This window comes from Catellatospora coxensis (assembly GCF_016862635.1).
In the GTDB taxonomy this organism is placed as follows: domain Bacteria; phylum Actinomycetota; class Actinomycetes; order Mycobacteriales; family Micromonosporaceae; genus Catellatospora; species Catellatospora coxensis.
Genome location: NZ_BONI01000021.1, coordinates 1 through 56,596 on the forward strand (window position 1 = coordinate 1; position 56,596 = coordinate 56,596).

48 protein-coding genes (1 of these 48 cut by a window edge) are annotated in these 56,596 nt (G+C 71.6%); 23 read left to right on the forward strand and 25 right to left on the reverse strand.

Annotated elements, in window-relative coordinates; genetic code table 11:
- Positions 1 to 114: 114 nt before the first annotated feature.
- The 5 genes from dhaK to Cco03nite_RS14405 form a co-directional block, all read right to left on the reverse strand.
- Positions 115 to 1,110 carry a dihydroxyacetone kinase subunit DhaK gene (dhaK, locus tag Cco03nite_RS14385; protein WP_203692575.1) on the reverse strand — a complete coding sequence of 332 codons (996 nt, stop codon included), beginning with the start codon at positions 1,108 to 1,110 and terminating at the stop codon, positions 115 to 117.
- Between the two features lie 16 nt (positions 1,111 to 1,126).
- Complete coding sequence (gene dhaL, locus Cco03nite_RS14390; RefSeq protein WP_203692576.1) at positions 1,127 to 1,768, reverse strand: dihydroxyacetone kinase subunit DhaL; 642 nt, start codon at positions 1,766 to 1,768, stop codon at positions 1,127 to 1,129.
- A complete protein-coding gene (locus Cco03nite_RS14395; protein ID WP_203692577.1) occupies positions 1,765 to 2,550 on the reverse strand; it encodes an HAD-IA family hydrolase in 786 nt (261 codons plus the stop codon). Before Cco03nite_RS14395 ends, dhaL begins: the two co-directional genes overlap by 4 nt.
- On the reverse strand, positions 2,544 to 3,404 hold the full coding sequence (locus Cco03nite_RS14400; protein ID WP_203692578.1) for a class II fructose-bisphosphate aldolase: 861 nt from the start codon (positions 3,402 to 3,404) through the stop codon (positions 2,544 to 2,546). The genes Cco03nite_RS14395 and Cco03nite_RS14400 overlap by 7 nt, the downstream gene beginning before the upstream one ends.
- Before the next feature lie 292 nt (positions 3,405 to 3,696).
- Entirely contained in the window at positions 3,697 to 4,485 is a 789-nt protein-coding gene (locus tag Cco03nite_RS14405) for a S1 family peptidase (RefSeq protein ID WP_239167369.1), read from the reverse strand.
- Between the two features lie 290 nt (positions 4,486 to 4,775).
- Here Cco03nite_RS14405 and Cco03nite_RS14410 point away from each other — a divergent pair, with 290 nt between their 5' ends.
- The 3 genes from Cco03nite_RS14410 (at position 4,776) to Cco03nite_RS14420 (ending at position 7,622) form a co-directional block, all read left to right on the forward strand.
- On the forward strand, positions 4,776 to 6,011 hold the full coding sequence (locus tag Cco03nite_RS14410) for a WD40 repeat domain-containing protein (RefSeq protein WP_203692579.1): 1,236 nt from the start codon (positions 4,776 to 4,778) through the stop codon (positions 6,009 to 6,011).
- A gap of 187 nt (positions 6,012 to 6,198) precedes the next feature.
- Entirely contained in the window at positions 6,199 to 6,771 is a 573-nt protein-coding gene (locus tag Cco03nite_RS14415; RefSeq protein ID WP_373314238.1) for a redoxin domain-containing protein, read from the forward strand.
- On the forward strand, positions 6,771 to 7,622 hold the full coding sequence (locus Cco03nite_RS14420; protein ID WP_203692581.1) for a cytochrome c biogenesis CcdA family protein: 852 nt from the start codon (positions 6,771 to 6,773) through the stop codon (positions 7,620 to 7,622). The genes Cco03nite_RS14415 and Cco03nite_RS14420 overlap by 1 nt, the downstream gene beginning before the upstream one ends.
- 37 nt (positions 7,623 to 7,659) lie before the next feature.
- On the opposite strand, the gene Cco03nite_RS14425 is transcribed toward Cco03nite_RS14420, so the two are convergent.
- Positions 7,660 to 8,172: a hypothetical protein gene (locus tag Cco03nite_RS14425; RefSeq protein WP_203692582.1), complete on the reverse strand. Its 513-nt coding sequence runs from the start codon at positions 8,170 to 8,172 to the stop codon at positions 7,660 to 7,662.
- 297 nt (positions 8,173 to 8,469) lie between these two features.
- Here Cco03nite_RS14425 and Cco03nite_RS14430 point away from each other — a divergent pair, with 297 nt between their 5' ends.
- Complete coding sequence (locus Cco03nite_RS14430) at positions 8,470 to 10,422, forward strand: glycosyl hydrolase 53 family protein (RefSeq protein ID WP_203692583.1); 1,953 nt, start codon at positions 8,470 to 8,472, stop codon at positions 10,420 to 10,422.
- A gap of 142 nt (positions 10,423 to 10,564) precedes the next feature.
- Here the strand turns inward: Cco03nite_RS14430 and Cco03nite_RS14435 are convergent, their stop codons facing one another.
- Positions 10,565 to 11,083 carry a cupin domain-containing protein gene (locus Cco03nite_RS14435; RefSeq protein WP_239167370.1) on the reverse strand — a complete coding sequence of 173 codons (519 nt, stop codon included), beginning with the start codon at positions 11,081 to 11,083 and terminating at the stop codon, positions 10,565 to 10,567.
- Between the two features lie 172 nt (positions 11,084 to 11,255).
- On the opposite strand from Cco03nite_RS14435, the gene Cco03nite_RS14440 reads away from it, so the two are divergent.
- Entirely contained in the window at positions 11,256 to 12,074 is an 819-nt protein-coding gene (locus Cco03nite_RS14440; protein ID WP_203692585.1) for a helix-turn-helix transcriptional regulator, read from the forward strand.
- 8 nt (positions 12,075 to 12,082) lie between these two features.
- Here the strand turns inward: Cco03nite_RS14440 and Cco03nite_RS14445 are convergent, their stop codons facing one another.
- Positions 12,083 to 12,619, reverse strand: a complete 537-nt coding sequence (locus Cco03nite_RS14445) for a P-loop nucleotide/nucleoside kinase family protein (protein ID WP_239167371.1) — start codon at positions 12,617 to 12,619, stop codon at positions 12,083 to 12,085.
- 224 nt (positions 12,620 to 12,843) lie between these two features.
- Between Cco03nite_RS14445 and Cco03nite_RS14450 the strand changes: the two genes are divergently transcribed.
- The gene (locus Cco03nite_RS14450) at positions 12,844 to 14,148 is read left to right on the forward strand and encodes a hypothetical protein (protein WP_203692586.1); all 1,305 of its coding nucleotides are present in this window, start codon (positions 12,844 to 12,846) and stop codon (positions 14,146 to 14,148) included.
- 13 nt (positions 14,149 to 14,161) lie between these two features.
- On the opposite strand, the gene Cco03nite_RS14455 is transcribed toward Cco03nite_RS14450, so the two are convergent.
- The gene (locus Cco03nite_RS14455; protein ID WP_203692587.1) at positions 14,162 to 14,383 is read right to left on the reverse strand and encodes a hypothetical protein; all 222 of its coding nucleotides are present in this window, start codon (positions 14,381 to 14,383) and stop codon (positions 14,162 to 14,164) included.
- A 408-nt stretch (positions 14,384 to 14,791) separates the two neighbouring features.
- Here Cco03nite_RS14455 and Cco03nite_RS14460 point away from each other — a divergent pair, with 408 nt between their 5' ends.
- Positions 14,792 to 18,673 carry a ThuA domain-containing protein gene (locus Cco03nite_RS14460; RefSeq protein WP_203692588.1) on the forward strand — a complete coding sequence of 1,294 codons (3,882 nt, stop codon included), beginning with the start codon at positions 14,792 to 14,794 and terminating at the stop codon, positions 18,671 to 18,673.
- 64 nt (positions 18,674 to 18,737) lie between these two features.
- Here Cco03nite_RS14460 and Cco03nite_RS14465 read toward each other — a convergent pair whose 3' ends face one another.
- The 3 genes from Cco03nite_RS14465 to Cco03nite_RS14475 all read right to left on the reverse strand — a co-directional run bounded on the left by Cco03nite_RS14465 (position 18,738) and on the right by Cco03nite_RS14475 (position 21,966).
- Complete coding sequence (locus Cco03nite_RS14465; protein WP_203692589.1) at positions 18,738 to 19,400, reverse strand: hypothetical protein; 663 nt, start codon at positions 19,398 to 19,400, stop codon at positions 18,738 to 18,740.
- A gap of 122 nt (positions 19,401 to 19,522) precedes the next feature.
- On the reverse strand, positions 19,523 to 21,199 hold the full coding sequence (locus Cco03nite_RS14470) for a copper resistance CopC/CopD family protein (RefSeq protein WP_203692590.1): 1,677 nt from the start codon (positions 21,197 to 21,199) through the stop codon (positions 19,523 to 19,525).
- The gene (locus Cco03nite_RS14475; protein ID WP_203692591.1) at positions 21,196 to 21,966 is read right to left on the reverse strand and encodes a YcnI family copper-binding membrane protein; all 771 of its coding nucleotides are present in this window, start codon (positions 21,964 to 21,966) and stop codon (positions 21,196 to 21,198) included. The genes Cco03nite_RS14470 and Cco03nite_RS14475 overlap by 4 nt, the downstream gene beginning before the upstream one ends.
- Before the next feature lie 223 nt (positions 21,967 to 22,189).
- On the opposite strand from Cco03nite_RS14475, the gene Cco03nite_RS14480 reads away from it, so the two are divergent.
- Complete coding sequence (locus tag Cco03nite_RS14480) at positions 22,190 to 22,414, forward strand: tautomerase family protein (protein ID WP_155368031.1); 225 nt, start codon at positions 22,190 to 22,192, stop codon at positions 22,412 to 22,414.
- Between the two features lie 139 nt (positions 22,415 to 22,553).
- Here Cco03nite_RS14480 and Cco03nite_RS14485 read toward each other — a convergent pair whose 3' ends face one another.
- On the reverse strand, positions 22,554 to 23,345 hold the full coding sequence (locus Cco03nite_RS14485; protein WP_203692592.1) for an IclR family transcriptional regulator: 792 nt from the start codon (positions 23,343 to 23,345) through the stop codon (positions 22,554 to 22,556).
- 202 nt (positions 23,346 to 23,547) lie between these two features.
- On the opposite strand from Cco03nite_RS14485, the gene kduI reads away from it, so the two are divergent.
- The 8 genes from kduI to Cco03nite_RS14525 all read left to right on the forward strand — a co-directional run bounded on the left by kduI (position 23,548) and on the right by Cco03nite_RS14525 (position 35,977).
- On the forward strand, positions 23,548 to 24,327 hold the full coding sequence (kduI, locus tag Cco03nite_RS14490) for a 5-dehydro-4-deoxy-D-glucuronate isomerase (protein ID WP_203692593.1): 780 nt from the start codon (positions 23,548 to 23,550) through the stop codon (positions 24,325 to 24,327).
- Entirely contained in the window at positions 24,324 to 25,103 is a 780-nt protein-coding gene (gene kduD, locus Cco03nite_RS14495; protein ID WP_203692594.1) for a 2-dehydro-3-deoxy-D-gluconate 5-dehydrogenase KduD, read from the forward strand. The genes kduI and kduD overlap by 4 nt, the downstream gene beginning before the upstream one ends.
- 129 nt (positions 25,104 to 25,232) lie before the next feature.
- On the forward strand, positions 25,233 to 26,318 hold the full coding sequence (locus Cco03nite_RS14500) for a sugar ABC transporter substrate-binding protein (RefSeq protein WP_203692595.1): 1,086 nt from the start codon (positions 25,233 to 25,235) through the stop codon (positions 26,316 to 26,318).
- Entirely contained in the window at positions 26,315 to 27,313 is a 999-nt protein-coding gene (locus Cco03nite_RS14505; protein ID WP_203692596.1) for an ABC transporter permease, read from the forward strand. Before Cco03nite_RS14500 ends, Cco03nite_RS14505 begins: the two co-directional genes overlap by 4 nt.
- The gene (locus Cco03nite_RS14510; protein ID WP_203692597.1) at positions 27,310 to 28,863 is read left to right on the forward strand and encodes a sugar ABC transporter ATP-binding protein; all 1,554 of its coding nucleotides are present in this window, start codon (positions 27,310 to 27,312) and stop codon (positions 28,861 to 28,863) included. Before Cco03nite_RS14505 ends, Cco03nite_RS14510 begins: the two co-directional genes overlap by 4 nt.
- A complete protein-coding gene (locus tag Cco03nite_RS14515; RefSeq protein WP_203692598.1) occupies positions 28,860 to 29,855 on the forward strand; it encodes an ABC transporter permease in 996 nt (331 codons plus the stop codon). Before Cco03nite_RS14510 ends, Cco03nite_RS14515 begins: the two co-directional genes overlap by 4 nt.
- A gap of 53 nt (positions 29,856 to 29,908) precedes the next feature.
- A complete protein-coding gene (locus tag Cco03nite_RS14520) occupies positions 29,909 to 31,405 on the forward strand; it encodes an aldehyde dehydrogenase family protein (RefSeq protein WP_203692599.1) in 1,497 nt (498 codons plus the stop codon).
- 273 nt (positions 31,406 to 31,678) lie between these two features.
- Complete coding sequence (locus tag Cco03nite_RS14525) at positions 31,679 to 35,977, forward strand: LamG-like jellyroll fold domain-containing protein (RefSeq protein ID WP_203692600.1); 4,299 nt, start codon at positions 31,679 to 31,681, stop codon at positions 35,975 to 35,977.
- Between the two features lie 153 nt (positions 35,978 to 36,130).
- On the opposite strand, the gene Cco03nite_RS14530 is transcribed toward Cco03nite_RS14525, so the two are convergent.
- The 5 genes from Cco03nite_RS14530 to Cco03nite_RS14550 form a co-directional block, all read right to left on the reverse strand.
- Positions 36,131 to 37,087, reverse strand: coding sequence for a sulfotransferase family protein (locus Cco03nite_RS14530; protein ID WP_203692601.1), 957 nt, complete (start codon positions 37,085 to 37,087; stop codon positions 36,131 to 36,133).
- A 279-nt stretch (positions 37,088 to 37,366) separates the two neighbouring features.
- Positions 37,367 to 39,616: a heavy metal translocating P-type ATPase gene (locus tag Cco03nite_RS14535; protein WP_203692602.1), complete on the reverse strand. Its 2,250-nt coding sequence runs from the start codon at positions 39,614 to 39,616 to the stop codon at positions 37,367 to 37,369.
- On the reverse strand, positions 39,616 to 40,575 hold the full coding sequence (locus tag Cco03nite_RS14540; RefSeq protein WP_203692603.1) for a DUF8832 domain-containing protein: 960 nt from the start codon (positions 40,573 to 40,575) through the stop codon (positions 39,616 to 39,618). Before Cco03nite_RS14540 ends, Cco03nite_RS14535 begins: the two co-directional genes overlap by 1 nt.
- Complete coding sequence (locus Cco03nite_RS14545) at positions 40,572 to 40,784, reverse strand: cation transporter (RefSeq protein WP_203692604.1); 213 nt, start codon at positions 40,782 to 40,784, stop codon at positions 40,572 to 40,574. The genes Cco03nite_RS14540 and Cco03nite_RS14545 overlap by 4 nt, the downstream gene beginning before the upstream one ends.
- Before the next feature lie 111 nt (positions 40,785 to 40,895).
- Positions 40,896 to 41,210 (reverse strand): metal-sensitive transcriptional regulator, encoded by a 315-nt coding sequence (locus Cco03nite_RS14550; RefSeq protein ID WP_203692605.1) that lies wholly within the window; start codon positions 41,208 to 41,210, stop codon positions 40,896 to 40,898.
- 174 nt (positions 41,211 to 41,384) lie between these two features.
- Here Cco03nite_RS14550 and Cco03nite_RS14555 point away from each other — a divergent pair, with 174 nt between their 5' ends.
- Positions 41,385 to 43,796, forward strand: coding sequence for a heavy metal translocating P-type ATPase (locus Cco03nite_RS14555; RefSeq protein WP_203692606.1), 2,412 nt, complete (start codon positions 41,385 to 41,387; stop codon positions 43,794 to 43,796).
- Between the two features lie 15 nt (positions 43,797 to 43,811).
- Here the strand turns inward: Cco03nite_RS14555 and Cco03nite_RS14560 are convergent, their stop codons facing one another.
- Entirely contained in the window at positions 43,812 to 44,390 is a 579-nt protein-coding gene (locus tag Cco03nite_RS14560) for a TetR/AcrR family transcriptional regulator (protein ID WP_203692607.1), read from the reverse strand.
- Between the two features lie 117 nt (positions 44,391 to 44,507).
- Here Cco03nite_RS14560 and Cco03nite_RS14565 point away from each other — a divergent pair, with 117 nt between their 5' ends.
- Entirely contained in the window at positions 44,508 to 44,651 is a 144-nt protein-coding gene (locus Cco03nite_RS14565) for a hypothetical protein (protein WP_203692608.1), read from the forward strand.
- 5 nt (positions 44,652 to 44,656) lie between these two features.
- Positions 44,657 to 45,184, forward strand: a complete 528-nt coding sequence (locus tag Cco03nite_RS14570) for a DUF2269 domain-containing protein (protein WP_203692609.1) — start codon at positions 44,657 to 44,659, stop codon at positions 45,182 to 45,184.
- Between the two features lie 81 nt (positions 45,185 to 45,265).
- Here Cco03nite_RS14570 and Cco03nite_RS14575 read toward each other — a convergent pair whose 3' ends face one another.
- Positions 45,266 to 46,219, reverse strand: coding sequence for a sigma-70 family RNA polymerase sigma factor (locus Cco03nite_RS14575; RefSeq protein ID WP_203692610.1), 954 nt, complete (start codon positions 46,217 to 46,219; stop codon positions 45,266 to 45,268).
- Between the two features lie 18 nt (positions 46,220 to 46,237).
- On the reverse strand, positions 46,238 to 47,437 hold the full coding sequence (locus tag Cco03nite_RS14580; RefSeq protein WP_203692611.1) for an NAD(P)/FAD-dependent oxidoreductase: 1,200 nt from the start codon (positions 47,435 to 47,437) through the stop codon (positions 46,238 to 46,240).
- A 141-nt stretch (positions 47,438 to 47,578) separates the two neighbouring features.
- On the opposite strand from Cco03nite_RS14580, the gene Cco03nite_RS14585 reads away from it, so the two are divergent.
- Both Cco03nite_RS14585 and Cco03nite_RS14590 read left to right on the forward strand, forming a co-directional pair.
- Positions 47,579 to 47,797, forward strand: a complete 219-nt coding sequence (locus tag Cco03nite_RS14585; protein WP_203692612.1) for a hypothetical protein — start codon at positions 47,579 to 47,581, stop codon at positions 47,795 to 47,797.
- Positions 47,798 to 47,950: 153 nt separating this feature from the next.
- The gene (locus Cco03nite_RS14590; RefSeq protein ID WP_203692613.1) at positions 47,951 to 48,382 is read left to right on the forward strand and encodes a hypothetical protein; all 432 of its coding nucleotides are present in this window, start codon (positions 47,951 to 47,953) and stop codon (positions 48,380 to 48,382) included.
- A gap of 80 nt (positions 48,383 to 48,462) precedes the next feature.
- Here the strand turns inward: Cco03nite_RS14590 and Cco03nite_RS14595 are convergent, their stop codons facing one another.
- Entirely contained in the window at positions 48,463 to 49,251 is a 789-nt protein-coding gene (locus tag Cco03nite_RS14595; RefSeq protein WP_203692614.1) for an AfsR/SARP family transcriptional regulator, read from the reverse strand.
- 133 nt (positions 49,252 to 49,384) lie between these two features.
- On the reverse strand, positions 49,385 to 51,904 hold the full coding sequence (locus tag Cco03nite_RS14600; protein WP_203692615.1) for a tetratricopeptide repeat protein: 2,520 nt from the start codon (positions 51,902 to 51,904) through the stop codon (positions 49,385 to 49,387).
- Between the two features lie 247 nt (positions 51,905 to 52,151).
- On the opposite strand from Cco03nite_RS14600, the gene Cco03nite_RS14605 reads away from it, so the two are divergent.
- A complete protein-coding gene (locus Cco03nite_RS14605) occupies positions 52,152 to 52,829 on the forward strand; it encodes a DUF899 domain-containing protein (protein WP_203692616.1) in 678 nt (225 codons plus the stop codon).
- A gap of 121 nt (positions 52,830 to 52,950) precedes the next feature.
- On the opposite strand, the gene Cco03nite_RS14610 is transcribed toward Cco03nite_RS14605, so the two are convergent.
- A complete protein-coding gene (locus Cco03nite_RS14610; RefSeq protein WP_203692617.1) occupies positions 52,951 to 53,961 on the reverse strand; it encodes an RNA polymerase subunit sigma-70 in 1,011 nt (336 codons plus the stop codon).
- A 304-nt stretch (positions 53,962 to 54,265) separates the two neighbouring features.
- Here Cco03nite_RS14610 and Cco03nite_RS14615 point away from each other — a divergent pair, with 304 nt between their 5' ends.
- Positions 54,266 to 54,952, forward strand: coding sequence for a hypothetical protein (locus Cco03nite_RS14615; protein ID WP_203692618.1), 687 nt, complete (start codon positions 54,266 to 54,268; stop codon positions 54,950 to 54,952).
- Between the two features lie 103 nt (positions 54,953 to 55,055).
- On the opposite strand, the gene Cco03nite_RS14620 is transcribed toward Cco03nite_RS14615, so the two are convergent.
- Positions 55,056 to 56,596, reverse strand: the 3' portion of a protein-coding gene (locus tag Cco03nite_RS14620) for a glycoside hydrolase family 97 protein (RefSeq protein ID WP_203692619.1). The gene runs 1,069 nt beyond the window's last position; only the last 1,541 of its 2,610 coding nucleotides appear in the window; the start codon falls outside the window, past its right edge; its stop codon occupies positions 55,056 to 55,058.

Genomic DNA, 56,596 nt, shown 5'->3' on the forward strand with positions numbered 1-56,596 from the left:
GCCGTCAAGCGAGAGAGTTGGCAGCGCTGGCTCGCCTCGGATGCGGATGTCTGACCATCCCGCCGCCAGTCCGTACGATCGATCGCGACCAAAAACCTCAAACGTCACCGCGCGTCAGAAGGTGCGGATCGCGATCTCGGCCGGCGCGGCCAGACCCTTGACGATCTCGTCGTCGAGTCTGACCAGGGTCAGTGAGGCTCCGGCCATGTCCAGGGAGGTGCAGTACTCGCCGACGTAGTTGCGCCGCACGTGGATGCCGCGGGCTTCGAGCTGCTGGTGGGCGCGGCCGTAGAGCAGGTACAGCTCGCCGATCGGGGTGCCGCCCAACCCGTTGATCATCAGGGCGACGTCGTCGCCGCGTTCGTAGGGCAGGTCGGTCACGACGGCTTCGAGGAGCTCGTCGATGATGGTGTCGGCGTTGGCGAGCTTCTCGCGGCGGCGGCCGGGCTCGCCGTGGATGCCGACGCCGATCTCCATCTCGTCGTCGCCGATCTCGAACAGCGGCGAGCCTTTGGCGGGCGGTGTGCACGAGGTCAGGGCCATGCCCATGGTCCGGGTCACCGAGTTGACCTTGTTGCCGAGGCGTACCAGCTCGTCGATGTCTGCGCCGGCTTCGGCGGCCGCGCCGACGACCTTGATGACGAAGAAGTTGCCGGCCACGCCGCGCCGGCCGATGGTGAAGGTGGAGTCGGCCACGGCGACGTCGTCGTCGATGAGCACGGTCTGGATCTGCACGCCTTCGGCTTCGGCCATCTCCTTGCCCATGTCGAAGGCCATCCGGTCGCCGGTGTAGTTGTTGATCAGGTGCAGTACGCCTTTGGGTGTGGCGAGCAGCTTGCTGGTCTCCAGCACGTAGTCCATCGGCGGGGCGGCGAACACGTCGCCGGGGCAGGCCGCGTCGAGCATCCCCTTGCCGACGATCATCACGTGGGCGGGTTCGTGCCCGGACCCGGAGCCCTGGATGATCGAGACCTTGTCGTCGCGTGGGGCGTCGGCGCGCATGATGAGGTTGTATTCGGGGACGTAGCGCAGGGTGTCCGGGTTGGCCAGGGCGACGCCTTTGAGCATCTCGGGCACGAACTGGCGCGGGTCGTTGACGAACTTCTTCATGGCGGCGCTCCCGTGTTCAGAAGGTGGTGGGCCAGGCGTCGGCGAGGGCTTCGATGATCACGGCCACCGCGGTGGCGCCGGGGTCGACGCTGCCGATGCTGCGTTCGCCGGTGTAGCTGGCCCGGCCGCGGCGGGCTTCCAGTCGCGCGGTGGCGTCGGCGCTGGTGCGGGCCACGGTCGCGGCGGCCCGGACCATGGTCTGGGCGTCGCTGCCGAGTTCGAGCTGGCGGGCCATCTCGTCGGTGGCCGGCACGAGCGCGTCGAGCAGGGTCTTGTCGCCGAGGCTGGCGTTGCCGCGGGCCTGGATGCCCTCCGCGGCGGCGCGCAGCATCGCGACGACGGTGGCGCCGTCCAGTTGTGGCTGGGCCGTGGCGGCGGTGGCGGCACGCAGGAACGCGGTGCCCCACAGCGGCCCGGAGGTGCCGCCGATCTTGCTGGTGATGACGACTGCGATCTTGCGCAGGAACGTGGCGACGTCGGCGCGGTCGAAGGTGTCCCAGTCGGCGAGGACGACTTCGAAGCCGCGGGCCAGCGAGTAGCCGAAGTCGCCGTCGCCGACGACGGCGTCGAGGTCGCCGAAGTACTTCTCGTTGGCCACGGCGGTCTGCGCGATCGTGCGGACCACGAACTCGACCTGCGGCATCGGGTTGCCGGTCATCGCCTGTCCCTTCCGGCCAGGACGGCGGCGAGGTCGTCCAGCGTCACGTACGCCCCGGGCGTGGCCGGGCTGTGGTCGGCCAGCACGGTGATCGGGGCGGCGTCGGGCTCGCCGAGGGAGTCCACGACGAACGCGGCGCCGGTGAAATCCTCGTCGGCGGTGTAGTCGTTGACGGTGACCACGCAGGCGATCCCGGCCGCGACCGCGGCGGCCAGGCCGTTGTGGGAGTCTTCGATGACGACCGCGTCGTGCGCGCTCAGGCCGAGCCGGTCGAGGGCGAGCAGGTAGATGTCGGGTGCGGGCTTCTTGCGGGGCACGATGTCGCCGGCGAGCACGGTGAAGTCGCGGGCCCGGTCCGGGCCGACAGCATGTTCCAGCACCGCCCGCACCGACGGCTCGGCCGAGGTCGAGGCGACTGCCAGCCGCCACCCGGCGGCGTGGGCCTGTTCGGTGATCCTGGCGATGCCGGGCCGGGGCGGCAGGTCACCGGCGGCGACCATGGCCGTGTAGATGGCGGTCTTGCGCCGGTGCCAGGCGGCGACGGCCTCGGCCTGCCCGGCCGGGTCGGCCGGCAGCCCGGCGGCGGCGACGAACTCGGGCGTGAGCAGGCTGGCCATGCGTTCCTTGCCGCCGCCGATCGCGAGCCTGCGGCCGTACTCCTGCTCGTCCCACCGCACGGGCAGGCCGAACTCGGCGAAGGTCTGGTTGAACGCGGGCAGGTGCCCGTAGCGTTCGGTGTCGGCCAGCACGCCGTCGCAGTCGAAGATCAGTGCCGTCACCATGCGCGCCCCGTGCTGCCGAAGCGGTCGGCGTAGCCGGCGGCCATCGCGGTGACATCGGCGGCGACGTGCCGGAACAGCGACGGCGGATCCCACTTGTGCTGCGTCTCGGCCTCGCGCAGGAACGCCAGGTTCGACTGCATGTAGGTCATCTTGAGGGCGGTGGACACGTTGACCTTCGCGCAGCCGCGGGCGATCAGGTCGGCGAACTGGGCATCGGTCAGGCCCGTGCCGCCGTGCAGCGCGATCGGCACGCCGGTCGCGGCGACCAGGTCGCTGACGCGCTGGCCGTCCAGGTGCGGTTCGGCCGAGTAGACGCCGTGGGCGTTGCCGATCGACGGGGCGAACACGTCGACGCCCGACGTCTCGATGAAATGGACCGAGACGTCCAGGGTCTGCCGGTGGGCAGCCTCGTCGCTGCCGACACCGTCCTCGACGCCGGTGATCGCCTCGATCTCGCCCTCGACGTGGGCGCCGTGGGCGCGCGCCTCGGCGACCACCTCGACGGTCTGGCGCAGATTCTCCGCCACGGGCAGCGTGGAGGCGTCGAACAGCACCGAGTTCCAGCCCCTGGCCAGGCACTCGGTGATCACCGCCCGCTCGGGGCAGTGATCCAGGTGCAGGCTGACCGGCACCTCGATCCCGGCGGTCATCGCCCGCCACATCGCGGACAGCACGTCGGAGCCGATGGACTTCACCGTCTTCACCGACGTCTGCACGATCATCGGGGACCTGCGCTCGACAGCGGCGGCCAGCACGCTCTCCAGCGTCAGGTCGTTGACGATGTTGATCGCGGGCACGCCGTAGCGCTCCCGCATGGCCCGGTCGACGATCTCCTTGAGCGAGACCACACCCATACGCCGAACACTAGAACGCCAAAGCGTCCGGATTGCCGGTATTGACCACAACGGCTGGCGGTTTGGTCATTTCCCATCGCCCCCGAGCCGCGTTCTGCCGCCGGTTCCACCCAGGTTCGGCCTGGCAGGACGGTGCTGACCGACGATGATCGCGATGTGCGCTCCGCCGCGCGAGCGTGCCGCCGGCGCGGCCGCCCACGCCGGGATCGACGAGGTGGTGGTGAGCCATCCAGAGTCAGGGGCGGGCGTGGTTCGGCGACCGGGCGAGCAAGCCGGCCCGGTCGCCTACCTGTCAGCCGCGGATGATCTCCTTGATCCAGCCGGAGATGTTGTCCACCCGGGAGGTCCGCTCCTCCAGCGAGTGCGGGCAGGACGGTCCGCCGCTTTCCACCGACACCAGAGTGGGCCGCCCGCTGCCGTGCTCCATGAAGTACGGCGCACCCGAGTCGTACGGGCAGGCGCTGGTGTCGGGCGCCGGTGCCAGGGCGGTCACCCCGACGGTGGGTTCGGTCACCGAGACGACGGTGACCTGGCCGGTCCGCAGCTGCGGCGACGGCACGGGGTTGGAACTGGTGATCGACCCGAAACCGGTGATCCGCAGGACGTCGCCGACCTCCGGCGCCTTGCGGCTCAGGGCCAGCGGCCGAATGTCCTTGATCGGGAAGCTGAGCTTCGCCAGCGCCAGATCGGTGGTGGGCGACTGGCGCACGGCGATGACGGTGGCGACGTGACCGATGTCGGTGGTCAGGTCGGCCCGCCCGACGGTGGCGGTGGTCAGGTCGGCGACCGGCCGCTCCACCCGGACGCCGTTGAAGTCGCGGAAGCAGTGTCCCGCGGTGACGATCCACTGTGGTGCGATGAGCGCACCCGAGCAGGCGCTGTTACGGCGACCGCCGTCGGCCGTCGGGATCCCGGTCATGGTCAGTTTGACCGCGAACCGGAACTGGCCGTTGGGCACGATCTCGCCGTTCGCGACGGCGTGTGCCGGGCCTGCCGGGAAGATCCCGAGGCCGGCCGCGACGACCGTCGACGTGAGCAGCAGCCCGGCTCGACGAATGCGGTGCTTGAGCGTGACGTCCAAGAACTCATCCTCTGCTCTGCGCGGGAGCACCCGCGTCTGTCTGTCGTCGACTGCCTCGACGGCGTCGACGACAAACGTTGCTTTCACTATGGATAGACGCGGACCACCTGCCCCCAGGTTGTGATCTCGACGCTTCCAATGTGGTCATGCGAACCGAAGGTCGCGAGGGCGGCCGGCTGGTCCGGGGCTGACCGGGGGCCTGGCGGACCAGCCCCGCACGCGAGGCGCAGCTCACCGCCGCGCTGGTGGTGTGGCCTGAAACGCAGCCGGCGATCCGTTACAGTCCGCCCGTGTCGACCGACCAGTTGCTGCTTACTCACCCCGATCCGCCAACACCGCGGCACCTGCGCCTCGAGGTCGACGGGGCCCGGCTGCGACGCTGCACCTGGAGGGGCTCCGGCAAGGAAAGGTGCAGCTCCCGCGACTTCCCCAATCACGAGGCCGCCCGCGACGCCCTGGCGCGTGAGGCCGCGGCCCGTATGCGCGAGGGCTTCGCCTACGTCCGAGACGCGGCCGGCACCCCGCCCGGTGAGCCCGTCCTGCGGTGCGCCCCGCCGAACCGTTACGGTCCACAGACATTCGACCTGCACCCGCAAGGCCACACCCTCGCCGTCGCCTCCCTGCGCCGCGACGCGTACGGCGCCGACCTGCACCTCGTCGAAGTCGCCACCGGCCGACGCCGACTCGTGCACACCGAGGCGCCAGGCTCGGGACCCACGGGACAGACGTTCATCCATGCCGTGCTGTTCGACGCCGACGGCACCGGCTTGGTATACGCGCTCAACGGCGAGACCCGTCACCTCGACCTCGCCACCGGCACCACCCGGGTCCTCGCACATTACGAGCATCTCGGCAATGCCCGGTTCAACCACTTCTGCACCCGGCCGGCGCAGGACGCCACCCGGCGGCGGCTGCTGCTGTTCGATGCCGGCGACCAGGTCCGGGTCCGCGACACCGGCACCGGCGAGGACGTGCTGGTCGTGCCCGTCGCCGACCGCCCCGAGTGCCGCGCCGGAGCCCTGTCGCCCTCGGGGCGGCTGCTCGCCCTCGCCTTCGGCGTCGATGACTCCATCGTGCAGGTGTGGCACGTCGAGACCGGTCAGTTGCTGCACAGCACCCCCTTCCCGTTCCCGTTCTCCGGCACCACCGGCCGCACCGGGATCAGGGACCTGGGGTTCGACCCCGGCGAGAGGTTCCTCGTCGCTGCCGGCGGCTTCGCCGAGGGACCCTTCGCACTACCCGTCGGCGGGGACACGCTCGCCTGGGCGGTGCCCGATCCGTACCGGACCGACCGCTACGGCACCTGTTTCGGTTGGCAGTACTCCCCGTCGGGGGACCTTCTCGCGATCGGCGGCCGGCTGGGCGCCACGCTGCACCTGCCGGACGGCGCACCTTCACCGGTGCCGCTGGCGCTGTCGCACACCGGCCGCACCCACCGCGTCGTCTTCTCCGCCGACGGCACCCTGCTTGCCTGTGGCGGTGACAGCGGCCGGCTGTCCGTGCACCGCGTGACCGGCCAACCCTGACTTCTCGGGACATGACGGGGGGTTGGTCCTGCCGAGGTGCTTCCGCCAGGGTTCCGGACGGCGAGGATCTGAGCAGCGGACCCGACAGGCCGACTGCGAGGACGTGGCGATCCACTGTGGAGGGGGTGCGCGGCAGTCGATGTCACGAAGCCGTAAGATTTCGCCGTCCTCAGCGCGACTAGGGTCGATGGACATGAAGAAGGTTCTCGCCGCAGTCTGCGCTGCCGCAAGCCTCGCCCTGGCCGCATGCAGCGACGCCCCTGAACCTGCGGCCGACCCACCTCCCAGCAGCGGATCAGTGACCACGTCAGCGTCACCGGCCAGTCCCGCGCCGGACCCTGGCGGCACCGGCGAGACACCGCAGACGTTGCGGTTCACCGCCACCACCGTCGACGGCAAGACCTTCGACGCGGCCGCCCTCGCCGGCAAGCCCGCGGTGCTGTGGTTCTGGGCCGCCTGGTGTCCACGCTGCCGCGGCGACGCCGCGGAGATCCGTGACCTGCAGCAGCAGTACGCCGGGAAGGCCGGCGTCGTCGGCGTGGCCGGGCTCGGCAGCGGCGCCGCCGCGATGAAGGACTTCGTCGCCGACTACCGCCTCGACGGGTTCCCGCAGCTCGCCGACGACGCCGGCAAGGTGTGGCAGCGCTTCGAGGTGCCGAGCCAGCACTACTACGTCATCCTGGACAGCTCCGGGAAGGTGGCCCACTCCGGTCCGCTGACCGTCGCGCAGCTGAAGCAGAAGGTCGACGGGCTGCTCTGATGCCCGACGCCCCCTACGCTCTGGCGCTGGCCGCCGGGGTGCTGGCCGCGGTGAACCCGTGCGGATTCGCTCTGCTGCCCGCATACGTGTCGCTGCTGGTCGTCGACCAGCAGGCACCGGGGCGCAGGGCGCTGCCGGTGCTGCGGGCGCTGGCCATGACCGGGGCGATGACCGCGGGGTTCGTCACCGTGTTCGGGGCGTTCGGCCTGCTGGCCGCGCCGGCCGCGGACTGGGTGTCCCAGCGCCTGCCCTGGTTGACGGTCGTCATCGGCCTGCTGCTGGTGGCCCTCGGCGGGTGGCTGCTGTCCGGACGCGAGCTCGCCTCGCCGGTGCCCAAGCTCGGCCGGGCACCGGACCTGCGGCGCCGGTTCTGGCCGATGTACCTGTTCGGGATGTCGTTCGCGGTGGCGTCGCTCGGCTGCACCATCGGACCGTTCCTCGGCGTCGTCGTCATCGGGTTCAGCGCCGGCTCCACGGCGGCCGGCGTCGGGCTGTTCCTGTCCTACGCGGCGGGCATGGCCCTGGTCGTCGGCACCGTCGCGGTCGCCGTCGCGCTGGCGCAGCAGCCGGTGATCAGGGCGATGCGCCGCGCGGCGCCGCTGCTGTCACGCGCCGCGGGACTGCTGATGGTCCTCGCGGGGGCATATGTCGCCTGGTACGGCTGGTACGAGATCCGCATCTTCGCCGACCCGGACACCACCGACCCGGTCATCGACGCCGCCGCCACCGTACAGACAGCCCTCGCCGCCTCCGTCGATGCCATTGGCGCGGGTCGGCTTGCCGCAGCGCTCGGTGTTCTGGCCGCGGTGGGGGCGCTGGTGGCGCTGGCGCGGCGGCGGTACGGGCGATGACCGGCTGAATGCCTGAACGAAGATGGCGGCGAGGGCTTCAGGTGTCGTACTCGCCGTTCCAGGGCTCGTGGAAGCCGAGCCGTTGCGGGTAGAGCTCCGCCCATGGGCCGCTGCGGCTCTGTTCCGGATCGTCGGAGGTCTCGTCGATCAGGCCGAAGACGACTTCGTCGACGTCGACCCGGAAGGGCCGGATCGCGATGTCGCAGAAGGTGACCGGCCCGATGTCCGACAGCCAACCCGTCACCGTCTGGTCGGCCCGCTCGACTGCGTCTCCGTCGGCCCTGACGCCCGCGAACAACACGTCCGAGCCGAGGTGCTGTCCGGTGTCGTCGAAGCGGTGCAGGACCGCGTATATCCGCTGCTCCTGCCGCCAATCGTCGCCGAGGACGGCACCTTCTCGGTACGCGCCGGTGACGTCGGCGAAGAACTGTCCGCCTGCGTACCGGCCGATCCGGTCAGTGCGGTAGCCGGGCTCATACTTGATCGGGATGACTTCCGGGAGTCGCACATCGCGGATCTTAACTGCCTTCAGCGTGCAGAGCCTGCGCATCCTGAGCAATGGACGTGCGCCCGGTCGTGGAGCACGTGCACTGTGCACGTTCACAGGCGATTCGGCCCGCAGAAGCGGATGGTCGCGGGCTGACCGGACGGCCGGTTGCTGCTCCGCCGGTCCGGCGTCTCGGCTGCCCGCAACGCATGTTCACCTGCTTATTCCAGCAATCAGGACGAAGCGGCGGCGACACGATCACCTCTTGACAGCCGCAGCGCCATCGTTACCTTGAACTGTGAACGTGCACAGAAGTCAGGTAGAGCCCGCGTTTCGAGCAGGTTGACCAGGAGGATGTACATGCGCGGCAAGCACACCATCCGTGCCCCCTTGGCGGTCGTCGTGGCCACGGCCGTGGCGTTCGCCGGCTCCGTCGCCGGCACCGCGGCGCCCGCGACGGCGGCGGCCGGCGACGTCACCATCACGCCGGTCGAGAGCAACCTGGCCGGCAAGCCCTGGGTCTCGGCCGCGGCCAGCAGCGCATCGGCCAAGGCCGCCCGCGCGATCGACGGCGACCCCGGCACCGCGTGGCTGGCCTCGCGCCAGCGAGCGGGGGAGTGGCTGACCCTGCACCTCGGCGGACGCTATGACAACGTGCGCAAGGTCGAGGTCGTCTTCCCGGACAAGGGCGCCGTCTACCAGTACGTCATCGACGCGTCCTCCGACGGGACCACCTGGACGACGGTCGTCGACCGTACCGGCTCCTGGGTGCCGGGCCGCGGCGGGGTGCACCTGTTCACCCGCCCCGGCACCGCCCACCTGCGCGTCACCATCACCCGCGCCTCGCCGGGCGCGAAGATCGGTATCAGCGAGCTCTCGGCCTTCAACTACCTGCGCGACGACCTGGTGCTGGGCGCCGACCTGTCCTACGCCGACCAGAACACGGCCAGGGACGGCCTGACCTACCACGTCGACGATCCCGCCCAGGCCGTCGACCTGCTGTCCTTCGCCAAGAACGCCGGCATGGAGTACGTCCGCCTGCGGGTGTTCAACGACCCGCGCGACGAGCGCAGCCACGAGTACCTCGACCCCGCCTACCAGGGTCTCGAGCGAACCGCGGCGGTCGCGAAGTCGGTCGCGGACAAGGGCATGGGGCTCGGCATCGACCTGCACTACTCCGACCACTGGGCCGACCCGAGCAAGCAGGCCAAGCCGACCGCCTGGACCAGCCTGTCCTTCGCGGACCTCACCGCCGAGGTCTACGACTACACGCACGACTACGTCCAGGCGCTGGTCGACCAGGGCACGACGCCGGACAAGGTGGCCGTCGGCAACGAGCTCATCAACGGGTTCCTCTGGGGCAGCGAGCGGCCGCAGCCGTGGTTCGCCGACCCGGCCGACTGGTGCTTCACCTGCTACTTCAACAATGATCCCGCCTTCGTCGCGCAGCCGGGCGGCGGCCTGCTGTGGGACTACTTCGGCTCGTCGGACGCCACCGAGCGGGCCGCGTACGACGCGGCATGGGACCGGTTCACGACCCTGCAGGCCGCGGGCATCAAAGCCGTCCGCGACGTGTCGGCGGCCAATGGCCTCGACATCAAGCTCGAGACCCACGTCATCATCGACGACGGCAGGCTCGACCGGACGCTGGAGTTCTGGAGCCAGTTCCTCACCCGGCTCAAGGCCAAGGGCCAGGACATCGACGTGATCGCGCACTCCTACTACCCGGAGTGGCACGGCAGCGCGGAGGACTACGAGCGCAACCTGCACGCGATCGCCGCGGCACACCCGGGCTACGAGCTTGAGATCGCCGAGACCTCCCACCCGGCCAACGACTGGGACGGGATCCCGGTGCCGAACTCGCCGTACCCGAAGACCGCGCAGGGGCAGGCCGACGCGTACCAGCGGGTCTTCCAGATCGCCAACGACCTGCCGGACAACCGCGGCATCGGCGCGCTCGTCTGGGAGCCGGCCAACTGGCAGGAGATGGTCGACTGGGGCAACTCCAGCTGGCCCGTCCTGAACGTCTTCGGGTCGGTCGAGGTCTACCGCAAGAGCGACGCCGAGCGGGTGCTGCAGGACACGGTCTACACCGCGACGCCGGTCCGGCGGGCGCCGCGCCTGCCCGCGACCGTCGACGTGCTGACGACGGCCGACGGCTCGATCGCACCCGTCGCCGTCACGTGGGACGCGGTCCCGAGCGGCGCCACGAGCGCACCGGGGGAGATCGTGGTGAACGGCACGACCGCGTACGGGCCGGTGACCGCCGTCGTGGACGTGGTAAGGCGCCTCGGCCCGCCGATCATCGCGTGACCACGTTCGACCGGTCCGGACCGGCCGGATCTGACATCAAGTCGGCCACCTTCCGCACCTCGGAGCCGGCGGTCTGACACGCACCCGATGACGACCTCGGCTCCCGCGGCACGCCGTAGGATCCGAGGCCGTCATCGGGCCGCTATCCCAGCCGTGGCGTGAGCGGGGTCAGCTGCTGGATGTCGTGCCGTGCCCGCAGCTCCGCGATCGCGGCCTGGTCCGGTCGGCCGCCGCCGATCAGGTCACTCAGCTCCTGCAGGTACACCTCGTGTCCGGCCGGGGTCACGAGGAACAGCATCCGTGCCGGCGCGGGACCCGGGTTGAAGAACGCGTGCGGCACCCCCGACGGCACGAACATGCTGCTACCCGCGCCGCCACGCAGCACCTTGGCGCCGTCGTCGGACTCCCAGCCGCGCCAGTCGCCCGCGGCGGTCGGCGACCCCGCCCGGGGACGGAACGCCAGCAGGTCGAGCTCGCCCTCCAGGATGTAGAACAGCTCCTCGGCATGGTGATGGAAGTGCGCCCCCACATCGAAGCCGGGCTGCACGACGGTCTCGAACATCGACCAGGTCGGGGTCTGCTCGGCGCCGACCTTCATGGTCATGCCGGAGCCCGCGATGGGCCGTCCGGCGCCGGGAGGCAGCAGAAGTCCAGCAGTCATCGGTGTCATCCCTTCAACGGCACAGGTTCGGCGGTGGTGCGCCCGGTCGCGCGGACCACCGTCCACGTCGTCCACCGCCGCCGCGGTCTCGCCCCACAGACGCTACCGAGACCTGGACACCTGGTCCTGGTACAGAAGCTGCTACTCTCCCGCCGAGACCGGGGGACTGTCCATGGACGAAGCGGCGGCGCGTCGAGCCGAACTCGGCCTGTTCCTGCGTACTATGCGGGCGGCCGTGACACCCGCCGACGTCGGGTTGACGCCCGACCTGCAGCCCGGACGGCGGCGCACGCCGGGGCTGCGCCGCGAGGAGGTCGCCGAGCTGTCCGGCGTCAGCCTCACCTGGTACACCTGGCTCGAACAGGGCCGTAACGTCACCCCGTCGACCCAGGTCGTGGACGCGCTCGCGCGCGCCCTGCGGCTCAACGAGGACCAGCACCACCACCTGCGCCGCCTCGTCGGCCCCAGACCGCCGGTCCGGGCGCCGCAGCCGCAGCCGCACCGCCGGCTGCAACGACTCGTCGACGCCCATACGACGGTCCTCGCCGTCGTCTACGACCGCCACTTCGACTATGTGGTGTGGAACAGGGCGTACGCCCAGGCGCGGCTCGACCCGCTGACGCTGCCCGCGGACCGGCGCAATCTGCTGTGGATGATGTTCACGTACCAGCCGAACCGTGCGGTGATGGGTGCGCGCTGGGAGGTCGCGGCCCGCGCGGTGCTCAGCCAGTTCCGCATCGCGGCAGGCGAGCATCCCGGCGACCCGCGGTACACCTACCTGGTGGATCTGCTCCGGCGGTCGAGCCGCGAGTTCGCCACGTGGTGGGCCGAGTACGACGTACGTCCGTTCCGCGCGGCACGCCTCGTCCTGCACGGCGACAGCGCGGACACCGCCGTGGACGTGTTCCAGCTCCGCCTGGTCGACGAACCCGACCTGCTCATGGTGATCCAGGTGCCCGCGACCGGCCCGGACGACGCTGCCGCCGCGTGAGGCGGGCGTCAGGAGACCGCCGGTGGCCAGCGGTGTTCGCGCCACTCGTCCCAGGTCGCGAACCCGGCCGGCGGGTCGTCGATGGGTTCGCTGCCGTCGAGCTCGCCCGGTGTGGGGATCTCGATGAAGGCGGCCCACTCGGCGAGTTCCTCGTCGGACATCGGCCAGGTGGTGTGCGGCGCTTCGGCCAGCCGCCGGTCGGCTCGTCTGCGCTGCTCGGCGGGGGCGAGTTCGAAGTAGCGCAGCTCGGCCGCCGCGCCCAGGTCCGCTGCCGCCCGGCGGAGCGCGGAGCGCTCGTCGCGGCTCCAGAGGCCGTAGTCGATCACGACGTTGTTGCCCAGTTCCAGGGCGCGCAGCCCGATCTGGATGAGCCGCCCTTCGATCACGTCGCCGGCCGAGGTCGGATTGTCGTGGCCGTAGAGGGCCTTGACCCACTCGTCCTTCGTGAGGCGAAGTGCCTGGTGCTCGATCTCGATGCACCGAGCGGCGGTGGTCTTCCCGGTGCAGGGCAGCCCCACGGTCAGGAACAGTGTCGGTCGCCTCATGATCACCCGCTTTCGCCGAACCGGAACCCTCATCATCGCCTCCGCCGGTTCGGCGGCGAACGGCGGCCGGGCCGCAGCCCTTGTCCGCCCGCGCCGCCGAGCGCGGGTCGGCCGGCGGAGAAGAGCCGACCGCACCCGCCCGGTCCCGGGTGAGGCACGGACGCCCGAGAAGGCCGCTGTCTCGCGACTCCACCGAGTCATGAAGCAGGCCGTAGCATGGCCGGATGGCCATTCCGGAGTCCCTGCTGGCCGATATGGCCGATCCGGTCTGGTGGGCTGCCTACCTCCCCGACTGCCGCGAGTTCGACGCCGCCGACGACGGCGCGGACCCGCCGTTCTGGTTCGAGGACCGACCGCCGGTGGACCTCCCCGTGGCCGGAGGCTACGGTCTGCGGCTGGGCGGCCGGTACGGCTTCTGGTTCCATCTGCTCGAACTCACCGGCCCTGGGTCGCTGCTCGGCCCGCTGGGCAGCGACGACGGCGCACATCCTGTGCCGCACGTGTTCCGCTGGGACGAGTTCGACCTGCTATGTCGCGCGATGGCACTGAACGATCCGGCCCTGCGCTATCCCGGACCCGCCGCGGCGCTGCTGTGCCGATTCGCCTTCCTGTCCGAGGAAGAGGATCTGGACGCCGTGACGCCCGTGCTCGACGCTTCGTTGCACGCCACCCGCCCGCAGTCGCTGGGCCTGTACGGCGCCTGGCCCGGTGCGGGTCACTGGCTTCGCATGCGCGATCTGCGCGGCACCGGCGTCACATGGCACCGTGACACGGCGGGCGACCTCACTGCGGACCAGGACCACCGGCAGCGGACCGACACCCTCTGGCCGCTCCACACACTCCGTCGCCGCAGCGAGCCGCGTGCCGTGGCCGCTCCGGGCGACGACCATGGGCCGGACGCGGGGCGACCGGACGACGGCTCAGGCGAATTTCCGTGGCCCGGATGGCGGGCGATGCTGGCGGCCGCGGAGCTGACTCTGGCGAACGCGGCGGATCCGGCGTGGCGGGCCGACCCCCGTATCAGCGCCCACCTGGGCGACCTGCTCGCGGGGGAGCTGCGCAGCGGCCCGGTGCTGGCCGCGCTGCTGGCGCGGGCGGGCTGCCGTCACCCGACCGTGCTGCGGGCCCTGCGCGAGCCGGTGCATCCGCTGGAGGCGGTATGGGTGGCCGAGTTGCTCACCGGCGTACGCCGGGGCACGCTGCTCGCCTCCCACTGCGGACCCAGCCCGTTTCATCCCCGGCCGAGCCGGGAGCTGACACTGCAGTTCGATCTCGACCGCGAGTCCATGGCCCGCTTCGGCGAGCTGGTGCTGGAGCTCGACGTGGCGTTGCGCTGCCGGTGGCAGGGTGACGCGATGGGCTTCGCATACAGCCATCCCGCGATGGCCTCGGCTGCAGGTGCCGGGCTAGGGCAGGCGTCGATCACGCTGGTCGGTGACGTCGAGAGCGGTAGGCGTACGGTCGGCGAGGTGCTGGCCAGGCGCGGTGCCGGCATCCGGTTGACCGCCGGTGGCGGCGCGTTCGCCTGATGCGGCGTGACCACTACGCGAGCAGGCAAGCGGCCACGCCGAAGATCAGCACTAGCGCGGCGGCGATCCACCATTCGCCGGTCAAGCCGCGCAGCACCTCGGACTCCCGGGCGACCAGCGCGGCACGGCCGATGACGAGGACGCCGGTGACGATCAGCCACAGGACGGCCAGTTTCACGTCGACGAGTCCGAGCACGGTGCCGCCGAGCAGTATCACTCCCGCATAGACCCACATGACGACTCCACTCGACAGAACGGCGACGTGTCTCGAGCCCGCATCCCACCAGATCGGAGGGTACGGGAACCCGGAGGTCCTGGTCGATGCCAACGTCGTATGAGGTGACGGCGGGCGGCCGGTCCGGATCGGAGGCACTGCGGGCGGTCGGCACGTGCTGAGCCTTCACAACGGCGGGGGAGTCTGTTTAACTGTCTGCACCCCTATAGGAGAGCGCTCTCCCATCGGCTCCGATCAGGACGGAGGTGAGGGCGCGCACGCCCGCGTTGCCGGGCGGTGCGGCGCCACCCATCGAGTCGCACCAATTCTGAGGCCCACCGAGTCACGGTGCGGCCGACAGCTCACCGAACAGACGTGATCGGCGCACGTCTTCATCAGTTCTCTCTACGGGAGAGGTGCCAACCGATCATGTTCCTACGCAGAGTGCTGCTCTGTGTCGCCCTCATGCTGGCCGGGCTCGGCTTCAACGCCGCCCCTGCGCAGGCCGCCCCCGACTTCACGGTGCTGATCTTCAGCAAGACCGCGGGGTTCCGGCATGACTCGATCCCGGTGGGCATCACCGCGATCCAGCAGCTCGGCACGGCCAACAACTTCGCCGTCGAGGCGACCGAGGACGCGACCCAGTTCAACGACGCCAACCTGGCCAGATTCAAAGCCGTGATCTGGCTGTCCACCACCGGCGACGTGCTCGACGCCACCCAGCAGGCCGCGTTCGAGCGCTACGTGCGCGCCGGCGGCGGCTACATCGGCGTGCACGCCGCGTCCGACACCGAGTACGACTGGGCCTGGTACGGCGGCCTGGTCGGCGCGTACTTCGCCAGCCACCCGGCGATCCAGCCGGTCACGGTGCGCATCGAGGACACGGCCCACCCGTCCACCGCGGGCCTGCCGGCCAACTGGAACCGGACCGACGAGCTCTACAACTACCGCACCAACCCGCGCGCGTCGGTGCACGTGCTGGCCAACCTGGACGAGTCCACGTACACCGGTGGCAGCATGGGCGCCGACCACCCGATCTCGTGGTGCCGCGCCTACGACGGCGGACGCTCCTGGTACACCGGCCTCGGGCACACCCAGGAGAGCTTCAACGAGGCCAACTTCCGCACCCACCTGCTCGGCGGCATCCGCTACGCGGCCCAGGGCACCGGCAGCTGCACGGTCGGCGGACCCCCGCCGGTCGGCACGTTCAGCCAGGTGACGCTGGCCAAGGGCGTGGCCGAGACGGGCGAGCCGATGGGCCTGACCGTGCTGCCGAACCGGGGCGTGCTGCACACCTCCCGCGACGGCGTGGTCCGGTACACCGACGTCAACGGCAACACCAAGATCGCGATGAGCCTGCAGGTGTACACCCACGACGAGGAGGGTCTGCAGAGCATCAAGGCCGACCCGAACTTCGCCACCAACCGGTGGGTGTACCTGTACTACGCGCCGCCGCTGAGCACCCCGGGCGGCGACTCCCCGACCACCGGCACGGCGGCGCAGTTCGCCCCGTTCAACGGCTCGAACAAGCTGGCCCGGTTCACGGTGCGCGACGACAACACGATCGACCCGGCGTCGCAGGTCACCATCCTCGACGTGCCGACCAGCCGCGGGCAGTGCTGCCACGTCGGCGGCGACATCGACTTCGACGCGGCCGGCAACCTGTACCTGTCCACCGGTGACGACACCAACCCGTTCGACTCGGGCGGCTCCGCGCCGATCGACGAGCGGCCCGACCGCAACCCGGCGTTCGACGCCCAGCGCACCGCGGGCAACAGCAACGACCTGCGCGGCAAGGTGCTGCGGATCAAGCCCGGAGCGACCGGCGGCTACACCATCCCGGCCGGCAACATGTTCGCGCCGGGCACTCCCAACACCAAGCCCGAGGTGTACGCCATGGGCTTCCGCAACCCGTTCCGGATGAGCGTCGACAAGGCCACCGGGGTCGTCTACCTCGGCGACTACGGCCCCGACGGCGGCGCCGACCCGAACCGCGGCCCGGCGGGCACGGTCTCGTTCGAGCGGATCACCCAGCCCGGCTTCTTCGGCTGGCCGTACTGCTCCAACTACAACACCCCCTACCACGAGTACACGTTCCCCAGCGGCCCGTCGACCGGCCTGTTCAACTGCGCCGGCGGTCCGACGAACAACTCCCGCAACAACACGGGCATCACCACCCTCCCGCCGTCGCAGGCCGCCTGGCTGCCGTACGGCGGTGCGGGTCCCTGGCGGCCCGAACTGGGCGGCGGCGGCCCGATGGGCGGCCCGGTCTACCAGTTCAACCCGTCCCTGGTCTCCGACGTGAAGTGGCCGGCCTCCTACAACGGCAAGGCCATGCTCGGCGAGTTCACCAGCCGCTGGATCAAGGCGGCCACGATCAACGCCAACGGCACCGCCGGTGCGATCGACCCGGTGCCGTGGTCCGGCACCGCGATCATGGACATGGAGTTCGGGCCGGACGGCGCCCTGTACGTGCTCGACTACGGCACGACCTGGTTCGGCGGCGACGCCAACTCGGCCGTGTACCGCATCGAGTACAACAGCGGCGGCAACCGGTCGCCGATCGCCCAGGCCGCGGCCAACCCGTCCACCGGAGCTGCCCCGCTCACCGTGCAGTTCAGCTCGGCGGGCAGCAACGACCCGGACGGCGACGCGATCACGTACGCCTGGGACTTCACCAGCAACGGCAGCACCGACTCCACGGCGGCCAACCCGACGTTCACGTACGCGGCCAACGGCGAGTACACCGCCACGCTGACGGTCCGTGACACCGGCGGCCGGATCTCCACGGCCAGCGTCGTGGTCGGCGTCGGCCGGCCCGGCATCCAGATCGTCATCCCGGGCAACGGCACCGTGTTCCAGTTCGGCGACCTGATCCCCTACGAGATCCGGGTCACCGACCCGAACGTCGGCACCGTCGACTGCAATCGGGTCGTGCTCAACTACGTCCTCGGCCACGACAGCCACGGACACCCCATCACCAGCAAGAACGGCTGCACCGGCTCGATCCAGACCACGGTCGACGGTGAGCACGACGCGGCCGCGAACATCTTCGGGGTGCTCGCCGCGGTGTACACCCCGCCGACCGGCGTCGCGGTCCAGGCCCAGCACCAGTTGCAGCCCAGGACCCGGCAGGCCGAGCACTACAGCACCATGAACGGTGTCCAGATCGCCGCCAAGGCGAGCGCGCACGGCGGCAACGCCGTCGGCTACATCGAGAACGGTGACTGGATCTCGTTCGCGACGTACAACCTGACCGGCGTCACCGGGTTCAAGGCGCGGGTCGCCTCGGCCGGTGTCGGCGGCACGCTGACCGTCCGGGTCGGCTCACCCACCGGCACGGTCGTGTCCACGGTGCCGGTCGCCCCGACCGGCGGCTGGGAGACCTGGGTCGACGTGACCGGCACGGTGACCGTGCCGGCCGGAACCCAGCAGCTGTACCTGGTGTTCACCGGCGCGGCCACCGGCTCGCTGTTCGACATCGACGACTTCACGTTCACCGCGGGCGGCACCCAGCCGCCGACGGGCACGAACCTGGCGTTGAACCGTCCGGCGACGGCGTCGAGTGTCGAGGGCGCCTACACGGCGGCGGCGGCGGTCGACGGTTCGCTGACCACCCGGTGGGGCAGCGCGTTCGCCGATCCGCAGTGGATCCAGGTGGACCTGGGCCAGTCGTATGCGATCAACCGGGTGAAGCTGACCTGGGAGGCGGCGTACGGTTCGGCGTACCAGATCCAGACCTCGGCCGACGGCACGACCTGGACGACGGCGCGTTCGGTCACCGGCGGTGACGGCGGCGTCGACGACAACACCGGGCTGACGGCCAACGGCCGGTACGTGCGGATCAACGGCACGGCCCGCGGCACCGCCTGGGGTTACTCGCTGTTCGAGTTCGAGGTCTACGGCGACGGCAGCCCGCCGCCGCCGACGAACAACCTCGCGCTGAACCGTCCGGCCACCGCGTCCAGCGTGGAAGGCGCGTTCGTGGCGACGGCGGCGGTCGACGGCTCGCTGACCACCCGGTGGGGCAGCGCGTTCGCCGATCCGCAGTGGATCCAGGTGGACCTCGGCCAGTCGTACGCGATCAACCGGGTCAAGCTGACCTGGGAGGCGGCGTACGGTTCGGCGTACCAGATCCAGACCTCGGCCAACGGCACGACCTGGACCACGGTGCGGTCGGTGACCGGCGGCAACGGTGGCGTCGACGACAACACGGCACTCGGGGCCACCGGCCGATACGTGCGGATCAACGGCACGGCCCGCGGCACCGCGTACGGCTACTCGCTGTTCGAGTTCGAGGTCTACAGCTGATCGGGTAGACCGACCGGGCGCGGAGGACCGCTCAGGTCCTCCGCGCCCGGCAGGCGTCACGGCGTCACTTGCCGGTGCCGTCCGGCAGGCCGTCGCCGGCCATCAGCCCGTCCACGCCGGTGGTGCTCAGGTAGACGTGCTGGTGGCCGTTTCCGGCATCGACGTTGATCTGGTCGAGCTGCGTCGCGGCCACCGACCAGGCCGCCACCGCCAGCTCGCGCTGCCGCGAAGCCGCGGCCTCCACCGGCCGGCGGGACGACTCGGGCAGCGCCCGCGCCGCGGACAGCGTGTCCAGCGCGGCGGCCAGCTGCTCGACCGCGTTGCGCAGCGCGCCCCGGGCGACATTGGTGGCCGTCATTCCCGACACGGTCGTGGTATACCACGCGATCTCGGCCGTCATGGTCTTCTTCCACTGTGCCAGCTGGGCGTCATCGACCTTGCCCGGCTCGGCGAGCCCCTCGGCGATCGGCGTGATCACCCCGGCGGTGGCCCGCGCATGCGTGGTCAGCTCGGCGATCTGCGTCTTGTCCCGGCGGGCCTCCTGCTCGCGCAGCTGCTCCACCGTGGTGTCCGCGGCTCCGGGCGCGGCGACCTGCGTCCCGATCAACACCCCGACCAGCACCGCCACCGCCAAGCCGGCGAGGATCCGCAGCACCTGCGCGGCTGGACGGGCCGGCCGCGACGCGGCGGGCGTGGTGTAGGACGGCTTGCCGGTCTTGCGTGACATCGGGATGCTCCTTGGCGAAGGCAGGACAGGTCACTGATCGCCGCCGCACGATCATCCGCGACGACAGTAGCGACGGTGATCGGCCGGTGTCCATGCCGGTCGCGCATCCCGGAACGGCGAGCTCAACCTCTGACGACGAAGTCCAGCTCACCGACGGGGTTGGCGAACTGGCTGACCCGCAGCGACACCTGCATCCGCCACGTCCCGGCGACCGGGAGCATGACCTGCGCCGTGTACAGGCCCGCCGACACCTGCGTCAGCGGGACGGCGCCGAGCGACGTCCCGCCGGAGGACAGGCGTACCACCGGCGGGGCGACGCCCTCGGTGGGTTCGCCGGCCGCGGTGGTCAGCCGCAGGGTGATGGTGTTGGAGCCGCGGGTGAGCGGGTTGAGGGAGGCGCGCACCTTGATGTCGCCCAGGGTCGTCTCGTGCGTGTCCGGATCGGCCTCGGCCGACGCGCTCGCGGGCCGGGGGTCGGCCTCGGGGCTGGTGTCGACGAGGAATCCGGTGATGAGCAGGGCGACGGCGAGGAATGCGCCCTCGATCGCGGTCGCGCGCACCACCGGTCGGGAGTGCGCCTGCGGGCCGGTCCTGCTCGCCGCCCGCCTGAGGCGGGGGAGCAGCGACCACCTGTTCCACGCCGCGATGGCCAGAGCCGCCAGCACGACGGCGATCTTCGCCAGGACCAGCCGGCCGTAGCCGGTGTCGACGAGAGCCGTCCACGAACCGAGGATCCGCCACACGAGCAGCGTGCCGGTGGCGACCAGGGCCGCGAGGACGCCCGCGGCGGCGGTCGAGAACCGGGCGAGCACCTCGGCCGCGGTGGTGCCACGGCCGGCCAGGGCCGGCAGGGTCAGCGCCAGTCCGGCGAGCCCGCCGAGCCAGACGCTGCCCGCGAGCAGGTGCAGCGCGTCGGCGCCGACGACGGGGAGTTCGGGGCTGGCCGCGCGGGTGTGCCCGACCAGGGCGGGGGCCATGGCCGCGAGCGCGGCGGCTGCTGCCGCCGCGACGTGCCGCCGTCGTGCCGCCGAGCCCGTGCTGAGCAGCGTCACGGCCAGCGCCAGCCCACCCACGACGGCCCCGGTGACGGCGTACTCGGTCAGCGGCAGGGAGGACCAGGTCGCACCCTGGCTGAGCAGGGACGGCCCGCCGCCGAGCAGGTAGACCGCGGTGATCGGCAACGCGGCGAGCCAGGCCACGGCCGCGGCGGCACCGGCGGCGCGCGCGAGGGCGGCGATCCGGCGTCGTGGGCGATCGGCGCCGGGGTCGGCGGGCAGGAACAGGGCGGCGAACGCGACGAGCCCGGCGGCGAGCAGGAGGCCGAGGTAGCCCAGCACGCGGGCCAGGGTCAGCGTCCAGGGGACCTCGGGGATGCTGCTCGGTTCAGCCGCGGCCGGGGTGTTGACGGGGGTGGGCGCGCCGACGGAGAAGGTGAGCGCGCCGCTGATGGGATGGCCGTCCTCGGACACGACCCGCCAGGTGACCACGGTCGTGCCGTCGCCCAGGCGGGCGGGCAGCTCGACTTCGAGTTCAGCGCCCGTGACGGTCGGCTGCGCTTGGACCGGCTCACCCTGCGGGCCGTAGACCTGGACACCGCCCGGGACAGCGCGTACGGCTTCGTCGAAGGTGAACAGGATCCGCTCGGGTGCGGTCTGCAGCACCGCGCCCTCGGCCGGGTCGGTGCTGGTGAGGTGCGCGTGCGCGTGCGCCGGCTGGGGCAGGCCGAGCAGCATCGCGGAGACGAGGACCAGGACCAGCAATGCCGTCGTCCGGATCCGCCGCGCCCCTTGGCCGGTCATGGCCGGCGGCGCTGTCGGACGAGCGCCGTGCCGCCGAGCAGCGCGCCGAGGACCCCGGCCACCAGCGCGGCGATCGTCAGTGCGCGGTCCGTTCCCGGCGCGGGCGCCGCGGCGGGGGCGTGCGTGGCGTGGGCGTCCCCGGTGGCCGTGTGGTGGAGCGTGCCCGCGGCGGGCGCGGAGGTGGTGAAGCTCGGGGCGGGCAGTTCGAGCGCCTCGGCGTTCCGCCCGTCCTGGGCGACCTCGATCCAGGCGGATTCGCCCTGCTCGCAGGTCTGGATGGTCGGGAAGACGAGCTCGGTCCCCGCGGTCTCGGGCAGCTGGACCGAGAGTTCGAAGACCTCGCGGTAGCCGTTCGGGAGCGGGGACTGCGTGCTGAACGAGACCGAGGCGACCCGTTGCACGATCTTGTTGCCGTGGGCGTCCACCGCGGGCGGGTCGACCGTCTCGGTCTGCTTCGCGATCGTCCACAATGCCGTCCGGGTGGGGGTCACCGAGGTGATCTGCGGCGGGATCTGAATGGTGATCTTGGTGGTGGGCGAGTCCTCGCAGCCGTGCCCGACGCTGAACTGCAGGACGGCGTGGGCGCCGGCCGCGGTCGTGGACGGGGTGACGGTGACGTGCGCACTGGCCGGGTCCGCGAAGCCGAACACGCTGACGATCAGCGTGGCGGCGCTGGTCTGCAGGACGCGCCGGGCTTGCGTTCGGGTCGAACGGCGGTCGTGCCGGCCGGCCTGGATCCGGGCGGATCCGATGTCATTGCGCCGCATGTCGCTTCCTCGCGCCTCAGGACGAGCCGGCTCGCCGGTGTTGATCTGTGCGGGCTCGCCGATTCGGGGTCGCAGTGATTCGACCAACAGGCCGAACCGATGTCAAGTATGTGAACTCTCGGCGGACCCTGGCCTTGCGGCGTCTCAGACAGCACAGTAGCGTCAGTTCACGTTGATGAACTGAGGTCCATATCGTGGACAGCCGCTAAATGGGAGGGGCGCCATGCCTAACATCACCGTCGAACTGCTCGCGGGCCGGTCCGTGGAGCAGCGCAGGGCGTTCGCCCGAGCCGTGACCGACAGCGCCGTCGAGATCCTCGGAGCCCGTGAGCAGGATGTCCGCATGGTGTTCACCGAGATCACCGCGGACGTCGTGGCCAACGGAGGTGTGCTGGCCAGCGAGGACGCCTCGCGCGCCGGGGTGGTGGCCGCGCTCGAGAAGCGCTGAGACCACCGCTCGTTCGCGCACTGTGCGGGCGCGAGCGGGTGGAGGAGCGGGGCCGACCCATGGGCAGGGTCGGCCCCATCGTCGTTGTCGGGGCCGGTCGGGTGGTGTGCCGCCGGCAGAGCGCGACCCGTGCGCCGGGTCAGCGCACCAGCCGGTTGTCGCGCATCGCCGACAGGCGGGCTTTCACACTCAGCAGGGTCTCGATGATGAAGTCCTCCCGGCCCTTCTTGAGCCGGCTGATCGGGACCGCGATGCTCAGCGCGTCGACCGACTGGTGCGAGAACGGCAGCGCGACGCCGAAGCAGCGCACGCCCAGGCAGGATTCCTCGGTCTCCTCCGCGTAGCCGAGCTGGGCGGCCTTGTCGATCGTCGCCAGCAGCGCGTCCCGGTTCGTGATCGTCTGAGAGGTGATGGCCTTGATCTGGTGGGGGACGAACGTGCCGCGCACGTCTTCGGGCATCTCGGCGAGCATCGCCCGGCCCAGGGCCGTGCTGTAGGCCGGCAGGCGGCGGCCGACGGCCGAGTACATGCGCAGCGGGTGTTTGGACTCGCGCTTGGCGGTGTAGATGACCTCCGCGCCTTCCAGCCGGCCCAGGTGCACCGTCTCCTCGGTGGCCGCCGCGATCTCGTCCATCACGCCGCTGGCGCGCGCCAGCACCGGGTCGCCGTCGATGTAGGCGGAGCTGACCGTCAGCGTGTGCACCCCGAGCCGGTAGACGCTGCCGGTCTGGTCGGTGTCCAGCCAGCCGCGGGCGCACATGGTGCGCAGTAGCGCGTGCAGGCTGCTCTTCGGGATGCCGAGGCGGGTCGCCAGCTGCAACTGGGTGCCGGGTCCGTTGGCCGCGATGTCGTCCAGGACGTCGAGGACACGCGCAGCGGATTTGACCGCCGAGGTGGCGGAGCTGCCGTTGACCGTCTTGTCCGCGTCCACCGCGGCCTCCTCATCAATCGTCACAGTGCATGTTCCCGACGTTATACCACTAAACCACAGTTCACATGGAGGGACTGATTTCGGCCCCTTGACTCGTGATCGGGGCCATAGGTATCGTCGCGTTCAGTTCACATAGCGGAACCGGGTTCACAAACGAGGAGCAGTTTTGATCGAGGTAAGGCACTCCGTATCGCCGTCGAGCGTGGAGACGGCAACGAATGCGGACCTGCGGAAGAACTTTCTCGTCGACAGCCTGTTCCGCACCGGCGAGGTGCACGGGGTCTACACCCACGACGACCGGCTGGTCGTCGGCGGAGCGGTTCCCGGCGCCGGCCGGCTCGAACTGCCGGCCTGGGACGTGCTCGGCACGGACTCGCACCTGGCCCGCCGCGAGCTCGGCATCGTCAACGTCGGCCAGGCCGGCCACGTGCTCGTCGACGACGAGAAGTTCGAGCTGCGCCACCTGGACGGGCTGTTCGTCGGCCGCGGCAGCGAGGTCGTGTTCGCCGGGGCCGACGCCGCGTTCTACTTCGTCTCCGCTCCGGCGCACGCGTCCTACCCCACCGCGCTGCTCAGCCACGCGGCGATCGAGCCGGTCAAGCTGGGCACGGCGCAGGGCGCGAGCGAGCGCAGCCTCTACCGGTACGCCTGGGGTCAGGAGCTGCAGACCTCGGTGCTCCAGTTCGGCGTGACCGTCATCGCCGACGGCTCCGTCTGGAACACGTTCCCGCCGCACCTGCACGACCGGCGCACCGAGGTCTACATGTACGTCGACCTCGACGAGAAGGACCGGATCTTCCACCTGATGGGCCAGCCCGGCGTCTCGCGCCACCTCGTCGTGCGCGACCGCGAGGCCGTCATCTCCCCGCCGTGGTCGATCCACTCGGGCGTCGGCACCGGCTCGTACGCCTTCATCTGGGCGATGGCCGGCGAGAACAACGACTACACCGATCTGCAGGCCGTGGCGCTGGAGGACCTGTGACCACCCCGCCCGCCGCGCCACCGCGGTCGCCGTTCGACCTCAGCGGTCGCTGCGCCGTGGTGACCGGGGCCGGCCGCGGCCTGGGCCAGGCCATCGCCTACGGGCTCGCCCAGGCGGGAGCCGACCTGGTCCTGCTGGGCCGGCCGGGCAGCCAGTCGGCCACCCGCGACCGGGTGGCCGAGCTCGGCCGGGACGTGCAGCTCGTCGACCTCGACGTCAGCGACCACGACGCCGTCGAGCGGGTCGCCGCGCGGGTCACCGCCGACCGCCAGGTCGACATCCTGGTCAACAACGCCGGCATCATCGACCGCGAGGACTCGGTGGACGTGAGCCGGCAGTCGTGGAACCGCGTGGTGGACGTCAACCTGAACGGCCTGTTCCTGCTCTGCCAGCAGTTCGGGCGCCCGATGACCGAGCGCGGGCACGGCAAGATCGTCAACATCGCCAGCCTGCTCTCCTTCCAGGGCGGACTGCGCGTGGCGGCGTACGCCGCCAGCAAGCACGGCGTCGCCGGCGTCACCAAGGCCCTGGCCAACGAGTGGGGCCGGTTCGGGGTGCAGGTCAACGCCATCGCGCCCGGCTACATGAACACCGACAACACCACCGCGTTGCGGGCGGACCCGGACCGCTCCCGGTCCATCCTCGAACGCATCCCCGCCGGTCGCTGGGGAGACGCCGCCGACATCGCCGGAGCGGCCGTCTTCCTGAGCTCCGCCGCCGCAGACTACGTCAACGGCCATGTCCTGGTCGTCGACGGAGGTTGGATGGCCCGCTGACCCTGGCCTCCAGCGCACCAAACCCGTACGATCCGCCGACCGCCATCCGCCCAAATGGCGGCAGGTTTCTCGCTCGATTTGTGCCACCCCCAGCCGGATTCTCCGGCACTGAAGAGATCGAGGATCACCGTGAAGATCGCGTTTCGTCCCACCGCAGTCTTATTGACCCTGTCCCTGGCAGTCGTCGGCCTGGCCGCCTGCAGCGAGGCCCCGGCCGGGGAGAACGACCCCGCCGGCGCGGGCGCCTGCAAGCCGGCCGACGTCAAGCTGGTCGGCCAGGTCCGCAACGAGTCCAACCCCTACGAAGCCTCGTGGCTGGCCGGCGGCGACGCCTTCGCCAAGACGGTCGGGCTCACCCAGCAGCGCCTCACCTACGGCGGTGACTCCACCAAGCAGCAGGAGCAGATCAGCCAGATCCTGGCCGGCGACACCAAGTGCCTGGTGATGAACGTGCTCCCCAACGGCGACTCGGACACCGCGCCGATCGTCAAGGGCGCCGACAAGGCCGGCGCGTTCCTCGTCACCCAGTGGAACAAGCCGGCCGACCTCAAGCCGGCCGACTACAAGACGTGGATCAGCCACATCACCTACAACGGCGTCGAGTCCGGCAAGCAGATCGGTGACGCGCTGGCCAAGTCGATCGGCGGCTCGGGCGGCATCATCGCGCTGCAGGGCGTCCTGGACACCGCGGCCGCCAAGGACCGGTTCGCCGGCCTGCAGGAGTCGCTCAAGGCGAACCCCGGCGTCCAGTTGCTCGACCAGCAGACCGCCAACTTCTCCCGCGCCGAGGCGCTGACGGTCACCAAGACGCTGCTGACCAAGCACGGCGACAAGGTCAAGGGCATCTGGGCCGCCAACGACGACATGGCGCTCGGCGCTCTGGAAGCACTCCAGCAGGCGGGCAAGTCCGGCAAGGTCGCGGTCGTCGGCATCGACGCCGTGCCCGACGCCGTCACAGCGGTCCAGAACGGCACCATGACCGCCACCGTCTCCAGCGACGGCACCTGGCAGGGCGGCATCGGCCTGGCGATCGGCTTCTGTGTCGCCACCGGCAAGCTGCAGGTCAAGGACATCGCCGCCGACAACCGGGCGTTCTTCGCCGAGCAGTTCCTCATCACCAAGGACAACGCCGCCGACTTCGCCCAGCCGAAGACGAACCCGTCGGACTTCGACTGCGCCAACGTCTTCAAGCGTGTGGCCGGGCCCCTGAAGTGACGGTCACATCCGGGGTCGCCGCGTCTCGCCGGATCTTCCGGCGGGGCGCGGCGTTTCGAGACGCCGGGCCACCGGTCGCGCTGGTCGTCCTGTTCCTGATCTTCGCGGCCCTGAGCCCGCAGTTCCGCAGCATCGAGAACGTCCAGAACATCGTGGACGCCGCCGCGGTGCTCGCCGTGGTCACCTGCGGCATCACGTTCGTGCTGATGATGGGGTCCATCGACCTGTCGGCCGCCGGCGTGATGGGCGCGTCCGCGCTGACCGTGTCGCTGCTGGTGGCCAACAACCGCAACGACAACGACTTCGGGCTGGCCGGGATCGCGGTCGCCGTGGTGCTGGGCTGTGCGTTCGGCTGCCTGAGCGGGCTCGCTCTGGTCCTGCTGAAGGTGCCGTCGTTCATGGCGACGCTCGGGGTGTCGGCCATCGGGCTCGGCGTCGCGACCCTCATGTTCGCCGGCGTCCAGCCCAACATCACCGACGCCATGCTCAAGAGCTGGGCGATCGAGCGCTTCCTCGGGCTGTCCTATCTCACCTGGATCGCCGCCGCGTGCATCCTGGTGGGCTGGCTCATCCAGCGCTACACCCGGCTCGGCCGGTACGCGTTCGCGATCGGCGGCGCCGAGGAGGTGCTCACGCTGTCGGGCGTGAAGGTGAAGCCGTACAAGGTAGCGGTCTTCGCCCTCGCCGGGGCCTTCTACGGCCTCGGCGGGGTCATGGTGACCAGCCAGCTCGGCGCGGGCCTCGTCCAGGCCGGCAACGGCTACGACTTCTCGGCCATCACCGCCGCCGTCGTCGGCGGCACCCTGCTCACCGGGGGCCGGGGCGGCATCCTGCACTCCGCCGTGGGTGTCGTGCTGGTCATGGTGCTCACGAACGGTCTAGTGCAGGTCGGGGTCAGCCCGTACTGGCAGGGTGGCGTCGAGGGCCTCATCGTCGTCGCCGCGGTCGCCGCCGCGGTCATCCCCCAGCGTCGTAGAAACCAGGTGGTCAAGTGAGCGTCCCAGCCGAACGGGAGCCCACCACGTCCGCGCCGGTGCCGGCGCTGGAGGTCCGCGGCCTCGTCAAGCACTACCCGGGGGTGAAGGCGCTCGACGGCGTCGACCTGGTGGTCCATCAGCACGAGGTGCTGGGCCTGGCCGGCGAGAACGGCGCGGGCAAGTCCACGCTGCTCAAAGCGCTGGTCGGCCTGGTCACCCCCGACGCCGGCGAGATCTACGTCCGCGGCGGGGCCGTCAAGCTGCGCAGCGTCGTCGACGCCGCCGACCACGGCATCGGGATGGTGTTCCAGGAGCAGTCCCTGGTGCCCAACCTGACCGCCGCGGAGAACATCCTGCTCGGCGGCGAAGGCCCCGCGGTCCGTCGCGGTGTCTACCGCTGGGACGTCATGCGCCGGCTGGCCCAGGAGCAGCTCGACAAGATCGGCTCGAAGATCGATCCGCTGGCCCGCACCGACTCGCTCTCCTTCGCCGACCGGCAGATGGTCGAGATCGCCAAGGTGCTGCGTATCGAGCAGCGCAGCCAGCACCCGCCGGTCATCATCCTGGACGAGCCGACCTCGGTCCTGGAGTCCAAGGAGATCGAGACCCTGTTCGCGCAGATCCGCCGGCTGCGCGAGTTCGCCTCGGTCGTGTTCGTCTCGCACCGCCTCGACGAGGTGCTCGACGTGTGCGACCGGGTGACCGTGCTGCGCAGCGGCCAGTCGGTCGGCGAGGTCGCCACCGCCGGCGCCGTCCCGCGCGAGCTGCACCGGATGATGATCGGTTCCACCGGATCCGACGACCACTACCACGAGAACGCCGCCACGCCTGTCGCGGCCGAGCAGCCCCGGCTGTCGGTGCGCGGGCTGTCGGGCAAGTCGTTCCAGGACATCGACCTGGACGTCGCGGCCGGTGAGATCGTGGCGATCGTCGGCGTGCACGGGTCCGGCCGGGAGGACGTCTGCCGTGCCCTGTTCGGCATCGAGCCGACGACCGCCGGTGAGATCCGGATGGACGGCAAGAAGCTCAGCCTGCCCAACACCCGGGCCGCGTGCGCCGCCGGCATCGGCTACGTGCCGGCCGAACGCAAGATCGAGGGCATGGTCGGCCCGATGTCGGTGGCCGAGAACATGACCCTGACCAAGCAGAAGGCCCGCTGCGCGGGCCCCTTCGTGGCGCCGAAGAAGCAAGCCGGCCTGGTGGACCGCTGGATCGAGCGGCTGTCCATCCGCACGCCGGGCCGCGACACCCCCATCCAGCGGCTGTCCGGCGGCAACCAGCAGAAGGTGGTGCTGGCCCGGTGGCTGGTCGGTGGCGACATCCGGCTGCTCCTGCTGGACCACCCGACCCGCGGCCTGGACATCGGCGCCCGCTCGGAGGTCTACCGGCTGATGCGCGAGCTGGCCGCGAGCGGGGTCGCCACCGTGCTGCTGGGCGACAGCCTCGAGGAGGCCATCGGCATGGCCGACCGCATCCTGGTCATGAACGACGGCCGGGTCGTGACCGAGGTCGCCTGCCCCAACGGCGGCAAGCCGAGCCCTCTGGACCTCGTGAAAGAGATGGTATGAGCACTCCCGTCGCCATGCAACCGGTCGCCGAACCCGCGACCGGCAGGACCGGCCCTCGCCCGGCTCAGCGGCTCACCGGGTTCATGCCGCTCATCGCCCTGGTGGCGCTGGTGGCCGCGCTGACGATCGCCGACCCGGACTTCCTGACCGCGCGGAGCCTGACCGCGGTGGCGCGGACCGCCGCGCCGCTCATCGTGCTCGCCGCGGGGGCGACGCTCGTCGTCCTGTGCGGCGGCATCGACCTGTCCATCGCGGCACTCGCCTCGCTGACGACGGTCCTGCTGGCCCTCTGGCTGCCGCACCTCGGCGGCCTGGCCACACCGGCCGTCATCGGGGTCGCGGCGGCGATCGGCGCGGTGCAGGGCGTGGCGCACGTGCTGCTGCGGATTCCGTCGTTCATCGTCACCCTGGGCGGGATGAGCATCCTGTCCGCGGTCGCCCTCGTCGTCTCCGGCGCCGGCACCGTGCGGGTGGTCGACGACTCGCCGGTCGCGTGGCTCGACCTCTATCTCGCCGGCTACGTGCCCATGTCGGCCGCGATGGCGCTGCTCGTCGTCGCCCTGATCGCCCTCGTCCTCAAGGTGACCCCGCTGCAGAGCTGGATCTCGGCCACCGGCTACTCCGAGTCGGCCGCGCGCCTGGCCGGCACACCCGTCGACCTGGTGAAGATCGGCGCGTTCTGCGTCTCCGGCGCCTGCGCCGGGTTCGCCGCGGTCATGCTGGTCTCCCGCCAGTTCAGCGGCGGCCCCACCATGGCCGACAACCTCCTGCTGCCGGCGGTCGCGGCGATCGTCGTCGGCGGCACCGCGATCACCGGCGGCCACGGCAGCCTGTGGCGCAGTCTCGCCGGAGCGTTCGTCGTGACGCTGCTGCGGGTCGGCCTGCCGATCGTCGGTGTGCCGTCCGCCTACGAGCAGATCCTCTACGGCGTCATCATCGTCGTCGCCGTCGCACTCACCCTCGACTGGTCGAAGGTGTCGATCATCAAATAACCGGTCCGAATCCGATGCCACGACCAAGGTAACCGCACAAAGGGAAGGCAATCATGCCCAACGAGAACTCCGCGCTCCTGCCCGCCGTCCGCTCGTTCCTGTCCGCACCGAAGCAGCTGCTCATCGGCGGCGAGTGGGTGGACGCGAAGGACGGCAGGACGTTCGCCACCGTCAACCCGTCGACCGAGGAGGTGCTCGTCGAGGTCGCGTACGCGTCGGCCGTCGACGTGGACCGCGCGGTCGTGGCGGCCCGTACGGCGTTCGAGTCCGGCTCCCCGTGGTCGAGAATGACCCCGCGCGACCGTTCCCACCTGCTGTGGCGCATCGGTGACCTCATCGACGCCCACGCCGACGAGTTCGCCCAGCTGGAGGCCCTCGACAACGGCAAGCGCGTCGAGGCGGCCCGCGACGGCGACGTGGCGACCTCCGCCGAGCTGTTCCGCTACTTCGCGGGCTGGGCCACCAAGATGGAGGGCACGTCCATCCCGATGTCCGTGCCGGGACGCGAGTTCCACGCGTACACCCGCCGCGAGCCGGTCGGCGTCGTCGCGGGCATCGTGCCGTGGAACTTCCCCCTGCTGATGGCCTGCTTCAAGATCGTCCCGGCGATCACCGCGGGCAACACCGTCATCCTCAAGCCGGCCGAGCAGACCCCGCTGACCGCGCTGCGCCTCGGTGAGCTGCTGCTGGAGGCCGGCCTGCCCGCCGGCGTCGTGAACATCCTGCCCGGCTTCGGCGACACCGGGGCCGCGCTGGTCGACCACCCCGGCGTCGACAAGGTCGCCTTCACCGGCAGCACCGAGGTCGGCAAGAAGATCGCCGCCGCGGCCTCGGGCAACCTCAAGAAGGTCTCCCTGGAGCTCGGCGGCAAGGCGCCCAACATCATCTTCAACGACGCCGACATCGACGCCGCCGTCGCCGGCGCGGTGCTGGGCGGCTACTTCAACGAGGGGCAGTGCTGCGTCAACGGCTCGCGCCTGTACGTCCAGCGCGGTGTCTTCGACCGGGTCGTCGAAGGCGTGGCCGCGGCCGCTCGCGCGATCAAGGTCGGCGACGGCTTCGACCCGGCCTCCCACATGGGGCCGCTGGTGTCCAAGGAGCAGCACGAGAAGGTGCTGGGCTACATCCGCGGGGCGGTGGCCGAAGGCGCCGTCCTGAACGCGGGGAGCGCCGACGCGGTCGGCGACCGCGGCTTCTTCGTGGCGCCGACGCTCATCACGTCGGTGAACGAGCGGATGGCCGTGCAGACCGACGAGATCTTCGGCCCGGTCGTGACGGCGATCCCGTTCGACACCGAGGACGAGGTCGTCGCGGCGGCGAACAACACGGTGTACGGGCTCGCCGCGGGCGTGTGGTCGCAGAACATCGGCACCGCGCACCGCGTGGGCGCCCGCCTGCGGGCCGGCACGGTGTGGCTCAACACGTGGCACGCCGACGACGTCACGCTGCCGCGCGGCGGGTTCAAGCAGTCGGGCTGGGGGCGCGAGCTCGGATCCTTCGGGCTGGACGACTACACCGAGCTCAAGACCGTCATCGCCGAGCTGCGGTGACCTCAGCTCGCCGTCGAGGTGAGCGATGCGCGTGACCTGAAGAGGTAGGCCCCCGGAATCCTTCCGGCGGGCCTACCTCTGTATCGGTCGTCGCCTGAACGGGTGCGAATGATCGTGTATCAAGTTCTGGTTCGCATATATGAACTCCTAGAAACATGCGTTCATATATGTAGACCCAGTTCTTGACACGCCATTCACGAGTGTCTTACGTTCAGGCTCTTGCGGCGGTCTCCGTTCCCGCCGCCGCGCCCGCCGAACCTCAAGGGATCTCTGATGAAAGTGCCCCGCAGGTCTGCCCGCTCTCACCTGTTCACCCACCTCGATCGACTGCTCGGCGGACTCTCCGGCCGAGCTGTCGCGACGTTCGCCGCGCTGACGCTGGCCGTCACCGGGTTGACCGTTCCCGCCGCCGCGCAGGCCGCGCCTGCCGACGACGGCCGGCTCAACATCCTGCTGTTCTACAAGTCCAATTTCCACGCCTCGCACGTGCAGGCGCGCGAGGCGGTGCGTGCCCTGGTCACCCAGCTCGGCACGCAGTACAACCAGCCGGTCGAGATCCAGGAGACCGAGGACCCCGCGGTCTTCAACACCGCCAACCTCGCCGTCCGCGACGCGGTCGTCTTCGCGCAGACCGGTGGCGTGCTGTTCAACGCGTCCCAGCGCAGCGCGCTGGAGGCCTACATCCGCGGCGGCGGCGGCTTCATGGGCATGCACTACACCGGCTGGTCGGCCGGTGAGAGCGAGCACGACGTCAACCCGTTCTACGCCCGCCTCATCGGCGCCGCCTCCGAGGGCCACCCGGAGAACCCCGGCGTGCGGCCGGGCCGGGTGTTCGTGACGAACACCAGCCACCCGCTCACCCAGGGCGTGACGGCGAGCATCACCCGCAGCGACGAGTGGTACGACTGGGTCGTCAACCCGGCCCCGTGGGTGCGCACCCTCATCGAGGCCGACGAGTCCTCGTACGGCATGGGCCGGCAGGGCTCCATGCACCCGCTCACCTGGTGCCAGACGATCGACTCCGGCCGGTCCTGGTACACCTCCATGGGCCACGAGGGCACCGCGTACACCGAGGCGTACATGCGCGCCCAGATGAAGAACGGCCTGGCCTACGCCGCCAAGCTGCTGCCCGCGGACTGCTCGCCGCCGGTCAAGGACCAGGCCGGTTCCTGGAGCGGCGTCACCCCGTGGCCGCTGGTCCCGATCAACATGGCGCTGACCTCCGACGGCCGCGTGCAGTCGTTCGGCAGCGTCGGCGGCTGGGGCACCGACACCACGCCGTACGACTGGACCGGCAACGACTCGGTGACGCAGGGCGGCCAGATGGAGGTCGACGTCTGGGACCCCGCCCAGCCGCGCACCCTGGCGAACCTGCGCAACGGCATCCTGCCGAACACCACGTACACCGACCTGTTCTGCGCCATGCAGGTGCAGTCCCCGCACGACCACTCCACGATGACGGTCGGCGGTGACGACGGCATGGGCGGCAACTCGCCCAACGACGGCGCTATCGGTGTCACCAGCTACACCACCAACAACGGGCTGCAGAACGAAGCCCCGATGAACTTCCCCCGGTGGTACCCGACCGGCACCACCATGCCCAACGGCGACGTCGTCGTCCAGGGCGGCAGCCTGACCGGCGGACCGGGCGGGCGCGGTGTGCTCACCCCGGAGATCTACACCCCGGAGCAGGGCTCGGGCTGGAAGAAGCTCGACGGCGCCCGGAGCCCGGCCGCGTACGGCGACGGCGGCTCCGACCACGCCGGCGCGGACGAGAACCGCTGGTGGTACCCGCGGGCGTTCGTGTCCCCGACCACCGGGACGCTGTTCAACATCACGGGCACCCAGATGTACGAGCTCAACCCGTACGGCAACAGCGGGACCGGCCAGCTGACGCTGCGCGGCACCCTGCCGACCAACATCTCCAACCAGGGCACGAACGGCAACCCGGTCGGTGCCACCTCCACCGCGACGATGTTCCGCCCTGGCAAGATCCTGCAGGTCGGCGGCGGCTGGTGGGGCAACGGCGGCGGCCCCGACGGCGCCCGTGCCGGCTTCGTCGTCGACATCACCGGCGGCACCGCCAACCCGGTCGTCACGGCGACCCAGCCGATGAAGTACCAGCGCCACTGGGCGACCTCGACGCTGCTGCCCGACGGCCGCGTGCTGGTCACCGGCGGCGGCCGGGAGAACAACGGCAACGGCGGGTACGTCACCAACCCCGAGATCTGGAACCCGGACACCGGGGGCTGGACCGAGGTCGTCATCCCGGGCGAGCGCGCCCGGCTCTACCACTCCACGGCCCTGCTCCTGCCCGACGGCCGGGTGATGATCGGCGGCGGCGGCGCCCCCGGTCCGCGCAACTACACCGATGTGGAGTACTACTCCCCGTCGTACCTGTTCGACGGCAACAACCCCGCTCCTCGCCCGGTGATCAACACCGCGCCGGCGAAGATCGGCTACAACGGCACCTTCCAGATCAGCGCGACGGGCACGATCTCCAAGGTCGCGCTGATCCGCAACGGCTCGGTGACGCACGGGTTCAACAACGACCAGAACTTCCAGAACCTGGCGTTCAGCCAGTCCGGTGGGACGGTCACCGTCAACTCGCCGCTCAACGGCAACTACGCGCCGGCCGGTGCGTACATGCTGTTCGTCTTCGACGCCGCCGGCACCCCGTCGGTCGCGAAGATCGTCAAGATCGACCCCGCGGTCATCATGACGAACCTGAACCCGCGGGTGGTCGACCAGTTCGAGTACCCGCGCCTGCCCGCCGAGTGGCGCACCGACAACCCGCCCGCGACGGTCGACGTCGCCGCCGGCAACAGCCGGATGGTGCCGTGGACGGTCCAGAGCCAGGTCCAGCTGGTGCGCGGCAACGCCACCGGACAGGGCGGCCTCGGCTTCACCGGCTACCAGCTGTCCCTGGGCGCCTCGGGCAGTGTCAGGCGCACCGTCAGCGATCTCACCCCCGGTGCCACGTACCGGATATCGCTGCGCTACGCCCGCGACGCCCGGGCAGCCGGGACCGCCGCGGCGACGGCGACCCTGTCGATCGGCAGCCTGAGCACCACGCTCACCGCCACGACAGCGCTGCCGTCGACGGCCGCCTACGGCACCTACTCCGGCACCTTCACGGCCGCGACCGCCTCGCAGACGCTCACCCTGACCGGGACCGGCACCGGCCTGATGATCGACGACCTGGTGATCGTCGGCGACAACGCGCCGCCGCCCGCCACGGGCATCCCGGTGCGGTACGAGTTCGAGGAGGGCCAGGGCACCACGGCCGCCAACACCGGTTCCGTCACCGGGGTGGGGTCGGCCGTCCTGACCGGGACCACCGGCTGGTCCGTCAACGGTGTCCTCGGCAAGGCGATCAACCTGCCCGGCGGCAGCAACACGAACGCGGTGGACCTGCCGGACAACCTGCTGCAGGGCGCGGCGAACTTCTCCACCGCCTTCTGGGTACGCCCCGACACGAAGTCCAACTGGACCGGCCTGTTCCACATCGGTGACGGACTCGGCTCCGCCGGGAGCTACTACCAGATCCAGATGCAGACCCAGGCCGGCGGCAGCACCGGACTCGCCGTCACCTTCAAGGGCAAGACCGGTCCCGAGGAGCGGGTCTTCGCCACCCCGGCGCAGGACGTGGCCGTCAACCAGTGGAGCCACGTGGCCTTCACCCGGTCGGGCTCGATCGGCACGCTGTACCTCAACGGCGTGGTGATCGCGACCCGGACCGACCTGACCGTCGGCATGACCGAGGTCGGTCCGACGGCCAACAACTGGCTGGGCCGCAACGGCTACGGCGACGCGCCGTTCGACGGTCTGATGGACGACGTGCGCCTGTACACGTCCACGCTGACCGCGGCGGACATCGCCAAGGTGTACAACGAAGGCGTCGCCGTCCGCTACACCTTCGACGAGAACACCGGCACCACCGCCGCCAACACGGGAACGAAGTCGTCGATCGGCACAGCCTCCTTCCTGGGCACGACCGGCTGGAGCGCAGCCGGCCGGTACGGCAGCGCGGTCTCGCTGCCGGGCGGCGCCGCGAGCACGAACAACCACGTGAAGATGGCCGACAACATCGCGGCCGGACTGGACGAGCAGTTCACCGTGTCCTTCTGGGCGCGGCCGGACACGCTGCCGAGCTGGGTCCCACTGGTCCAGATCGGCAGCAGCACGGACACGTTCTTCCTGATGCAGTCGTCGACGAACGGCACGACCACCGGGTTCGGGGCCACGTTCAAGGCACCGGGGGTGGCCACGCAGGAACGGCTGCTGCTCGGTGCGGGCAGGGACCTGCCGCTCAACGAGTGGACGCACGTGGTGTTCACGATGAACGGGTCGACGGGGAAGATCTACTTCAACGGCGTCCTGCAGGCCACCCGCACCGATTTCACCATCGGCATCGGTGACGTGGGCGTGGGCGGCACCACCACGGCCAACTTCATCGGAGGTACGAGCTGGGGGGATTCGAGGTTCGACGGATTGATCGACGACTTCCGGCTGTACGGCTACGAACTCACCGCCGAGCAGGTGACGCAGCTGCACCAGGGTCGCCGGTGATCGCGCCGACGCCAGGTCGCGGATGACATGACGAAGTGGACCCCGGGAGGATTCCCGGGGTCCACTTCTGTGCGGAACATGCTTCGGGGGCCGCCCCGGGTGTGTCACGAGGATCCGCCGGCCGTCCTCCGCCAGGGTCGGCGCTGAAAGCCGTCACTCGTATCCCATGGCCGGGATGATCGTGTCGAATGCTTCCTCGATGTGGCGGCGGGTTTCCTCGTCGAACTGGTCGTTGCGGTGCGCCAGCTGCTGCGACTGGAACGTCGAAGGGGTGGCGAAATCGTCGACGCCGAGCCGTTCGAACAGGGCTCGGCGCCGGCCGGGCCAGTCGGCGGCGAGGTCCTCCGCCCTCACCTCGATGTATCGCCTGCCGGCCAGGTCGGCCCCGCCCTTCCAGGTGAGCCATCGGTGGTAGACCGGCTTCAGGTAGACGAGCGCGTCGTCGACGGTGGACGGCGCCCACGGCTGGGCCAGGTGGGATGCGAGCACCGAGACCGGGTGGCGCTTGATGTGCACGATGGTCGCTTCCGGGAACAGCTCCCAGAGGAAGTCCATGGCCAGCAGGTTGAACGGTGTCTTCTCGCACCAGATCGGCTTGCCCGCGTCGGCGGCCGCTCCGCCGAACAGGGTGTCGACCAGGCCGCGCAGGATGGCGAGCAACTCGCCCCGGTCGCTGAAGTACCGGGGAACCACCCGCCGTCGGCCCACCGGCTCGAACGCCCCGGCAGGCCGGTCGGCGTCCGCGAAGCCGTCCGCGGGTGCGGGCTCGACGAAGGTGCACGCGATCAGCTGCTGCCAGAGCTGTTGCACCGCGTTCCGGTAGCGCTGCCGGCCGACGAGTTCGGGAACCGTCTTGCCGCGATCGTCGCGCCGGCCGGGCAACCGTACGGTGAGCAGCTCACTCAGCCGGTGCAGAGCGTCCTCACCGACGTGCGGGTCATATCGCTCGGTGAGCGCGGCGGCCAGGTCCCGCAGGCCGCCCGGGTCGACGATGAACTTCGTCTCCATGGGTATTCGATGGATCAGCGGATGTTCGCCGATGACGTCGGCGATCCGTGAGGTTCCCGAACGACCGGTTCCGGCCACGAAGACCGGTGCGGGGGAGAGCATGGCGAGCAGTCAAACTCCCTGCTCGGCGCTCGGGCAAGCCATTTATCTCCCGCGATGATCATGAACTTGTGGCGACGAAACGCCGACGAGCCGTGCCATAAGTTCATGATCAACGCGGAGGTGGCTCGTCGGGGGTGTCAGCCGGGGGCGGCTTGGGCTGGGTCGCCCGGGTCCACGGGGGCAGGACGAGTCGTGTGGAGCCGCCGGTCGGCGACCGAAGCCGGGCCGTTCCCGCCGGTGGCGGCGCCAGTGTCGGGCGACGCCACCGGGTCGGGACCGTCAGTTGCCGGTGACGGTGCGGAAGCCGCGCAGGCGCAGGCTGTTGGAGACCACGAACACCGACGACAGCGCCATCGCCGCACCCGCGATCATCGGGTTGAGCAGCCCCAGCGCCGCCAGGGGCAGGGCCGCCACGTTGTAGGCGAAGGCCCAGAACAGGTTCGTCTTGATGGTGGACAGGGTCCGCCGGGACAGCCGGATCGCGTCGACCGCCGCGAGCAGGTCTCCGCGTACCAGGGTGAGGTCGGCTGCCTCGATCGCGGCGTCGGTGCCGGTGCCCATGGCCAGGCCCAGATCCGCCTGGGCCAGGCCGGCGGCGTCGTTGACCCCGTCGCCGACCATCGCGACGACCTTGCCCTGCTCCTGCAGGCGTCTGACGACGTCGACCTTGCCCGACGGCAGGACCTCGGCGACGACCTCGGTGATGCCGACCTCGGCGGCGATGGCGTGCGCGACCGTGCTGTTGTCGCCGGTGAGCAGCACCGGCGTCAGCCCGAGTGCCCGCAGGCCTTCGATCGCCGCGGCGCTGGTCGGCTTGACCACGTCCGCGACGGCGAACACCGCCCGCGCCTGCCCGTCCCAGCCGGCCAGCACCGCGGTGCGCCCGGCCTCCTCGGCGGCCTGCCTGGCCGCGTCGAGCTCGGCCGGCACCCGCAGGCCGTGCTCGGCCAGCAGCGCGGCCCGGCCCACCACGACCGCCGTGCCGTCGACGACGCCGGTCACGCCGAGCCCCTGCGTGTTGGCGAACCCGGTGACGGCGGGCAGGTCGCCGTCCTCGGCGGCGGCCGCGGCGATCGCCTGGGCGATCGGGTGCTCGGAGGCGGCCTCGGCGGCGCCGGCCAGCCGCAGTGCTTCCTGCTGACCGACGCCTCCGGCGGTGACCAGGTCGACCAGTGTCATCCGGCCGGTGGTGACGGTGCCGGTCTTGTCCAGCACCACGGTGTCGACCTTGCGCGTCGACTCGAGGACCTCCGGGCCCTTGATGAGAATGCCCAGCTGGGCGCCGCGTCCGGTGCCGACCAGCAGCGCGGTCGGCGTGGCCAGCCCGAGCGCGCACGGGCACGCGATGATCAGCACCGCGACCGCGGCGGTGAACGCCGCCGCGACACCGTTGCCGGTGCCGAGCCAGAATCCGAGCGTCGCCACGGCCAGGGCGATGACGATCGGCACGAACACCGCCGAGATCCGGTCGGCCAGCCGCTGTACGGCGGCCTTTCCGGTCTGGGCCTGCTCGACCAGGCGCGCCATCTGCGCCAGCTGCGTGTCCGCGCCGACCCGGGTGGCGCGGACGACCAGCCGGCCGCCGACGTTGACCGTGGCGCCCACGACGGCGTCTCCGGCGCCCACCTCGACCGGCACGGACTCGCCGGTCAGCATCGACGCGTCCACGGCCGACGCGCCGTCGTCGACGACGCCGTCGGTGGCGATCTTCTCCCCGGGACGGACCACGAACAGGTCGCCGACCACCAGCTGCCCGGTCGGGATGCGCTGCTCGCGGCCGTCGCGCAGTACGGTGACGTCCTTGGCGCCCAGCTCCAGCAGCGCCCGCAGGGCCGCGCCGGCGCGGCGCTTGGACCGCGCCTCGAAGAACCGGCCCGCCAGGATGAACACGGTGACCGCGGCGGCGACCTCGAGGTAGATGTTGCCCGCTCCGTCGGAGCGCGAGATCGACAGCGTGAACGGGTGCGTCATCCCGGGCTCCCCGGCGGTGCCGAAGAACAGCGCCCACAGCGACCACCCGAACGCGGCCAGGGTGCCGACCGAGATCAGGGTGTCCATCGTCGCGGCACCGTGGCGCAGGTTCGTCCAGGCGGCGCGGTGGAACGGCGCGCCGCCGTACGCGACGACCGGAGCGGCCAGCATCAGCGACAGCCACTGCCAGTTGGTGAACTGCCAGGCCGGGACCATGGCCAGGACGACGACGGGCACCGCGAGCACCAGCGACGTCCACAGGCGGCGGCGCAGGCCCGCCAGCTCGTCGACCGGCTCCGCGCCGGTCTCCGGCTCGGCGACGGGAACGGCCGCGGTGTAGCCGGTGGCCTCGACGGTGGCGATCAGGTCGTCGGTGGAGACGGTCTCCGGGAAGCTGACCGACGCCTTCTCGGTGGCGTAGTTGACCGTCGCGGTGACCCCGTCCATGCGGTTGAGCTTCTTCTCGATCCGGGCGGCGCACGACGCGCAGGTCATGCCGCCGATCGCCAGCTCGACCTGCTGCGTCGCCAGGACCAGGGGCTTGCTGTCGGTGCTCATCAGTGCCCTCCGTGGGCGTGGGTGGGGCTCGGCGCCGGCGCCACGGTCGGCGCGGCCGGTGCCGCCGGTCCGGCCACGGCGGTGAACGCCGCGGTACGTACGACGCCGTTGTGCTGGAAGTCCAGGAACAGCCGGTAAGCGCCGGCCGACGGCACCTCGGCGTGGAAAACGATCTGCGGCCCGGCGGAGGTGCGGCCGTCGCCGGGGTTGCCGTCAGGATGCACGTGCAGGTAGGCCAGGTCGCCGTCGCGCAGCGCGACCAGGTGCCCGTAGGCGGCCAGGTACGGCTGCAGGTCGGTGACCGGCTTGCCGTCCCTGGCCACGGTGAGGGTCAGCTTCGACGACGTGCCGGGGACCAGGTCGCCGCCGAGGGTCACGGTGTATCCGTCGACGGTGGCGGTACGGGCGGCGGCCGGCAGCGCTGCCGGCTGGTACGCGCCCGGTGCGGGCAGGTCCACGCCGAGGGTCAGGCCCTGGTCGCGTCCGGCGGGCCGGAAGTCGGCGAACAGCCGGTACTGCCCGGCCCCGGCGCCGGCCCGCATCGGGATCTCCCACACGCCGCCCGCGCCGAGGACGGGGTGGACGTGCTGGAACCCGGCCAGGTCCCGGCGGACCACGATCAGGTGCAGGTCCTTGTCGTGGGTGGGGGCGTACGCGGTGACCGGCGTCCCGTCGGGTCCGAGGATCCGGAACCGCAGCGGCTGCGGCTGCGCGGTCGACAGCTGCGTCGACAGCGGCTGCAGGCGGTAGCCGTCCTGGGCGACCTGCAGCCCGCCGGGAACCTCGACCGGGCCGGTCCGCGCGGTGGGGGTGGTGTGCTCGCCGCCGTGGGCGGTGCTCTGGTGCCCGGCGGGAGCGGCGGCGGGGGCGGGGCCGGCCACGTGGCCGGCCCCGTATGACGCTGCGAACACCGCGGCCAGCCCGAGCCCGAACAGGCTCAGCTTGAGCGGGGTGTTCATGACCGTGCTCCCACCAGTTCGTAGCCGGCCTCGTCGACGGCCGCAGCGACCGCGGCCTCGTCGAGGGCGCCGGCGCTGGACACGGTGACCGCGCCGCCGGCCAGGTCGACCCGCACACCGGTCACCCCGTCGAGCTTGCCGATCTCGGTGCTGACCGAGTTGACGCAGTGCCCGCAGGTCATGCCCTTGACGGTGTATACGGTCTCCATCGCGATCCCTCCTCAGACTATACCCCTGTGGGGTATCTGAGCCGACCGTAACATACCCCCGGGGGGTTTGTGTATCGGAGGGAGATGCCGCGCGTCACATCGGGGGCGGCGTCAGCCGCGCTTCATCAGCCGGCCGACCGCGGCCATCAGCTCGGTGGCCATCTCGTCGCCGCGGCCTTCCTCGGCGCCGTGCTGCATGCAGTGGCGGGCGTGGCCGTCCAGCAGGCCCAGGCCGACCTTGTCCAGCGCCGCCTGGATCGCCGAGATCTGGGTGAGCACGTCGATGCAGTACCGGTCGTCCTCGACCATCTTCTCGATGCCGCGCACCTGGCCCTCGATGCGGCGGATACGCGTGAGCAGCTGGTCCTTGCTCGCGGTGTAACCGCGGGTCGTGGCCGCCGGGGGAGTGTGCGCTTGCGTCGTCATGCCACCAGTGTAGTCAAACCCCTGGGGGGTATGCTAGCTTCGGCCGAGTCGATACCCCTAGGGGGTATGGGTACCCGAAAGCTCCGGCCTCGGGCCTCATGCGAAACGCGACCGCGAAAGGTACCCCCAAGGGGTATGTTGGAAGTTGATCGAGAACGGACTGGGGAGCCTGCGATGAAACACGACCACGACATCGGCCACCATCACCACGACGCCGGTGGCCGCGTCGCCGAGGTCGCCCTCGACTTCTGCTTCTGCGCCACCGAGCTGGCCGCCGTCGAACGTCTCCTCATCCGGCAACCGGCCATCAGCGCGGCGCACGCCGACCGCACCCGCGCCGTCGTCCACGTCGCCTACGACCCCGGCCGCATCGACGCCGACGGCATCCGCGAGCTGCTGGCCGGGCACGGCTACGGCTGCGCGTGCGCCGACTGCCCCGCCTCGTGCTGCCAGCCCGACCACCCCGCCGTCGGACCCGCCGACCAGACCGACACCCGCCACCCCGGCCACGCCGCCGCAGACCACGGCGCACACGGCGGGCACGAGGAGCACGCGGGCCACGAGGAGCACGCGGGCCACGGCGAGCACATGGTCGCCTCGATGCTGCGCCGGTTCGTCGTCAGCGCCCTGCTGACCATTCCCATCGTCCTGTTCTCGCCGATCGGCGGCGCGATCGGCCTGCCCGAGCAGCCGCCCTTCGGGCTGTCCATGGGCTGGTTCGGGCTCATCCTGGCCACCCCGGTCGTGTGGTGGGGCGGCTGGCCGTTCATCTCCTCAGCCGCCCGCTCGCTGCGTTTCGGCGAGGTCACCATGATGACCCTGATCGCCGTCGGCATCCTGGTCGCGTACCTCTACTCGCTGGCCTCGACGCTGCTCGGCGGGCACGAGGTGTTCTTCGAGGCCGCCGCGATGCTGACCACGCTGAGCCTGCTCGGGCACTGGCTGGAGATGCGCTCCCGGTTCGCGACCGGCCGGGCGGTCGAGGCCCTGCTGTCCCTGGCCCCGCCGACCGCGGTCGTACGCCGCGACGGCGCCGACACCGAGGTCCCGCTCGACCGGGTCGTCGCCGGAGACGTCATCGTCGTCCGGCCCGGCGCGAAGATCCCGGTGGACGGCACGGTCACCGACGGGCAGTCGTACGTCGACGAGTCGATGATCACCGGTGAGCCCGTGCCGGTGGGCAAGAAGGCGGGCGACCCGGTCGTCGGCGGCACCATCAACACCACCGGCGCGTTCACGTTCACCGCCACCGCGGTCGGCGCGGACACCGCGCTGGCCCGCATCGTCGCCATGGTGCAGAACGCCCAGGCGTCCAAGGCCCCGGCCCAGCGCCTGGCCGACACCGCCGGAAAGTACCTCGTCTACGTGGCGCTGGCCGCGGGCGCGCTCACCTTCACCGCGTGGATGCTGTGGGGCGGGCACGGGGTCGCGTTCGCCGTGACCGCGGCGGTGTCGGCGATCGTCATCGCCTGCCCCGACGCCCTGGCCCTGGCCACCCCGACCGCGATCACCGTCGGCGTCGGGCAGGGCGCCCGCGGCGGGGTGCTGTTCAAGAACGCCACCGCCCTGGAGGCCACCGCCGCCATCGACACCGTCGTGTTCGACAAGACCGGCACCCTGACCGCCGGCAGACCCGCCGTGACCGATCTCGTCCCCTCCGACGGCGCGACCGAGGCCGACCTGCTCGCCTCGGCGGCACGTGCCGACCAGCCCTCCCAGCACCCCCTCGCGGCCGCGATCGTCGACGCCGCCCGGCAGCGGGGCCTGGACGTCACGCCGCCGCAGCGGTTCGACTCCGTCCCCGGCCACGGCGTGCAGGCCACGGTCGACGGCAGGCGGATCCTCATCGGCAACCTGCGGCTCATGCAGCGCGAGCACGTAGCCGTCGACGGTCTCACGGCCGCGGCCGCGACACTGGCCGCCGACGGCAAGACCGCGATGTACGTCGCCCGCGACGGCGCCGCGCTCGGGGTCGTCGCCGTCGCCGACCCGGTCCGCGAGTCGGCCGCGACCGCGATCAGCGTCCTGCACCGCGCCGGGGTGCGCACCGTCATGCTCACCGGCGACCAGCGCGGCACCGCCGAAGCCGTCGCCCGCGGGCTGGGCATCGACACCGTCATCGCCGAGGTCCTGCCCGAGGACAAGGCCGGCCACATCACCGCACTGCAGCGACAGGGAGCGAAGGTCGCGATGGTCGGCGACGGCGTCAACGACGCCCCGGCCCTGGCGCAGGCCGACATCGGCATCGCCATCGGCGCGGGCACCGACGTCGCCGTCGAGACCGCGGACGTCGTGCTCATCCGGGACAACCCCGCCGACGTCGGCTACGCCCTGTCCATCGCCCGCGCCGTCCGCACCAAGATCAAGCAGAACCTGTTCTGGGCCGCGATCTACAACCTCCTCGCGATCCCCGTCGCGGCAGGCGTGCTCTACCCGAGCCTGAAGATCCTGCTGCAGCCGCAGTGGGCGGCGCTGCTGATGAGCGCCTCCACCATCATCGTCACCTTCAACGCCCTGCTCCTGCGCCGCCACAACCCACCCGCGCAGCGGGCCGCAGCCACGCCGGCACCGGCGCGGGCCGGCTGAGCTCGGCTGCCGGTGTCAGGCAGCCGGCGGACGGAGACCGGCCAAGGTCACGGTCACCAGCCGCCCGACACCGGCCTTCGAGGCCAGACCCGCTGCCGCCTGCAGGGCGTTCAGGCAGAAAGCGGCCAGCTCCGCCGCCGGCACATCGCCGCGTACGTCACCGGCGGCGGCCGCGTCACCGACCAGGCCGGCGACCAGCTCCCGCAGATGCGCGTGGGCATGGGCCAGGTGCTCGCCCTGGTGCAGCGACGCGGCCATCGGGCCGCCACCGTGCTGTGCCCGGCAGATGTGCGCGTACGCGTCCAGGACCGCCGACAGCGCCTGGTACGGCTGTTCGGCGTACCGGGAACGGACCTGGGCGAGCTGGTGCAGGTGCGCCCCGACCTGCCGCTCGTGCCACGCCCGCAGGATCGACTCGACATCCGGGAAGTACTTGTACAGCGTCGCCCGGCCGATCCCGGCCGCCTCGGCGATCCGGGACATCGTCACCGACGCCACGCCCTGGTCGGCGACCAGGCGCGCGGTGGAATCCAGCACCGCCTCGCGCACCGCGTTGCGGTGCGCGTCGATCGTGGCGTTCCACAGCTTCGGCACCCGAGAAGTGTACGAGACGTCGTGAGAGATACACCTCGTATTGTGTAAGACACTGTGTCTCGTTAAAGTCTGCCCCGGGACGGCGACCGCCCTCCTCCACCCGTCAGGACGGACACCATGACCTCACCCGACGCCACGCGCGACCGCGCACCGAAGACACCCCGCTGGGTCAAGCTCTCGGCACTGGCGCTGCTCGTGCTCGCCGCGGCATTCGTGGCCCTGCACCTGACCGGCAACAGCCCTTCGCACGGCGCCCACTGACGCGCATGCCACCGCGCCTGCGCAAGACCGCACTCGTCGCGCACGTCAGCACATCCATCGGCTGGCTCGGAGCCGTCGCCGCGTTCCTCGCCATCGCGGTCGCCGGCCTCACCACCACCGACGGCGACCGCGCCCACGCCCTCTACCTAGCCGGCGACCTCGTCACCCGGACCGTCATCGTTCCGCTCGCCGTGGCCTCCTGCGCCACCGGCCTTCTGCAGTCGCTGGGCACCAGCTGGGGACTCGTCCGCCACTGGTGGATCATCGCCAAGCTCGTCCTGGCCCTGCCCGCGACCGGACTGCTCCTGCTGCACACCGGGCCCATCGCCCAGCTCGCCGACCCCGCCAACACCACCGCACTGGCCGCTGGCGACCTGCGCGGCATGCAGACCCAGCTGCTCGCCGACGCCGCCGCCGCGATCGTCGTCCTGCTCATCGCCACCGCGCTGGCCGTGTTCAAGCCGCGAGGCCGTACCGTGCGCGGCCACCGCATGGCCCTCCTGGCAGGGGTCAGGCCACCTGCCCAGTCGTGAAGCAGCCGTCGCGTGTCCCAGCCAGACCCGCGGCGGCGGTGCGTCGCTGTGCGGTGCCGGCCTGGTCGCGAACGGGCCGGGTCACCACTGGGCGATGAGCGGCGTGTCCGGCTCGTGCCGCTGCCATGCCGCGGCGAGGCGGGTCAGGCGGGCGGGCGCGGCGATGCCGCGCACCGTGGTGATCCTGCCGTCGGCGATGTCGAACGTCACCGCGCCGACCACCTGGTCGCCGACGACGAACAGGATCGCGGGGGCGCCGTTGACGACGGCGTAGTGGACGGCGGACGTGCCGCCGGCAAGTCGCCGTTTGGCGGGTGTCGATGTGAACCCGGCTCGGGCGACGGCGGCGATGCGCGGGGCGGTGGTGTAGCGCAGCAGCGTCGCGGTCAGCCCGGCGCCGTCGGAGATCGCGGTCGCGTCGTCGGTGAGCAGCGCCACCAGCCGTTCGGTGCGCCCCGAGGCGGCGGCGGTGAGGAACTCCTCGACGATCCTGCGCGCCGATGCCGGATCGGCTTCCGCGCCGCGGCGGCGTACGGCGGTGATGCGGCTTCGCGCCCGGTGGAGGTGCTGCTGGCTCGCGGACTCGGTGATGTCGAGGATTCCGGCGATCTCGGCATGGCTGTAGGCGAACGCCTCGCGCAGCAGGTAGACGGCCCGCTCGTGGGGGGACAGGCGTTCCATGACGGTGAGCACGGCCAGCGACACCGATTCGCGCTGCTCGAACGTGTCCGCCGGGCCGAGCATCGGGTCACCGGCCAGCAGCGGCTCGGGCAGCCACGCGCCGACGGCCCGTTCACGGCGGGCCTGCGCCGAGCGCAGCCGATCCAGGCACAGATTGGTGACGACCTTGGTCAGCCACGCCTCGGGCACGTTGATGAGCCGCCGGTCTGCGGCCTGCCAGTGCAGGTACGCGTCCTGCACGGCGTCCTCGGCGTCGGCCGCCGAGCCCAGCAGCCGGTACGCCAGCGAGGCCAGCCGGGTGCGGCTGGCCTCGAACCGGTCGGTGTCGAACCGATCGGCGACGGTGTCGTCCACACGCAACACCCTAGGCGCCTACGCGAGCGACCTGGCGGCGGACGCGTCGTGCGCGACGGCCAGGCGGTGCTCGCGCTGGGGCAGGCCGAAGGTCGGGTGCCCGACGGCCCACAGCGACATCCACACGATCCCTGCCTTGATCCGCGCTGCGTTGCGGCCACCGACGTACTTCGCACCGGCCTGCGCTCGGGCGTCGACCGGCTGAAGGATCCCGTCGTGCCGCCCGAGGCTGATGTGGTTGCCGACATAGCTCAGCTTGGTGTTCGCGACCTTGCGGCCGGTCAGGCGCCCCAGGATCGCTTCGACGGCCTGCCGGCCGGTGTAGCCGGCCGAGGCGCACGACATCGGCAGCGGCAGTCCGTTGTCGCCGACGGCGTAGGCACTGTCGCCGGCGGCGAACACGTCCGGATGCGACACCGACCGCATGGTGCGGTCGACGACGATCAGGCCGCTGCCGGTGACCTCCAGCCCGCCGGCGGCGGCGATGGGGTCGACCGCGAACCCGGCCGTCCACACCGTCGCGTCCGACGCCAGGGCGGTGCCGTCGGCGCACAGCACTCCCGTCGCCTCGACGGCCTGGACGACGGTGTGTTCCACGACGGTGATGCCCAGCCGGTCGCAGGCCCGGCGCAGGTGACCGCGGGCACCGGCGGACAGCCGGGCACCCAGCTCGCCGGCGGCGACCAGCGTCACGGACAGGCCGGGCCGGGCCTCGGCGATCTCGGTGGCCGTCTCGATGCCGGTCAACCCGTCGCCGACGACCAGCACGCGGCCACCCTCGCCGCGCCTGTCCAGGCTGTCCAGGCGCTCACGCAGGCGCAGCGCGGAGGGCCGGGCCGCGACGTCGAAGCCGTGCTCCGCCGCGCCGGGCACGCCACGGCCCGCGGCGTGGCTGCCCAGCGCGTACAACAGGGTGTCGTAATCGAGCATGCCGCCGCCGTCGGCGTCGGCCACCGCGACGACCCGCCGGTCGGGGTCGATCGCGGTGACGCGGGCCACGCGCAACCGCACCCCGGTGCCGGCGAACACGTCGGCGAGTCTCGGGGCCGCGATGTCCCGGCCGGCCGCCAGCTGGTGCAGCCGCAGCCGCTGGACGAAGTCCGGTTCGGCGTTGACCACGGTGATCTCGGCACCGGCCGGGGACAGCCGGCGGGCCAGGGTCCCGGCGACAAAGGCCCCGGCGTACCCGGCGCCGAGGACGACGATGCGGTGTCTCATGTGCTGCTCCTGTCGGTGTGCTTGCTTGACTCCCGCGAGTTGAGCGGGACAGCTCACCGATTCCTGACAGGACCCGACTATGGCGTGGGTCACAGTGCGCGCAACACCCACGGGTGATCATCGCCGGCATGGCGCAGCGGTTTGGCGCGGTCGGGCGGGGCCTGGCACAAGGCAGACCGGACCGAGGTGCGCCACCCGCCGCTCCCGGTCCAAGCCGCCGATCTCACCGGTGCCTACAGCTCAGGCGGCGGCAGGCCGGCCAGATCACTGGCAGACCTGCAGCAGCTCCTCGGCGAACTGCGCCGCTTCTACGCCGACGCGGCGCGCGGCGACGAAGCCGTCGGCTACCGGTACGGCTGAGCGATCGCCGTCCCGCAGCCACGATCGGCACCGCGTCGCGTGATGTGCGCGGGTCTGTGCGCCGTCGGGCTGAGATGGAGGAGATCCGACCGACGGGTCGCCGAGAGGAGCAAGATGAGGCGCGCGCTATCAATCATCGCAGCGGGACTGCTCGTGGCAGCGAGCCTGCTCGTGGCCGGGCCGGCCGCGGCGGTGGACCTGCCCGGCTGGCCGCCGCCGGAGTACAACCTCGCCAGCACCGGGGTGAGGTCCGGCGACACCATCTGCCATTTCCCGGAGCACGCCGGAATCGGGACCTGCTTCAAGAAGACCGGCGACCAGCTGTGGGTCCGCGGCACCCCCAGCAGCGGAACCGTCGAGCTGCAGTGGCAGAACGAGCTTTACGTCGGCGGCGGCTCCTGGAGCCTGTACCGGCAGGGCTACTGCGCCAGCGGCCACGGCGGCCTCTGGGCCGTCTGCAACAAGGACTTCTACGAGAACAGCACCGAGCACCTGTACGGCTGGTCGGGCAGCCGGATCCGGTGGCGCGCCTGCACCCTGACCACCTGCGGCGAATGGGCCACCTGGGCTCGCAACGACGCCTGAACCGAGCTGGCCCGAGTACGCGACGTCGGGCCGGCTGGGCTCCCCTTCGGCACCGTCCGAAGGGGAGCTCGGCCGGTCTGTCACACCCTCGCGGTCATCGGCTGCCACGGCAGGGCGACGGGCTCGCGGCGCAGCAGCGACCGGTGCGCGGCCTGCAGTTCCGCGCCTGGCTCGACGCCGAGTTCGTCGTTCAGCGCGGCCCGGGCAGCCCGGTACACCGCGAGGCCGCCCGCCGTGTCGGCCGACGCCTGGCAGGCCGCCATCAGCACCGCCCAGGCGCGTTCTCTGGTCGGATGCTCGGCGACGAAGAGCTGGAGCCGCTCCCGCGCCTGCTCGGGCCGGCCCAGCCGCAGCAGCAGGCCGGCGTGCTCCTCGACCGCGGCCTGCCACCACGCCTCCAGCAGCACCCCGGTCGCCGACAGCACCGGGCCGCAGGGGACGTCCTGGAACGGGCGCCCGCGCCGGAGCAGGATCGCGCGGTCCAGGCAGCGCTCGGCCTCGTCGGGGTCCACGCCCCGGGCGTCGCGTCCCGCGTCGAGCGCGGCGCGGAACTCGTCCAGATCGAACCTGACGTCGCCGGGCAGCCGCAATGCCACCACACCGTCCTGTGTGGTCAGCTGCGGGGCGGGTCGCAGGCACCCGTTGAGCCACTCGCGCAGCGTCGCCAGGTGGTTGCGCAGGTTGCCCGCCGCCGACGCCGGGGGACGGTCGCCCCACAGCTCGTCGCCGATGCGCCGGCGCAGTACGCGGTGCCGCTTCTCCAGCAGCAGCATGGCCAGGATCGCCCGCACCCGCCGGGGCGGCACGCCGACCTCGGCGAGGTCGACACTGCTGGCGACCATGGGCCCGAACATGCCGATCGTCTGCACGACTGCCTCCCCGCTGCCTGCCCGGCGACCCCGGGCCTTCCTGACAGGTGCCGGAATCGTCGCAACGCGCCGGCGCCGAGGCGGTGATCTCGTACGATCTCGTACGCCTGGACGTGCGCACACCGGTGCGCCCTCAGCCGGTCACCGGCACACCCAGCTCGACCGACAGCTCACCGGCGAGGACCCGGCACCGGTCGGCTTCGGCCTCGTCGCCGGCCAGTGCCGCGGCCCGGCCGAGCTCTCCGTAGGCGTACGCCACCAGCAGCCGGTTCGCGGTCTCGGCGCCTAACCGGACGGCGTCGCGCAGCAGCGCCACGGCGGTGTCCGGCCGCCCGGCGGCGCACCGCGCCGCCGCGGCCCAGATCGAGGCCGTGCCGAGCAGGTTCGGGTCGCCGAGCGACCGCGCGATGTCCAGCGCCCGCGCGGACAACCGCACCGCCGCTGCGGCATCGCCCTCGCGGACGCGCAGCCGGGCGAGTTCCACCAGCGCCTCGGCCTGCTCGTTGCGCAGCCCCTGGGCTTCGCTCAGCCGCAGCGCCGCGTGCAGGTGCCGGTCCGCGGCGGTCCCGTCGCCGAGTTCCCGGCAGGCGCCCCCGAGCCCGATCAACGCTCTGACCTCGCCGTATCCTGCCCCGGCCAGCCGGCAGAGCGCCAGCGACTCCTCGAACGCCGCCGCGGCCCGCCGGTGCTCGCCGCAGATCCCCGCGACGCCGCCCAGGTTGCCCAGCTGCAGCGCCAGCCCCGCGTCATCGCCCAGGTCGCGGAACAGCGCGATCGCCTCCCGGTAGCGCGCCCGCGCCGGGGCGAACCGGCTCAGCCGCAGCAGCGCGGTGCCGAGGTTGGCCACGGCCCGCGCCTCGTTGAGCCGGTCGCCGACCTCCCGCAGGGCGGTGGCCGCCGCGGTGTACAGCTCGATCGCGGCCTCGGCCCGTCCGGCGCTGGCCTGCGCCGAGCCGAGACCGACCAGCAGCTGCCCCACCACGCCGCGTTCCCCGGCGGCCCGTGCCGCACCGAGGGCGATCTCGTGGGTCAGCAGCCACTCCTCGACGTACCGGCCCGCGAAGAAGTACCGCCACAGGCACAGCGCCAGCTGCCAGCCGTGCTCGGGCTCGCCCGTCTCCACCGCCTGCCGCACCACCGCGACCAGGTGCGGGCGCTCGCGGTCCAGCCACGCCAGCGCGCCGGCCCGCGAACCGTGCACGACGTCACCGCCGGGTGGCTCGCCCGCCGGGCGGGGGTGGGACCCCTGCGGCACCAGCAGGTCCATCGCGGCGGCCGCCGCGTGCCGGTAGTGCTCGAACAGCCTGCGCCGGGCCGCGCGACGCCGGCTCGGCGGGTCGAGCCGGCGCGCCTGGCCGCCGGCGAAGGCCCGGACGACGTCGTGCAGCCGGCCGGGATCGCCGTCGTGCAACAGGTTGGCCTGCCGCAGCTCGGCCAGGTGCCGCCGGGCGGTGTCCGGATCGACGCCGCTCAGCGCGGCCGCGGCCGCGGGCGTGAAACCGGCGACCGGCGCGATGCCGAGCAGGCGCAGCGTGCCCGCCACCGGCGGGGGTAGCCCGCGTACGGACAGCGCCAGCGCCGCCTCCACCTCGTCGCAGGGCCCGAGTTCCTGGCGGTGCTCGGCATGGTCGGCCACCGACAGCTCCGGGTGCTCGCGTAGCCGCGCGCCGCTGACCGCCAGCGCCAGCGGCAGATACCCGCACAGCCGCGCCAGCTGCGCCGCCGCGACGGGTTCGGCGTCGACCCGGGCCGGGCCGGCGACCGCGCGCAGCAGCGCCACCGCATCGGCCGGATCGAGCCCGGCCAGCTGGATCCGCCGCCGCTGCGGCAGGCCGCGCAGCTGCCGGCGGCTGGTGACCAGGGTCAGGCAGTGCTCGCCGCCGGGCAGCAGCGCGGCAGCGCTCGCCTCGTCCGCGGCGTTGTCGAGCACGACGAGCACCGGCTGCTGCCGCGTGATGCGCTGATAGGCCGCCGACCGGGCGGCCGCGCCCGCCGGGACACGGTCACCGGCCACGCCGAGCAGGCGCAGGAACTCACCGAGTACGACGGCGACGTCGACGGGCCCGCGTTCGGCGTCGACCCCGCGCAGGTCGACGTAGAGGTGATGGCCGGCCGGATGCCCGGCGGCCAGCGCCTGCCGGGCAGCGGCCAGCGCGAGGCTGGTCTTGCCGACCCCTGCCATGCCTTCGACGGCGACGACGGCACCGTGCCGCGGGTCGGGCCGGGCCGCCCACCGCGCGATCCGGGCCAGCTCCGCCTGCCGCCCGAGGAGTGCGCCCGCCTGGTCGGGCAGGTGGCCGCGCACGTCGACGAACAGGGCCGCCGCGGTGGCCTCCTGCCGGACCGCACGCAGGGCCGCCCGCCATCGGGCCGCGTATCCGCGCGCCGGGTGCAGCGCCGTCACGATCGCGGTGAACAGGTCCTCGTCGAGCCGCTTGCGGCCGGGGGAGAAGTACCCGGCGACGGTGCTCTTGCTGGTCGCCTCGTGCGCGGGCAGCCCGGCGCGGGCCCGTGCCCGGTTGATCCGGGCCGTGATCACGCCGAGTGACGGGTCACCCGCCCAGGCTTTGAGCAGCCGTAGCCGCGCGGTCAGGTCGTCGAGGCCGGCCGCCCGCGCCGGGTCGGGCGGGTCGGTGTCGTGCGCCTGTTTCACGTGCTCCTCCGGCGGGCCTACCCCGGGCGCCCCCGCGACCGCGGTCCCCGCAGTTCCGGGGCGGCCGGCTCCGGGCCGTGCCACCGCCTGCGACAGACATGCGCATACCTGTACGCGCTGGCCCGGCGTGAAGGTGGGTGCATGATCGGCCGGGAACGTCGTACGCGTCCGGATCGGCGGCGGTTCGATGAGTTTTCCCGCCTGGAGCGGTCATAGGGTTGAAGGGCTCACGAAGGAGATGGTGATCATGGCCGTTCCACCTGTCGTCGACCAGGCGACCTGGCGTAGGGAACTGGACGAACTGCGTGTCCGCGAGAAGGCGGCCACCAGGGAACTCGACGCGATCGCGGCGCAGCGGCGAAGGCTGCCGATGGTGCGGATGCCCGAGTACACCCTGGTCGGGGCCGACGGGCCGGTCCGGCTCGTCGACATCTTCGGCGGCAGATCGCAGCTGATCGTCTACAACCACATGTGGGACCCGGACGCGGAATGGCAGTGCGGCGGCTGCACCAGCCTCACCTCGTCGTTCACCCGGCTGGACTTCCTCGACAACTACGACGCGCGATTCGTGATCGTCACCCAGGGCCCGATCGACGCGGCCCTGGCCTACGCCGAGCGCGTCGGCAACAAGATGACGTGGTACTCCACCGCCGACAGCCCGTTCGGGGCTGACGTCGACGCCCCGCCGGGCGGCGGGTTCGGGTTCAACGTGTTCCTGCGCGACGGCGAGCAGGTCTACCGCACCTGGCACACGACCGGCCGCGGTGCCGAACAGCTCACGTACACCTTCGCGCTGGTCGACCTCCTGCCCTACGGGCGGCAGGAGGAGTGGCAGGACTCCCCGGAGGGCTGGCCGCAGCAGCCGACCTACAGCGGCTGGCTCGACTCGCCCGATGTCGCCCGGTTGTACGGTCCCGCGCGCTGAACGTTCCGCGACCGAGGGCGTTCCGAGCGCGTCCACGCGTGGCTCGGGCCGGGACACGCCCTTCGGGTCGAGTCCCGGCCCAAAGCTTCCGCGCAAGCTGCCAGGTTGCGCGGCGGCCCAGTCACTCCATATCGGACTGCATGTCGTCCGCGGCCAGGTGATCCGGCAGTCCGAGCCCCGGGAACCGGTCGTCGTGGAACGTGACGATCTCGGTGATCGCCCCGCCGGTGATGCGCAGGACGTCGATCGTCAGCGGCAGGTACGCGCCCGCCGGCTCCCGCCGGTGGTAGAAGGCGATGGCGGGCTGCCGGTTAACCCGGGTGTGGACCGCGCGCAGGTGCTCCATACCCTCGAATCCGCTCTCGATCCAGTCGTCGACCACCGCGTCGCGGCCGACATGCAGGCCCGGGGTGGGCGGCATCGAGCAGCGGACGTCGTCGCGCAGCAGCGTGGCGATCCCGGCGATGTCCGTGGCCACGCTGGCCTCGGTGTAGCGGCGCACCAGCTCGCGCGTTCCGGAGTCCTGCTCGCCGCCGGTCCAGTCCTGCCGCTCGGCGGGCAGGTGCTCGCGCAGGCCGGCGCGGGCCCGTTGCAGCGCGCTGTTGACGGAGTTGACGGAGTCCCCGAGCAGCTCCGCGACGTCCCTCGCCGGCCAGCCGAGCACATCGCGCAGGATCAGCACGGCCCGCGGCCGCGGCGCGAGGTGCTGGACCGCGGCCACGTACGCCAGCTCGATCGTCTCGCGGGCGAGGGCGACGGTCTCCGGGTCGTCGGTGTCGGCCGCGGGCAGCTCGTCGAGCAGCCGGTCCGGGTACGGCTGCAGCCACAGCACCTCGCCGCCGGCCGCCGGCTCCGGTCGGCACTTGGCGAGCAGGTCCAGGCAGGCGTTGGTGGCGATCCGGTACAGCCAGGCCCGGAACGTCGACCGCCCCTGGAAGGTCTCCCGCCGCCGCCAGGCGCGCAGGAGCGTCTCCTGCACGGTGTCCTCGGCGTCCTCGAACGACCCGAGCATCCGGTAGCAGTGCACGTGCAGCTCCCGCCGGTGCCGCTCCGCCAGCCCGGAGAACGTCGGCTCGTCGACCTTGCCCAGACCGCTCACGCCCAGCTCCTCCAGCCGTGTGTCCGCACTCATCACGTCATCCTTCCGCCTCGTCATGTCCTGTCGTAGGTATGACGGGCGCGGGCGCGACAACTCATCACCGGGCCGACCGGCGCGGCGGAGCACTCGCCGCAAAGCATCGACGCAGCTGATCGTAATCTTGCTGCCGAGAAGCTTCTCACCTGGGAAGACGTTCCCCTAAGCTCGACCGAATCCCACGCGACTTCGGCGTGTCAGGCGGCAGCCATCGGTGTCGCTGCGCATACGCTTCGCACCGGGCCAGGGGGCCTGGCTCGACGACGTACGAGGTCAGCGTACGAGCTACGGGGGTTCAACCATGACCAATGCTGTACTGCGCTCCGCGAGAGCTGCGGCGATCCTGACGACGCTGGGCATAAGCCTGGGTCTCATGGCCGGCGCCGCGCACGCGAAGCCACACCGCGACCGCTTCTGCATCAGCCCCATCTTCACCGGGGGCAGCGAGCAATGGAGGGATCTGAACCAGCGCTACGACGTCCGGGAACGGATCATCGGCCCGCCCGCGCCCGCGACCAGCGACATCACCGTCCCGCCCGGCGGGCCTGGCTGCCGCACGGCGCTGGCGGGGGAGAAGTGGGTCCGGGCGGTCCCGCCCTGGCTCACGGCGACGGCGACCGAGCAGACGGCGTTCATCACCAGCTTCCAGAGCGCCCGGTACGTGATCGACGCCGGGACCGCGCGCGAGCGGACCATCACGGTGGGCCCGGAGGTCCTGCAGTCCGGGACGGTTCCCGCCGACGTGGTGCTGCCTGCGGGAACCGCCGGCCTTCCCTACGTCGTGCCGGTGTCTCCGGTCTTCCGGCCGCTTCGCCCCGGCACGCACACCAGCACTCTCTTCGTGACCATGGCGGAGCGGGTCTGCACCGGCCGCGGGCCCGCGCCGGGCCTCAGCGCCGACTGCCTGGAGGCGGGCGAGTCGGAGTACCCCATCGCGGACAACGGGCCGTTCACCGTCCTGCCGGGCCACCCGCACGCCACCCCGTAGGCGCGCTTCCGCGAGCGGTGGTCGTGACCACCTGCCGATCGGGGTCGAAGGGCGGCGTCCGCTCTTCGACCCCGATCGGCGTCGGCAGGCGCCGCTCGGATCGTCAGGCGCGGTTCCACTTCTGGTTGGCGCCGGGCCCGCAGGGCCAGATGATCAGCTGGGTGCCGTTGGCCGTGCCGTTGTCGTACGCGTCCAGGCACTTGCCCGAGCCGACGCCGACGACCCAGCCGTTGGACCGGACCCGCCACTGCTGACCGGCGGAGCCGTTGCAGTCGAAGATCTGCACCGCGGTCCCGTCCGCGGTGGCGCCGCCGGCCGCCTCCAGGCACTTGCCGTCGAAGACCCGTAGCTGGTTGCCGGGCGTCGAGGTCCAGGTCTGGTTCATCGCGGTGTGGCAGTCCCACAGCACCGGGCGGGTGCCGTTGGCCTGGCTGCTGTTGGGCACGTCCACGCAGCGGGCCGACGCTGCCCCCTTGAGCGGGGCCGGGGTGCTGTTGCGATACCACTTCTGGTTGGCGCCGCCGTTGCAGGTCCAGACGATCAGAGCGGTGCCGTTGCCGGTGCCGTTGGCGTACGCGTCGAGGCACTTGCCGGAGGCCGCGTTGACCACGGAACCGTCGCCGCCGACCGTCCACTGCCGGGTGGCGGCCGCGGCGCAGTCGTTGATCTGCACCGCGGACCCGTCGGTGGTCCCGGCGGCGGTCAGGCACTTGGCGCCGTAGACGAGCAGCTGCCCGGCAGGGTTCATCGTCCACTTCTGGTTGGCGCCGCCGTGGCAGTCCCACAGGGCGACGGCCGTGCCGTTGGTCTGGCTGTTGTTCGGCACGTCGGCGCAGTTGCCGGACTCCTGGCCCTTGAGGATGCCGCCCGGATCACCGGTGCCGCAGCTCAGCATCCCGGCGGTGTACGGGCACAGCACGGTGGCGAAACCGCCGCGGGTCGCCAGCGGCACGGACAGCGTCGCCGCGCTGGTGACGACCCTGGTCTCGCGGAGCAGGCCACCGGAGCCGTCGCGGACGGTCTCGGCCAGCCACTGGCCGGCGCCGAGGAAGGCGAGCGGGGTCTGGTACGTCTTGGCGGCGAGGGCGGAGATGCCGCCGACGTACCACCTCGTGCCGCTGCGCCGGGCGAGGTAGGCCTCCCGGTTGGGGCGGCCGCCGAGCAGCCGGGTCTCGTCCCAGGCCGCGGGTAGCTGGTTGAGGATGCGCAGCGCCTCCGGCCGGGCCTCATAGCTGGCCGGGTTGTCGGCGTCGTGCTGCCAGCCGGACTCGAAGACGACGGCGGTCGCCAGCTCGTGGGCGTCGGTGGTGTCGCGATTGACGCTGAAGGTGACCGGGGTGAAGTCCATGCCGGCGATCGCGTTGCGGGTGAACGGCAGGATGGTGTTGAGGGCGGCCCGGTTCTGCTGCTGCTCGGCGCCGAAGACCGCCTCGGCCGTCATGACGTGCGGCCAGGTGCGCTGCATGCCGCGCGGGGTGGCGCTGCCGTGGAAGTTGGCCATCAGTTTCAGCTCGGCGGTGCGGGCCAGCACGGCGTCGTACCACCTCAGGGTGGGCTGGGTGAACTGGTAACTGAAGTCGATCTTCACCCCGGCGACGCCCCAGCTCTTGACCAGCGGTAACCAGGCCTCGCGCTGCTGGGCGG

Excerpts from the sequence above, each read along its gene's own strand:
- dhaK (WP_203692575.1), bottom strand. The coding sequence starts at position 1,110 with ATGAAGAAGTTCGTCAACGACCCGCGCCAGTTCGTGCCCGAGATGCTC.
- dhaL (WP_203692576.1), bottom strand. The coding sequence starts at position 1,768 with ATGACCGGCAACCCGATGCCGCAGGTCGAGTTCGTGGTCCGCACGATC.
- Cco03nite_RS14395 (WP_203692577.1), bottom strand. The coding sequence starts at position 2,550 with ATGGTGACGGCACTGATCTTCGACTGCGACGGCGTGCTGGCCGACACC.
- Cco03nite_RS14400 (WP_203692578.1), bottom strand. The coding sequence starts at position 3,404 with ATGGGTGTGGTCTCGCTCAAGGAGATCGTCGACCGGGCCATGCGGGAG.
- Cco03nite_RS14415 (WP_373314238.1), top strand. The coding sequence starts at position 6,199 with ATGGACATGAAGAAGGTTCTCGCCGCAGTCTGCGCTGCCGCAAGCCTC.
- Cco03nite_RS14420 (WP_203692581.1), top strand. The coding sequence starts at position 6,771 with ATGCCCGACGCCCCCTACGCTCTGGCGCTGGCCGCCGGGGTGCTGGCC.
- Cco03nite_RS14425 (WP_203692582.1), bottom strand. The coding sequence starts at position 8,172 with ATGCGCAGGCTCTGCACGCTGAAGGCAGTTAAGATCCGCGATGTGCGA.
- Cco03nite_RS14430 (WP_203692583.1), top strand. The coding sequence starts at position 8,470 with ATGCGCGGCAAGCACACCATCCGTGCCCCCTTGGCGGTCGTCGTGGCC.
- Cco03nite_RS14435 (WP_239167370.1), bottom strand. The coding sequence starts at position 11,083 with ATGACTGCTGGACTTCTGCTGCCTCCCGGCGCCGGACGGCCCATCGCG.
- Cco03nite_RS14440 (WP_203692585.1), top strand. The coding sequence starts at position 11,256 with ATGGACGAAGCGGCGGCGCGTCGAGCCGAACTCGGCCTGTTCCTGCGT.
- Cco03nite_RS14445 (WP_239167371.1), bottom strand. The coding sequence starts at position 12,619 with ATGAGGCGACCGACACTGTTCCTGACCGTGGGGCTGCCCTGCACCGGG.
- Cco03nite_RS14450 (WP_203692586.1), top strand. The coding sequence starts at position 12,844 with ATGGCCATTCCGGAGTCCCTGCTGGCCGATATGGCCGATCCGGTCTGG.
- Cco03nite_RS14455 (WP_203692587.1), bottom strand. The coding sequence starts at position 14,383 with ATGTGGGTCTATGCGGGAGTGATACTGCTCGGCGGCACCGTGCTCGGA.
- Cco03nite_RS14460 (WP_203692588.1), top strand. The coding sequence starts at position 14,792 with ATGTTCCTACGCAGAGTGCTGCTCTGTGTCGCCCTCATGCTGGCCGGG.
- Cco03nite_RS14465 (WP_203692589.1), bottom strand. The coding sequence starts at position 19,400 with ATGTCACGCAAGACCGGCAAGCCGTCCTACACCACGCCCGCCGCGTCG.
- Cco03nite_RS14470 (WP_203692590.1), bottom strand. The coding sequence starts at position 21,199 with ATGACCGGCCAAGGGGCGCGGCGGATCCGGACGACGGCATTGCTGGTC.
- Cco03nite_RS14475 (WP_203692591.1), bottom strand. The coding sequence starts at position 21,966 with ATGCGGCGCAATGACATCGGATCCGCCCGGATCCAGGCCGGCCGGCAC.
- Cco03nite_RS14480 (WP_155368031.1), top strand. The coding sequence starts at position 22,190 with ATGCCTAACATCACCGTCGAACTGCTCGCGGGCCGGTCCGTGGAGCAG.
- Cco03nite_RS14515 (WP_203692598.1), top strand. The coding sequence starts at position 28,860 with ATGAGCACTCCCGTCGCCATGCAACCGGTCGCCGAACCCGCGACCGGC.
- Cco03nite_RS14520 (WP_203692599.1), top strand. The coding sequence starts at position 29,909 with ATGCCCAACGAGAACTCCGCGCTCCTGCCCGCCGTCCGCTCGTTCCTG.
- Cco03nite_RS14525 (WP_203692600.1), top strand. The coding sequence starts at position 31,679 with ATGAAAGTGCCCCGCAGGTCTGCCCGCTCTCACCTGTTCACCCACCTC.
- Cco03nite_RS14530 (WP_203692601.1), bottom strand. The coding sequence starts at position 37,087 with ATGCTCTCCCCCGCACCGGTCTTCGTGGCCGGAACCGGTCGTTCGGGA.
- Cco03nite_RS14535 (WP_203692602.1), bottom strand. The coding sequence starts at position 39,616 with ATGAGCACCGACAGCAAGCCCCTGGTCCTGGCGACGCAGCAGGTCGAG.
- Cco03nite_RS14540 (WP_203692603.1), bottom strand. The coding sequence starts at position 40,575 with ATGAACACCCCGCTCAAGCTGAGCCTGTTCGGGCTCGGGCTGGCCGCG.
- Cco03nite_RS14545 (WP_203692604.1), bottom strand. The coding sequence starts at position 40,784 with ATGGAGACCGTATACACCGTCAAGGGCATGACCTGCGGGCACTGCGTC.
- Cco03nite_RS14550 (WP_203692605.1), bottom strand. The coding sequence starts at position 41,210 with ATGACGACGCAAGCGCACACTCCCCCGGCGGCCACGACCCGCGGTTAC.
- Cco03nite_RS14555 (WP_203692606.1), top strand. The coding sequence starts at position 41,385 with ATGAAACACGACCACGACATCGGCCACCATCACCACGACGCCGGTGGC.
- Cco03nite_RS14565 (WP_203692608.1), top strand. The coding sequence starts at position 44,508 with ATGACCTCACCCGACGCCACGCGCGACCGCGCACCGAAGACACCCCGC.
- Cco03nite_RS14570 (WP_203692609.1), top strand. The coding sequence starts at position 44,657 with ATGCCACCGCGCCTGCGCAAGACCGCACTCGTCGCGCACGTCAGCACA.
- Cco03nite_RS14580 (WP_203692611.1), bottom strand. The coding sequence starts at position 47,437 with ATGAGACACCGCATCGTCGTCCTCGGCGCCGGGTACGCCGGGGCCTTT.
- Cco03nite_RS14605 (WP_203692616.1), top strand. The coding sequence starts at position 52,152 with ATGGCCGTTCCACCTGTCGTCGACCAGGCGACCTGGCGTAGGGAACTG.
- Cco03nite_RS14610 (WP_203692617.1), bottom strand. The coding sequence starts at position 53,961 with ATGAGTGCGGACACACGGCTGGAGGAGCTGGGCGTGAGCGGTCTGGGC.
- Cco03nite_RS14615 (WP_203692618.1), top strand. The coding sequence starts at position 54,266 with ATGACCAATGCTGTACTGCGCTCCGCGAGAGCTGCGGCGATCCTGACG.